General features: G+C 71.9%; 54 protein-coding genes and 3 tRNA genes (1 of these 57 running past the window's edge). 31 read left to right on the forward strand and 26 right to left on the reverse strand.

Annotation, left to right across the window (positions count from 1 at the left end):
- Positions 1–121: 121 nt before the first annotated feature.
- Positions 122–583 carry a peptidoglycan-binding domain-containing protein gene (locus tag ABT137_RS25260; RefSeq protein ID WP_351712596.1) on the reverse strand — a complete coding sequence of 154 codons (462 nt, stop codon included), beginning with the start codon at positions 581–583 and terminating at the stop codon, positions 122–124.
- Between the two features lie 167 nt (positions 584–750).
- Positions 751–2,166, reverse strand: coding sequence for an MFS transporter (locus tag ABT137_RS25265; protein WP_351712598.1), 1,416 nt, complete (start codon positions 2,164–2,166; stop codon positions 751–753).
- 67 nt (positions 2,167–2,233) lie between these two features.
- On the opposite strand from ABT137_RS25265, the gene ABT137_RS25270 reads away from it, so the two are divergent.
- From ABT137_RS25270 to ABT137_RS25285, 4 genes are all read left to right on the forward strand, one after another.
- On the forward strand, positions 2,234–2,761 hold the full coding sequence (locus ABT137_RS25270) for a winged helix-turn-helix transcriptional regulator (protein ID WP_351712600.1): 528 nt from the start codon (positions 2,234–2,236) through the stop codon (positions 2,759–2,761).
- Positions 2,762–2,824: 63 nt separating this feature from the next.
- Positions 2,825–3,145 carry a DUF6412 domain-containing protein gene (locus ABT137_RS25275; RefSeq protein ID WP_351712602.1) on the forward strand — a complete coding sequence of 107 codons (321 nt, stop codon included), beginning with the start codon at positions 2,825–2,827 and terminating at the stop codon, positions 3,143–3,145.
- A 140-nt stretch (positions 3,146–3,285) separates the two neighbouring features.
- A complete protein-coding gene (locus ABT137_RS25280) occupies positions 3,286–3,996 on the forward strand; it encodes a YidC/Oxa1 family membrane protein insertase (protein ID WP_351712955.1) in 711 nt (236 codons plus the stop codon).
- A 133-nt stretch (positions 3,997–4,129) separates the two neighbouring features.
- Positions 4,130–4,987: a fumarylacetoacetate hydrolase family protein gene (locus ABT137_RS25285; protein WP_351712604.1), complete on the forward strand. Its 858-nt coding sequence runs from the start codon at positions 4,130–4,132 to the stop codon at positions 4,985–4,987.
- A gap of 123 nt (positions 4,988–5,110) precedes the next feature.
- Here the strand turns inward: ABT137_RS25285 and ABT137_RS25290 are convergent, their stop codons facing one another.
- Together ABT137_RS25290 and ABT137_RS25295 are read right to left on the reverse strand one after the other, a co-directional pair.
- A complete protein-coding gene (locus tag ABT137_RS25290) occupies positions 5,111–5,611 on the reverse strand; it encodes a heme-degrading domain-containing protein (protein ID WP_351712606.1) in 501 nt (166 codons plus the stop codon).
- Positions 5,611–6,708: a Gfo/Idh/MocA family oxidoreductase gene (locus ABT137_RS25295; protein ID WP_351712608.1), complete on the reverse strand. Its 1,098-nt coding sequence runs from the start codon at positions 6,706–6,708 to the stop codon at positions 5,611–5,613. Before ABT137_RS25295 ends, ABT137_RS25290 begins: the two co-directional genes overlap by 1 nt.
- A 48-nt stretch (positions 6,709–6,756) precedes the next feature.
- On the opposite strand from ABT137_RS25295, the gene ABT137_RS25300 reads away from it, so the two are divergent.
- From ABT137_RS25300 to ABT137_RS25360, 13 genes are all read left to right on the forward strand, one after another.
- Positions 6,757–7,896 (forward strand): ROK family transcriptional regulator, encoded by a 1,140-nt coding sequence (locus ABT137_RS25300; RefSeq protein WP_502984573.1) that lies wholly within the window; start codon positions 6,757–6,759, stop codon positions 7,894–7,896.
- Between the two features lie 128 nt (positions 7,897–8,024).
- Positions 8,025–9,032, forward strand: a complete 1,008-nt coding sequence (locus ABT137_RS25305; RefSeq protein WP_351712612.1) for a chromosomal replication initiator protein DnaA — start codon at positions 8,025–8,027, stop codon at positions 9,030–9,032.
- A 113-nt stretch (positions 9,033–9,145) separates the two neighbouring features.
- Complete coding sequence (locus ABT137_RS25310) at positions 9,146–9,901, forward strand: GntR family transcriptional regulator (protein ID WP_351712614.1); 756 nt, start codon at positions 9,146–9,148, stop codon at positions 9,899–9,901.
- A gap of 141 nt (positions 9,902–10,042) precedes the next feature.
- A complete protein-coding gene (locus ABT137_RS25315; RefSeq protein WP_351712616.1) occupies positions 10,043–11,167 on the forward strand; it encodes a TIGR03364 family FAD-dependent oxidoreductase in 1,125 nt (374 codons plus the stop codon).
- A 26-nt stretch (positions 11,168–11,193) separates the two neighbouring features.
- Positions 11,194–11,865 carry a phosphonatase-like hydrolase gene (locus ABT137_RS25320; protein WP_351712957.1) on the forward strand — a complete coding sequence of 224 codons (672 nt, stop codon included), beginning with the start codon at positions 11,194–11,196 and terminating at the stop codon, positions 11,863–11,865.
- Entirely contained in the window at positions 11,862–12,914 is a 1,053-nt protein-coding gene (locus tag ABT137_RS25325) for an ABC transporter ATP-binding protein (RefSeq protein WP_351712618.1), read from the forward strand. Before ABT137_RS25320 ends, ABT137_RS25325 begins: the two co-directional genes overlap by 4 nt.
- Positions 12,877–13,773: a 2-aminoethylphosphonate ABC transporter permease subunit gene (locus ABT137_RS25330; protein WP_502984574.1), complete on the forward strand. Its 897-nt coding sequence runs from the start codon at positions 12,877–12,879 to the stop codon at positions 13,771–13,773. The genes ABT137_RS25325 and ABT137_RS25330 overlap by 38 nt, the downstream gene beginning before the upstream one ends.
- Positions 13,760–14,557 (forward strand): ABC transporter permease, encoded by a 798-nt coding sequence (locus tag ABT137_RS25335; protein WP_351712622.1) that lies wholly within the window; start codon positions 13,760–13,762, stop codon positions 14,555–14,557. Before ABT137_RS25330 ends, ABT137_RS25335 begins: the two co-directional genes overlap by 14 nt.
- Positions 14,558–14,612: 55 nt before the next feature.
- On the forward strand, positions 14,613–15,668 hold the full coding sequence (locus ABT137_RS25340; protein ID WP_351712624.1) for a 2-aminoethylphosphonate ABC transporter substrate-binding protein: 1,056 nt from the start codon (positions 14,613–14,615) through the stop codon (positions 15,666–15,668).
- A 149-nt stretch (positions 15,669–15,817) separates the two neighbouring features.
- Positions 15,818–16,597, forward strand: coding sequence for an HAD-IIA family hydrolase (locus ABT137_RS25345; protein WP_351712626.1), 780 nt, complete (start codon positions 15,818–15,820; stop codon positions 16,595–16,597).
- 151 nt (positions 16,598–16,748) lie between these two features.
- Positions 16,749–17,297: a hypothetical protein gene (locus ABT137_RS25350; protein ID WP_351712628.1), complete on the forward strand. Its 549-nt coding sequence runs from the start codon at positions 16,749–16,751 to the stop codon at positions 17,295–17,297.
- A 13-nt stretch (positions 17,298–17,310) separates the two neighbouring features.
- Complete coding sequence (locus ABT137_RS25355) at positions 17,311–17,982, forward strand: class F sortase (RefSeq protein ID WP_351712630.1); 672 nt, start codon at positions 17,311–17,313, stop codon at positions 17,980–17,982.
- A 368-nt stretch (positions 17,983–18,350) separates the two neighbouring features.
- Positions 18,351–19,379, forward strand: a complete 1,029-nt coding sequence (locus ABT137_RS25360) for a glycoside hydrolase family 6 protein (RefSeq protein WP_351712632.1) — start codon at positions 18,351–18,353, stop codon at positions 19,377–19,379.
- Positions 19,380–19,472: 93 nt separating this feature from the next.
- Here ABT137_RS25360 and glxA read toward each other — a convergent pair whose 3' ends face one another.
- From glxA to ABT137_RS25375, 3 genes are all read right to left on the reverse strand, one after another.
- A complete protein-coding gene (gene glxA, locus ABT137_RS25365) occupies positions 19,473–21,410 on the reverse strand; it encodes a radical copper oxidase GlxA (protein ID WP_351712634.1) in 1,938 nt (645 codons plus the stop codon).
- Positions 21,407–23,401: a glycosyltransferase family 2 protein gene (locus ABT137_RS25370; RefSeq protein WP_351712636.1), complete on the reverse strand. Its 1,995-nt coding sequence runs from the start codon at positions 23,399–23,401 to the stop codon at positions 21,407–21,409. The genes glxA and ABT137_RS25370 overlap by 4 nt, the downstream gene beginning before the upstream one ends.
- A gap of 470 nt (positions 23,402–23,871) precedes the next feature.
- A tRNA-Lys gene (locus tag ABT137_RS25375) sits at positions 23,872–23,945 on the reverse strand.
- A 186-nt stretch (positions 23,946–24,131) separates the two neighbouring features.
- Between ABT137_RS25375 and ABT137_RS25380 the strand changes: the two genes are divergently transcribed.
- The 6 genes from ABT137_RS25380 to ABT137_RS25405 all read left to right on the forward strand — a co-directional run bounded on the left by ABT137_RS25380 (position 24,132) and on the right by ABT137_RS25405 (position 30,760).
- Positions 24,132–25,433 (forward strand): peptidoglycan-binding protein, encoded by a 1,302-nt coding sequence (locus ABT137_RS25380; protein ID WP_351712638.1) that lies wholly within the window; start codon positions 24,132–24,134, stop codon positions 25,431–25,433.
- A gap of 57 nt (positions 25,434–25,490) precedes the next feature.
- A complete protein-coding gene (locus ABT137_RS25385; RefSeq protein ID WP_351712640.1) occupies positions 25,491–26,621 on the forward strand; it encodes an SPFH domain-containing protein in 1,131 nt (376 codons plus the stop codon).
- Positions 26,622–26,736: 115 nt separating this feature from the next.
- Positions 26,737–27,342 (forward strand): lytic polysaccharide monooxygenase auxiliary activity family 9 protein, encoded by a 606-nt coding sequence (locus ABT137_RS25390; protein WP_351712642.1) that lies wholly within the window; start codon positions 26,737–26,739, stop codon positions 27,340–27,342.
- Positions 27,343–27,471: 129 nt separating this feature from the next.
- Positions 27,472–27,945, forward strand: a complete 474-nt coding sequence (locus ABT137_RS25395) for a DUF3592 domain-containing protein (RefSeq protein WP_351712644.1) — start codon at positions 27,472–27,474, stop codon at positions 27,943–27,945.
- Between the two features lie 141 nt (positions 27,946–28,086).
- A complete protein-coding gene (locus ABT137_RS25400; protein WP_351712646.1) occupies positions 28,087–29,745 on the forward strand; it encodes an AMP-binding protein in 1,659 nt (552 codons plus the stop codon).
- 58 nt (positions 29,746–29,803) lie between these two features.
- Complete coding sequence (locus ABT137_RS25405) at positions 29,804–30,760, forward strand: DUF4331 family protein (RefSeq protein ID WP_351712648.1); 957 nt, start codon at positions 29,804–29,806, stop codon at positions 30,758–30,760.
- A 70-nt stretch (positions 30,761–30,830) separates the two neighbouring features.
- Here the strand turns inward: ABT137_RS25405 and ABT137_RS25410 are convergent.
- The 6 genes from ABT137_RS25410 to ehuB form a co-directional block, all read right to left on the reverse strand.
- Positions 30,831–30,904 (reverse strand) — tRNA-Lys (locus ABT137_RS25410).
- Positions 30,905–31,014: 110 nt separating this feature from the next.
- Positions 31,015–31,773 carry an IclR family transcriptional regulator gene (locus tag ABT137_RS25415; RefSeq protein ID WP_351712650.1) on the reverse strand — a complete coding sequence of 253 codons (759 nt, stop codon included), beginning with the start codon at positions 31,771–31,773 and terminating at the stop codon, positions 31,015–31,017.
- Positions 31,774–32,041: 268 nt separating this feature from the next.
- Complete coding sequence (ehuA, locus tag ABT137_RS25420) at positions 32,042–32,824, reverse strand: ectoine/hydroxyectoine ABC transporter ATP-binding protein EhuA (protein WP_351712652.1); 783 nt, start codon at positions 32,822–32,824, stop codon at positions 32,042–32,044.
- Complete coding sequence (ehuD, locus tag ABT137_RS25425; protein WP_351712654.1) at positions 32,814–33,464, reverse strand: ectoine/hydroxyectoine ABC transporter permease subunit EhuD; 651 nt, start codon at positions 33,462–33,464, stop codon at positions 32,814–32,816. Before ehuD ends, ehuA begins: the two co-directional genes overlap by 11 nt.
- A complete protein-coding gene (gene ehuC / locus ABT137_RS25430) occupies positions 33,461–34,177 on the reverse strand; it encodes an ectoine/hydroxyectoine ABC transporter permease subunit EhuC (RefSeq protein WP_351712656.1) in 717 nt (238 codons plus the stop codon). The genes ehuD and ehuC overlap by 4 nt, the downstream gene beginning before the upstream one ends.
- On the reverse strand, positions 34,174–35,112 hold the full coding sequence (ehuB, locus tag ABT137_RS25435) for an ectoine/hydroxyectoine ABC transporter substrate-binding protein EhuB (protein ID WP_351712658.1): 939 nt from the start codon (positions 35,110–35,112) through the stop codon (positions 34,174–34,176). The genes ehuC and ehuB overlap by 4 nt, the downstream gene beginning before the upstream one ends.
- Positions 35,113–35,159: 47 nt before the next feature.
- On the opposite strand from ehuB, the gene ABT137_RS25440 reads away from it, so the two are divergent.
- On the forward strand, positions 35,160–35,654 hold the full coding sequence (locus tag ABT137_RS25440) for a DUF3830 family protein (protein ID WP_351712660.1): 495 nt from the start codon (positions 35,160–35,162) through the stop codon (positions 35,652–35,654).
- Between the two features lie 34 nt (positions 35,655–35,688).
- Here ABT137_RS25440 and ABT137_RS25445 read toward each other — a convergent pair whose 3' ends face one another.
- Together ABT137_RS25445 and ABT137_RS25450 are read right to left on the reverse strand one after the other, a co-directional pair.
- A complete protein-coding gene (locus ABT137_RS25445) occupies positions 35,689–37,113 on the reverse strand; it encodes an amidase (RefSeq protein ID WP_351712662.1) in 1,425 nt (474 codons plus the stop codon).
- A 17-nt stretch (positions 37,114–37,130) separates the two neighbouring features.
- Positions 37,131–38,084: a D-2-hydroxyacid dehydrogenase gene (locus ABT137_RS25450; protein WP_351712665.1), complete on the reverse strand. Its 954-nt coding sequence runs from the start codon at positions 38,082–38,084 to the stop codon at positions 37,131–37,133.
- A gap of 160 nt (positions 38,085–38,244) precedes the next feature.
- Here ABT137_RS25450 and ABT137_RS25455 point away from each other — a divergent pair, with 160 nt between their 5' ends.
- The 3 genes from ABT137_RS25455 (at position 38,245) to ABT137_RS25465 (ending at position 41,010) form a co-directional block, all read left to right on the forward strand.
- Positions 38,245–39,045, forward strand: coding sequence for a maleate cis-trans isomerase family protein (locus ABT137_RS25455; RefSeq protein WP_351712667.1), 801 nt, complete (start codon positions 38,245–38,247; stop codon positions 39,043–39,045).
- Entirely contained in the window at positions 39,042–39,773 is a 732-nt protein-coding gene (locus tag ABT137_RS25460) for a maleate cis-trans isomerase family protein (RefSeq protein ID WP_351712669.1), read from the forward strand. Before ABT137_RS25455 ends, ABT137_RS25460 begins: the two co-directional genes overlap by 4 nt.
- A 139-nt stretch (positions 39,774–39,912) precedes the next feature.
- Positions 39,913–41,010, forward strand: a complete 1,098-nt coding sequence (locus tag ABT137_RS25465; RefSeq protein ID WP_351712671.1) for an LLM class flavin-dependent oxidoreductase — start codon at positions 39,913–39,915, stop codon at positions 41,008–41,010.
- Here the strand turns inward: ABT137_RS25465 and ABT137_RS25470 are convergent.
- Complete coding sequence (locus ABT137_RS25470; RefSeq protein ID WP_351712673.1) at positions 40,980–42,833, reverse strand: putative bifunctional diguanylate cyclase/phosphodiesterase; 1,854 nt, start codon at positions 42,831–42,833, stop codon at positions 40,980–40,982. The genes ABT137_RS25465 and ABT137_RS25470 overlap by 31 nt on opposite strands.
- A gap of 371 nt (positions 42,834–43,204) precedes the next feature.
- Here ABT137_RS25470 and ABT137_RS25475 point away from each other — a divergent pair, with 371 nt between their 5' ends.
- Positions 43,205–44,419, forward strand: coding sequence for a M6 family metalloprotease domain-containing protein (locus tag ABT137_RS25475; RefSeq protein WP_351712960.1), 1,215 nt, complete (start codon positions 43,205–43,207; stop codon positions 44,417–44,419).
- 63 nt (positions 44,420–44,482) lie between these two features.
- On the opposite strand, the gene ABT137_RS25480 is transcribed toward ABT137_RS25475, so the two are convergent.
- From ABT137_RS25480 to ABT137_RS25510, 7 genes are all read right to left on the reverse strand, one after another.
- Positions 44,483–44,556, reverse strand: a tRNA-Lys gene (locus ABT137_RS25480).
- Entirely contained in the window at positions 44,547–45,164 is a 618-nt protein-coding gene (locus tag ABT137_RS25485; RefSeq protein WP_351712675.1) for a bifunctional DNA primase/polymerase, read from the reverse strand. Before ABT137_RS25485 ends, ABT137_RS25480 begins: the two co-directional genes overlap by 10 nt.
- A 105-nt stretch (positions 45,165–45,269) precedes the next feature.
- Positions 45,270–45,632, reverse strand: coding sequence for a DUF8844 domain-containing protein (locus ABT137_RS25490; RefSeq protein WP_351712677.1), 363 nt, complete (start codon positions 45,630–45,632; stop codon positions 45,270–45,272).
- A gap of 79 nt (positions 45,633–45,711) precedes the next feature.
- Complete coding sequence (locus ABT137_RS25495; protein ID WP_351712679.1) at positions 45,712–47,049, reverse strand: AAA domain-containing protein; 1,338 nt, start codon at positions 47,047–47,049, stop codon at positions 45,712–45,714.
- Positions 47,046–48,635 (reverse strand): hypothetical protein, encoded by a 1,590-nt coding sequence (locus ABT137_RS25500; RefSeq protein WP_351712681.1) that lies wholly within the window; start codon positions 48,633–48,635, stop codon positions 47,046–47,048. The genes ABT137_RS25495 and ABT137_RS25500 overlap by 4 nt, the downstream gene beginning before the upstream one ends.
- Complete coding sequence (locus ABT137_RS25505; RefSeq protein WP_351712683.1) at positions 48,626–49,801, reverse strand: hypothetical protein; 1,176 nt, start codon at positions 49,799–49,801, stop codon at positions 48,626–48,628. Before ABT137_RS25505 ends, ABT137_RS25500 begins: the two co-directional genes overlap by 10 nt.
- On the reverse strand, positions 49,698–50,651 hold the full coding sequence (locus tag ABT137_RS25510; RefSeq protein WP_351712685.1) for a phosphatase PAP2 family protein: 954 nt from the start codon (positions 50,649–50,651) through the stop codon (positions 49,698–49,700). Before ABT137_RS25510 ends, ABT137_RS25505 begins: the two co-directional genes overlap by 104 nt.
- Before the next feature lie 224 nt (positions 50,652–50,875).
- Between ABT137_RS25510 and ABT137_RS25515 the strand changes: the two genes are divergently transcribed.
- The gene (locus tag ABT137_RS25515) at positions 50,876–51,472 is read left to right on the forward strand and encodes a histidine phosphatase family protein (RefSeq protein WP_294010261.1); all 597 of its coding nucleotides are present in this window, start codon (positions 50,876–50,878) and stop codon (positions 51,470–51,472) included.
- Positions 51,473–51,706: 234 nt separating this feature from the next.
- Here ABT137_RS25515 and ABT137_RS25520 read toward each other — a convergent pair whose 3' ends face one another.
- Positions 51,707–53,185: an NsdA family TPR-like regulatory protein gene (locus tag ABT137_RS25520; protein WP_351712687.1), complete on the reverse strand. Its 1,479-nt coding sequence runs from the start codon at positions 53,183–53,185 to the stop codon at positions 51,707–51,709.
- A gap of 255 nt (positions 53,186–53,440) precedes the next feature.
- Between ABT137_RS25520 and ABT137_RS25525 the strand changes: the two genes are divergently transcribed.
- Positions 53,441–53,821: a hypothetical protein gene (locus tag ABT137_RS25525; protein WP_351712689.1), complete on the forward strand. Its 381-nt coding sequence runs from the start codon at positions 53,441–53,443 to the stop codon at positions 53,819–53,821.
- A 36-nt stretch (positions 53,822–53,857) separates the two neighbouring features.
- Complete coding sequence (locus ABT137_RS25530; protein WP_351712691.1) at positions 53,858–54,727, forward strand: spermidine synthase; 870 nt, start codon at positions 53,858–53,860, stop codon at positions 54,725–54,727.
- A gap of 26 nt (positions 54,728–54,753) precedes the next feature.
- Here ABT137_RS25530 and ABT137_RS25535 read toward each other — a convergent pair whose 3' ends face one another.
- Positions 54,754–55,362 (reverse strand): acyl-CoA-like ligand-binding transcription factor, encoded by a 609-nt coding sequence (locus tag ABT137_RS25535; RefSeq protein WP_351712693.1) that lies wholly within the window; start codon positions 55,360–55,362, stop codon positions 54,754–54,756.
- A protein-coding gene (locus tag ABT137_RS25540; protein WP_351712695.1) for an MFS transporter crosses the window boundary here: on the reverse strand, positions 55,359–55,487 show its final stretch. It continues 1,419 nt past the right edge of the window; 129 of the gene's 1,548 nt are visible here — the last part of the coding sequence; its start codon lies beyond the right edge, outside the window — the gene reads right to left on this strand; it ends in the stop codon at positions 55,359–55,361. The genes ABT137_RS25535 and ABT137_RS25540 overlap by 4 nt, the downstream gene beginning before the upstream one ends.

Below are 55,487 nucleotides of genomic sequence, written 5' to 3' on the forward strand. Positions count from 1 at the left end.
CGCTCTACCGATCACCCCCCAGTCGGCCGGGGGTACCCCCAGCGCCCCTTTGGGGCGCTGCCGAACCGTAGGGAACCGCCCGCCTGGTCCAGGCGGGCGGTCGGCGGTCGGTGGGGTCGGACTACGTGGTCGCCCAGACCCTCAGGCAGGGCCAGGTGTTCGGGCCCACCTCGCCGTCCCACTCGCTGGAGTCCGAGAAGCAGGCCTTCTGGGCGTTGATCACCGCGGCTTCCGTGTTGGAGCCGAACTGGCCGTCGATGCCCTTCGGGTCGTACTTGCTCTCGCCGACCCGGTTGGCCCAGTAGGTCAGCAGGCACTGCACCTCGATGACGCGGCTGCCGGTCTGCCCCTTCTTGGTGTTGGTCGTGTTGGTGTCGCTGTACCCCTCGTACAGGTAGTACAGGCCGCCACTGGCCTTCCAGGAGGGGTGGCAGGTGTACGTCGTCGCGACCGCGGTGGGTACCGCCGCCGACGCGGCGGGCGCCAGGGCGACGAGCGAGGCGCCGAGGACTCCCGCCGTCACGAGACACGTCAGCTTGGCGTGCGCCTTCTTCGTCCTGGTACCCGTGGTGTTCCTGATCATGAACTTTCCCCCAAGTTCGGATCGGTTCTGGTGAGGCCACGATGTCAACGTGGTGCACGGGGAGCCAGGCCTTTCGACCCAGGTCTAATGACGCAGGTCGGCGCGCCGGAACGCGTGACGGGTGGGGTACGGAAGGACGAGAGGTGCGTGAGGGTGCTGAGGGGGCGTCAGCCGAGCCTCTCCCGTAGCCCCAGCACTGCCACCGACGCCAGCAGCGCCAGCCCCGCCGACACCACGAGGGCGGTGTTCGCGCCGTGGCCCGGGCCGCCGCTCGACGAGGTCACGATGGCGATCGTCAGGGCGACGCCCGCGCAGGAGCCGATGTAGCGGAAGGTCTGCTGCGCGCCGGAGCCCATGGCGGCACGGGCGGCCGGGACCGATTCGACCGAGAGCAGGGGCAGGGCGGCGTTCAGGAGGCCGCTGCCGATGCCGCCCAGGGCCAGGCCCGGCAGCAGGCGTTGCCAGGAGCCCGAGTCGATCGCGCCGAGCATGGTCAGGACGCCGGCCGCGTGGAGGGCGAAGCCGACCGCCAGCTGCTGGCGGGGTGCGACGCGGCCCGCGAGGCGCTTGGCCTGGAGCGCCACCGTGAAGGACAGGCCCGACCAGAGCAGGAACAGCCACGCGGTGTCCAGCGGGGTCAGACCGAGCACCTGCTGGAACAGGACCGGCAGGAAGCTGAAGAGCCCGATCACCGCGAAGCCCGTGAACAGGCCGCCGGCGGAGGAGGCCAGGAAGCTTGGGCGGCGCAGCAGGCTCAGGTCGATCATGGGGGTGGTGGTGCGGCGTTCCACCAGGACGAAGACGGCTATGAGGACCACCGCGGCCAGGAACAGCAGGCCCACCTCGGACCGTAGCCAGCCGTCACGGCCCAGGGTGAGCGCGGCCACCAGGGAGACCAGCGCCAGGCCGAAGGTGAGGGCGCCCAGGATGTCGGGGCGGCCGCCCCTCGGGGAGCGGGATTCGGTGAGCGCCCGTGGTGACAGGGCCGCGACCAGCAGCGTCGCCGCGGCCAGGACGGCGTAGGCCACCCGCCAGTTGGGCAGCGCGGCCGCCAGGAGCGGGCCCGTCGCGATACCGCCGCTGACGAAGGCGCCCCACACGCCCGTCGCGTGCAGCCGGCCTCGTGGGCTCGGGAAGGCATGCACCAGCAGGCCGAGGCTGCTCGCCAGGATCGCCGCACTGGCCGCGCCCTGGGCGATGCGGGCCAGCGTGAACAGCCAGGTGGAGGCGGTCAACGCGCCGAGGGCGGTGGTGATGCCCAGCGTCAGCGTGCCGAGCAGGAAGATCCGGCGGCGGCCGAAGTCGTCGGCGAGGCTGCCGGCCACCAGGAGGAGGGCGGCCAGGCCGAGCGGGGTGCCGTTGATCAGCCAGGCCTGGGCGGAGAGCGGGGTGTGCAGGTCGGTCGCGGTGTCGCGGAGGGTGACCACGGGGGCGGTGTACGTCATCAGGCTCACGGCGGTGGCCGCGCTGGTCAGGGCCAGGGTGGCGCGGGCGTGCGGGGGCGTGTCGGTGTGCGCTGCCGCAGGAGTGTCCCGTGCGACCGGCCCGGTCCCCGTGATGGTTCGTTCACTGAACTCGGTCATGGTGGTACCGTAGCACGGTAGGTTCGATGAATGAACCTACCGTGGAGCAGTTGACTAAGGTGGTCCCATGGCACTGGGCAAGGACTACGTGACACAGGAGTGCTCGATCGCCCGCGCACTGGAGGTCGTCGGCGAGCGCTGGACCCTGCTCGTCATCCGCGACGCCCTCTACGGCGTCCGGCGGTACAACGACTTCCTCGTCCACCTCGGCATCCCGCGCGCCGTCCTGTCGGCCCGGCTGAAGACACTCACCGAGGAGGGGATCCTGGAGAGGCGCCGGTACCAGGAGTCGCCGCCCCGGGACGAGTACGTCATCACCGAGCGCGGCACGGAGCTCTGGCCCGTCCTGCGCACCCTCGCCGTCTGGGGGCGCGAGCACCTCATGGACCGCCGGCTGCGCTACTTCCGGCACGTGGCGTGCGGGACCGAACTCGGCCCGTACGGCGAATGCCCCGCCTGCGGAACCGTCGTCCCCGTCGCGGACGTTGTCGTTGCGCCGGGCCCGGGGCTCGACCCCGACCCGGCCGATCCGGTCAGCCGGGCGCTCCTCAAGCCCAAGAGGCTCCTGGAGCCACTGGAAACGGATCATGCGTAAAACGGATCATGTATAAACGGCAGTGAGACGGAGAAGGCTGAGAAGGCCGAGAAGGGGGCGGGCATGCGCGTGAACGGCCGCTGGGTGCTGCCGTCCCGGACCGCCGCCCTCCTGCTGCTCCTGCTGCTTGACCTCCTCCTTCTCGACTCCGGCAGCCTCTTCACCACCGTCGCGCTCGCCGCGACCGCCGCCGCCGGCTCGGCCCTCGCCGTCTGCGCGTTGCGCGCCGCGCGCTCCGCGCCCGCCGTGCCGCCCACCCGGGTCCGTACGGCGATACGCGACCGCGCCCGGCGTACGGCCTTCCTGCCGCAACGCGACCCGGACGCGAAGGGCCGCAGCCGCCCCCGAGCCCCCGGACACGCCCTCCCGGCGACCACCGCGTAGACCACCCGGCCCCCCGGCCCCTCGGCCGGCAGCCCCCGGGCGATCCCGCGCGCGTCGTCATGCCGTCCCGCCTCTTCACCCACGGCACGACGAGACCCCTCGGAGGGCTCCCACCCATGTCCGGTTTCATGTCCGGTTTCATGTCCGTCTTCGCCGGCCTGGTCGAGCATCTCGCCGACCTGCTCCAGCCGCTGTTCCATGCCTCCGCGGCCGCCGCCGCGATCGTTCTGTTCACCGCGCTCGTACGACTGCTCGTCCATCCCCTGTCCCGTGCGGCCGCCCGCGGGCAGCGCGCCCGGGCCGCGCTCCAGCCCAGAGTCGCCGAGCTGCGCAAGCGGCACGGCAAGGACCAGGAGGCGCTGCAGAAGGCCGTGCTGGAGCTGCACGCGGCGGAAAAGGTGTCACCGCTGTCCGGCTGCCTGCCCGGACTGCTGCAACTGCCCGCGTTCTTCGTCCTCTACCACCTCTTCTCCAACCCGGCGATCGGCGGCGGCAACGGCCTGCTCTCCCACGAGCTGCTGGGCGCCCCGCTCGGCGGGCGGTGGAGCGATGTCCTCGCCGGTGCGGGCGGCGGGGGGTTCGGGAGCGCCGGGCTGGTCTATCTGGCGCTGTTCGCCGTGGTCGCCGCCGTCGCCACCGTCAGTTTCCTGCGCGCCAGGCGGACGGCGGCGGGGGCTGTGCCGAGCGACGGGGACGAGCAGGTGCCGGGGGTCGGCGCGGTCACCAGGGTCATGCCGTACCTGTCGTACTTCACGCTGGTCACCGTGGCCGTGGTGCCGCTGGCCGCCGCGCTGTACGTGGTGACCAGTACGACGTGGAGCGCGGTGGAGCGCGCCGTGCTGTACAGGTGAGGGCCGTGGTGCCTACGGTCCAGTACGTGAACAGGCTCTTGCCCGCTGCACGCTCATCTTGGAGGATCGACCAGTCCTCCGATGGCTGCACCCATCGGCCGGGCGACTGCTGTCAAGGGAGATGGTGACGACCATGAAGCTGCTGCGAGTCGGTACGGCGGGAGCGGAGCGGCCCGCGCTGCTCGACGCCGAGGGTGTCCTGCGGGACCTGACGGGGATCGTCGACGACATCGACGGGGCGCTGCTCGCCGACGCCGCGGCGCTCGGGCGCGTCCGCGCCGCCGCCGACGCCGGGGAACTGCCCGCGCTCGACGCGACCGGGCTGCGGATCGGGCCGCCGCTGGGGCGGATCGGGAAGGTCGTGTGCATCGGGCTCAACTACCACGACCACGCCCGCGAGACGGGGGCCGAGCCGCCGGCCGAGCCGGTCGTCTTCTTCAAGGCCGCGGACACGGTCGTGGGTCCGAACGACACCGTGCTGGTGCCGCGCGGGTCCGTGAAGACCGACTGGGAGGTCGAACTCGCCGTCGTCATCGGGCGTACGGCCCGATACGTGGCCGACGACGAGGATCCGCTGGCCTACGTCGCCGGGTACGCGGTCGCGCACGACGTGTCCGAGCGGGAGTTCCAGATCGAGCGCGGCGGGACCTGGGACAAGGGGAAGAACTGCGAGACGTTCAACCCGCTCGGGCCGTGGCTGGTGACGGCCGACGAGGTCGGCGATCCGCAGGACCTGTCGCTGAAGCTCTGGGTGAACGGCGAGCTGAAGCAGGACGGGACCACGGCCGAGCAGATCTTCCCGGTCGCGGAAGTCGTGCGGTACGTCAGCCGGTTCATGGTGCTGTACCCCGGGGATGTCATCAACACCGGGACTCCGGCGGGGGTTGCGCTGGGGGCGCCGGAGCCGAAACCGTTCTTGCGGGCCGGGGATGTGGTGGAGCTGGAGATCGGGGGGCTTGGTCGTCAGCGGCAGGAGTTGAAGGACGCCTAAGGGGCGGGGGGTGCTCTGCGCGGGCGGGTGCGGCGCCGTTGTGGTTGCTCGCGCAGTTCCTCCCCCAGCCTTCGGCCGGGGGTACCCCCAGCGCCCCTGAAGGGGCGCTCCAGCTGTCGGCGCTTACAGCTCCAGGAACTTCTCCAGTGCCTCCACCACAAGACGGTGGTCATCCAGTTGTGGCAGGCCCGAGACCGTCACCGAGCCGATCACGCCGACGTTCTCCACGGTGATCGGGAAGGAGCCGCCGTGGGCCGCGTACTCGTCCGGGTCCAGGCGGGAGGACTCCTCGAACGTCGTGCCCTTGGCCCGGAAGCGGGCGCCGACCAGGTAGGAGGCCGCGCCGTAGCGCTCGACCACGCGGCGCTTGCGGGCGATCCACGCGTCGTTGTCGGGGGTCGAGCCGGGCAGGGCCGCGTGGAAGAGCTGCTGGCCCGCGCGGTGGATGTCGACGGCGACCGGGGCCTGCCGCTCCCGGGCCATCTCCACCAGCAGGGAGCCGAGGGCCCACGCGTCGTCGTACGTGAACTGCCGGAACACCAGGCGGCGTTCCTGCTTCTCCAACTCCTCCACAGGCGGGGTGAGTTCGGGAGTGGTCTTCGGGGTGAGCTGCGGGTGGTGCATCAGAGGGTCACCGTCACCTTGTCTCGCGCCGAGCGGCGGGCTGCTTCCAGTACGTCCAGGGCGGCGGCCGCCTCCAGCGCGGTCACCGGGTTGGGGCCCTCGCCCCGCAGAGCCTTGGCCACGGCCGCGTAGTACGCGGGGTAGTCGCCGGGGAGGGTGGGAACGGTACGGCCGCCGCCGGTGACCGGGGACTCTCCCCCAGAGGGGGCACCCCCAGCGCCGATACGGCCGTACAGCGACTCCGGTTCGTGGCCCCAGGTGTCGGTGGTGCCCGGGCGCTCGCCCTTGCGCAGGGCGTCCTCCTGCGGGTCCAGGCCGTACTTGACGTAGCCGGCCTTCGAGCCCAGCACCCGGAAACGCGGGCCGAGCTGGGCCGCCGTCGCCGAGGCGTAGAGGTGGGAGCGGACGCCGTTCGCGTGCGTGACGGCGATGAAGGTGTCGTCGTCCGTCTCCGCGCCGGCCCGGCGGATCACCGACTCGGCGTACACCTCCGTGGCGGGGCCGAAGAGGACCAGGGCCTGGTCGACGACGTGGCTGCCGAGGTCGTAGAGGAGACCTCCGATCTCTGCCGGGTCGCCGGACTCGCGCCAGCCGCCCTTGGGCTGCGGACGCCAGCGTTCGAAGCGGGACTCGAAGCGCCAGGCGTCGCCCAGCGAACCGTCTTCGAGGAGGCCGCGCAGGGTGAGGAAGTCGTTGTCCCAGCGGCGGTTCTGGAAGACCGAGAGCAGTAGGCCGTGCTCCTCGGCGAGGGCGGCCAGCTCGCGCGCCTCGGCGGCGGTGCCGGCGACCGGCTTGTCGACCACGACCGGGAGGCCCGCCTTGAGGGCGGTCGTCGCCAGCGGCACGTGCGTCTTGTTCGGGGACGCGATGACGACGAGGTCGAGTTCGGCGGTCCGGTCGAACAGCTCGTCGGGGGTGGCGACCGTCCGGACGTCGGGGAACTCGGCCTTCGCCTGCGCCTGCCGCTCGGGGTTCGAGGTGACCACCGTGTCCAGGGCGAGGCCCTCGGCGGCGGCGATCAGGGGGGCGTGGAAGACGGATCCGGCGAGGCCGTAGCCGATGAGGCCGACGCGGAGGGGAGTGGCAGCAGCTGTCATGCGTCCTACTTTCGCAACGCTGTTGCCAAAGTGCAAGTGGGAGGGAGAATGAGTGGCGTGAACAGGACGAGGAGCGGGCGACCGGGTACGGCCGGCGGGCGACCGGGTGCGGTCGGGGCGAATCTGCCGGCCATGCGCAGTCACAACACCGCGCTGGTGCTGGATCTGCTGCGCACGGCGGGGGAGGGCGGCATCAGCCGGCTCGAACTGGCCGAGCGGACCGGGCTCACCCCGCAGGCGGTCAGCAAGATCACCGCCCGGCTGCGGGAGGAGGGCCTCGCCGCGGAGGCCGGGCGGCGCGCGTCCACGGGCGGCAAGCCGGCCACCGTGCTGCGGCTGGTGCCGGACGCCGGGCACGCGGTGGGGATCCAGCTCGACCGGGACGAACTGCGGGCGGTGCTCGTCGACCTCGACGGCACGGTGGTCGCGGAGCGGCAGGTGGCGGTGGACCTGGGGGCCGGGGCGGAGGCCGTCCTCGGCGCGGTCGTGGAGCTGGCCGGGGAACTGGTCGAGCGCGGCGGCGACACGCTGCTCGGGGTCGGCGTCGGGGCGCCAGGGCCGCTCGACCACAGCCACGGGGTGCTGCACCGGGTCACCGGGTTCCCGGAGTGGGACGGCTTCCCGCTGCGGGACGCGCTCGCGGAGCGGCTCGGGGTGCCGGTCGTCGTCGACAAGGACAGCAACGCGGCGGCCCTCGGACTCGCCGTCGGCGGCGAGGGCGGCTCCTTCGCCTGCCTGCTCCTCGGTACGGGGCTCGGCGCCGGCCTGGTGATCGGCGACACCGTGCACCGGGGCGCGCGCACCGGGGCCGGGGAGTTCGGGCACCAGGTCGTCCAGCTCGACGGGCCGCCCTGTCACTGCGGCAACCGCGGCTGCATCGAGGCGCTGTGCCTGGCGGCGGTGGCCCGCGGCGACACGGCCGAGGCGGCGCGGGTCCTCGGCGTCGGCGCCGCGAACCTGGCCGGCCTGCTCGACATCGACCTCGTGCTGCTCGGCGGCCGGACGATCGCCGCCGCGCCCGAGCCCTTCGTACGGGGGGTCGCCGCCGTCCTCGACGCCCACACCCGGCGGGAGGGGAGCCTGCGCACGGCCGTCCCCGTCCGCCTCGCTCCCGGCGGCGGCCGGGGGGTCGCGGAGGGCGCGGCCCAGCTGCTGCTCGCGCCGCTGTTCGGGCGTGCGGATGGCTGACCGGAGTTCGGCTGCACGGGGGCTTGAGCGGGAAAGGCGAACGGGCGACGGCTGATCGGGGGGAGTACGCGCCTCCCGCGGAGTGGCGTCCGGCTGCTCCGGCTCCCGCCCGGCAGAGTCACCATTCCATGCGCACGCGACTGAGCACCCCCCTGTCCCTCTGCCTGGCCGCCGCAGCCGCCGTACTCGCCCCCGCCCCCCAGGCGACGGCCGCCCCCGCCGCCGAGGCGTCCTGCGCGGGCGCCGACGCGCAGGGCTTCCCCCTCACCACCCGCCTGCACGACGGCCCCTCGTCCTACGAGCCAGGCGGCGGCTTCGGCACCTGGTACCTCGACCTCACCAACACCACCGGCCGCACCTGCGCCGACATCCACCCGGTCGTCGTCCTCGTCGACGACAAGAAGGCCCTCAAGCCGTCCCAGACCGAGCTGGAGTTCTACGACGGCCCGCGGACCCGCCCGGTCCCGCTGACGGAGACCGACGAGTCCGAGCTGGTCGGCGTCTTCGAAGGGACCGGCTTCCCGGGGCTCACGGTGGCGCCCGGGGCGACCGTCTCGGTCAAGGTGAGGCTGGCCGTCACCTCCGACGCCGTACGGAACGGGGTCACGGCCAACGCGGCCGTCGTACAGCGGCAGGGGTCGGACGGCGAGTGGGTGGGTGAGTCGAACGACTACCGCTTCGGCATCGGCGGCGAGCCGCCGCCACCACCGCCCGCGAGCGTCGCCCCCGCCGTCCCTTCCGGCGGCTCCTCGCAGGCCGGCCCGGAGACACCCGCGCAGACACCCGCGCAGACACCCGCAGGGAACCCGACCGGCCCCGACAGCACCGCCGGCCCTGAGAGTCCCGGCAGCAGCCCGGGGGCCAGCCCCGGAGCCACCCCCGGAGCCACCCCCGCCGCCTCGCCCGGCGGCAGCGCCCCGCCCCGCACCGACGAGGCCGGGGGCGTCTGGGACCGCCGCCGGGAAGCCTGGGACAACCGGGGCGCCTGGGACGCCGAGGGCCCCTGGGAGGCCGGGGAACGCGCCCGCGAACTGGCCCGCACCGGACTCGGCCTGGCCCACGGGCTGTTCACGGCCTCCGTCGCCCTGCTCGCCGTAGGTGCAAGCGCGTTCCTGCTGGCACGGCGACGGCGGTGACCGCTGCCGGGTGCCGGTGCCGGTGCCTGTGCCGGTGCCGGTGCGGGTGCGGGTGCGGGTGACGGCGGTGCCCCCTGTCCGGTCGTACGGCCTTCGTCTGCGACGATCCCTGCGTGGACTACCCGAACGACCAGGCCCCCGGCGCCCCCGTCCGCTCCGGCATCCCCGAGCACGGCCGCATCCCGAAGTACTACGCGGTGAAGGCGCAGATCGATCAGCTCGTCGGCACGCTGGGGGAGGGCGGTGTCATCCCCACCGAGCGCGACCTGTCGGAGGAGTACGGGGTCGCCCGCGAGACCGTCCGGCAGGCGCTGCGCGAACTTGTCCTTGAGGGCAAGCTGCGCCGGCAGGGCCGAGGGACGGTCGTCGCGGGGCCCAAGCTGGAGCAGCCGCTCTCCCTCGCCAGCTACACCGAAGGCGTACGGCGGCAGGGCCGCACCCCGGGCCGGAGCCTCGTCACCCTCGACCGCTTCCCCTGCCCGGCCGCCCTCGCCGCCGAGACCGGTCTGGAGCGCGGCGAACCCGTCTGGCACCTGGAGCGCGTGCTGCTCGCCGACGACGAGCGGGTCGGCCTGGAGAGCACGTACGTCGCCGTCGCCCGGGTCCCGCATCTCGACACCGACTTCCACCCCGACTCCTCCTTCTACGGCTACCTGCACGAGAAGGGCATCGCCTTCGGGGACGCCGACGAACGCATCGAGACCGTGCTGGCCACCCCGCGCGAGGCCCTCCTCATCGGCACCCCGCCGGCTCTGCCGATGCTGCTGATCCACCGGGTGTCGCGGGACACCGAGGGACGGCCGCTGGAGCGGGTGCGGTCGTTGTACCGGGGGGACCGGTTCTCGTTCACGGCCCACCTCGGCGGCTGAAAAGCACCGATTTCTGCTGCTTCTGATCATGATTGAATGTCACGAAAAGATAACGGGTCTAGCCCAAACGTGATGACCAGTTCACGCTCTCGTTGTCAGCCGGACCTTTCCGGTTCCCCAGTCGCGAGGAGCGTGGCCGTCGTGAGAGTGACAGTCGTCGGAGCAGGCGTGGTGGGCACCATGCACGCCTGGCAGGCAATAGAACGCGGCCACGAGGTCGTGCAGATCGAGCGCGAGGCCGAGGCCCGCGGCGCCTCGCTGCGCAACTTCGGGCAGATCTGGGTGAGCGGGCGCGCGGGCGGAGCGGAACTCGAGACCGCCCTGCGCGCCAGGGAGTTGTGGGAGGAGATCGGCGGCCGGGTGCCGGCGCTCGGCTTCCGGGCCAACGGGTCGCTGACCCCGGTGCGCGGCGCCTACGAACTCGCCGTCGCCGAGGCCGCCGTGGCCCGCGACGACGCGGCCGCCCGCGGCCACAAGCTGCTCACCCCCGCCGAGGCCCGGGCCCTGAACCCCGCCCTGCGCGGTGCCTTCGACGCCGCCCTCTACTGCGAACGGGACGCGGCCGTCGAACCCCGCACGGCCCAGCTCGCCCTCCGCGCCGAGCTGCTGAAGTCCCCGAACTACACCTTCCTGCCCGGTCGTGAGGTCCGCGAGGTGACCGGCCCCGGGACGGTCCGCGACGACCACGGCGACGTCCACCACGCCGACGCCGTCGTCCTGTGCACCGGCGCCTGGCTCGGCGGCCTGGTCCGCGAGCTGGCCGGCCCCGACCTCCCCGTGCGCCGCGTCCGCCTCCAGATGATGCAGACCGACCCGCTCGGCGAACCCCTCCCCACGTCGGTCGCCGACGCCGACAGCTTCCGCTACTACCCGGCGTACACCTCCCCGGCCCTGGACGAGCTCAACGCCCGCCGGCCGCAGACGCCCACCGCGCGGGAGCACCGCATGCAGCTGCTCATGGTGCAGCGCGCCGACGGCGGCCTCACCATCGGCGACACCCACGAGTACGAGCACCCCTTCGCCTTCGACACCGTCGAGGAGCCGTACGAGCACCTCACCGGCGTCGTCGAGTCCCTCCTCGGCCGGCCGCTGCCGCGCGTCCGGCGCCGCTGGGCCGGGGTGTACGCCCAGTGCACCGACCCCTCGCGGGTCGTGCACCGCCAGCAGGTCGCCGACGGCGTGTGGCTGGTCACCGGGCCCGGCGGGCGCGGCATGACCTGCTCGCCCGCGATAGCCGAGACAACCGCCAACGAACTGGGCTGGTGAGAGAGTTGACCGACACCGACACCGACATGGGCAGGACCCGGGACATCCGGCTCGTCGTGCTCGACATGGCCGGTACGACCGTCGCGGACGGCGGGCTCGTCGAGCAGGCGTTCACCGCGGCCGCCCGCCATCTGGGTGCCGATCCCGACCGGATGATCGACTACGTCCGCGCCACCATGGGCGAGTCCAAGATCTCCGTCTTCCGGCACCTGTTCGGGGAGGAGACCAAGGCACAGGAGGCCAACCGGGCCTTCGAGGCGGCCTATGCCGAACTCGTCGACGGCGGCCGGGTGCACGCCTTGCCCAGCGCCCGCGAGACCATCGAGAAGCTCCAGGCGGGCGGCCGTACCGTCGTCCTCACCACCGGGTTCGCCCGCGCCACCCAGGACGCGATCCTCGCCGCCCTGGGCTGGCAGGGCCTGGTGCCGCTCACGCTGTGCCCTGCCGACGCCGGGGGCCGTGGGCGGCCGTACCCCGACATGGTTCTCACCGCGCTGCTGCGCACGGCCGCCGCGGACGACGTCCGTCAGATCGCCGTCGTCGGCGACACCTCCTACGACATGCTCACCGGCGTCCGCGCCGGCGCGGGCCTGGTCGCCGGGGTGCTGACCGGCGCGCACGGCGCGGACGCGCTGCGGGCGGCCGGGGCGACCCATGTGCTGGACTCGGTCGCGGACCTGCCGGGAGTGCTCGGATGACCAGCGGCATCCGCTTCGACTCGGTGAGCGTCGCCTACGACGGGAACGTCGTTCTCGACTCCCTCGACCTCACCGTCGGGCCCGGCGAGGTGATGGCCCTGCTCGGGCCGTCCGGCTCCGGCAAGACCACCGCGCTGCGGGCGGTCGCCGGGTTCGTACGGCCGGTCTCCGGGCGGGTGTTCCTCGGGGACCGGGACGTCACCGACCTGCCGCCGTACCGGCGGGGGATCGGGATGGTGGTGCAGCAGTACGCGCTGTTCCCGCACCTGCGGGTCGCCGACAACGTGGCCTTCGGGCTGCGGGCGCGCAGGACGGCCAAGGGCGAGATCCGGGAACGGGTCGCCGAGGCGCTGGAGATGACCGGGATGGCGGCGTACGCGCGCCGCTATCCGCGGGAGCTGTCCGGCGGCCAGCAGCAACGGGTGGCCATCGCCCGGGCGTTGGCCATCCGGCCCGGCGTGCTGCTCCTCGACGAGCCGCTGTCGGCGCTCGACGCGCAGCTGCGGTCCGGGATGCTGGCGGAACTGGCCCGGCTGCACCGGGAGTTGCCGGACGTCTCCATCCTGTACGTCACCCATGACCAGGTCGAGGCGTTGACGCTGGCCGATCGGATCGCGGTCATGGACAAGGCGCGGCTGCGGGCCTGCGGGACGCCGACAGAGCTCTACCGGGCACCTGCCGACGAGTTCACGGCGTCCTTCGTCGGCGGGGCGAACCTGCTGCCGGTGACCGTGGGAGCGGGGGGTGTCGACTTCGCGGGGGTCGGGGTGAAGGTGGATACGGCGGGGGCCGTGTCCGGGGCTCGGGCCACGTTGTGTGTGCGGCCGCACCTGGTGGGGCTGGGACAGGGGCCCAATCAGCTCGTGGGTGTCGTGAAGGACATTCAGTGGCGGGGGGCCACGCATCGCTTGTACGTCGAGGTGGGTGGACATGCGGTGATGGCTGATCTGCGGGAGCTGAAAGATCCGCCCGGGTTCGGGGACTCCGTGAGTCTGCATTTCGCGCCGGAGGATGCGGTGTTGCTGCCGGCGGGAGTTGGCCGTGACTGAGGTCGTGTCCAGGCCGCGGGCCGGTGGGGGCTTGTCGCGCCCACGCGGCGGCAGCCGCACATCAGATACAGCCCCGCGCCGCTTTCGGGGCGCGTTGGTCCTGCCGCCTGTTGCATTGCTCGCCCTCTTCTTCCTCTATCCGCTCGCCCTCGTCGTCCAGCAGTCCGTCCACCCCGACACCGGTGGGACCTCGCTCCAGCCCTACGCCGACGTCTTCGCCTCCGAGTCGTTCCGCAACGCTCTCTGGACCACCGTCTGGATCGCCGTCTCCTCCACCGTCGGATGCATGGTCCTCGGCTTCGTGCTGGCGCTGGTCATCGCCTTCGTTCCCTTTCCCGGAGCCAAAGCCGTCGCCCGGTTCATCGACGTCTACCTCTCCTTCCCGTCCTTCCTCATCACGCTCGCCCTGCTCTTCATCTACGGCACGACCGGGATCATCGGGTCGTTCCAGTTCCTCACCACGCCCTGGGGTGTGCTGCTCGCCGAGGTCACCTACTTCACGCCGTTCGTGATGCGGCCGCTGCTCGCCGCGTTCTCGCAGGTGGACACCGCGCAGATCGAGGCGGCGTCGAGTCTCGGTGCGCGGGCGCCCCGGATCGTGCGGCAGGTGATCCTCCCCGAGGCGCTGCCCGCGCTCGCCGCCGGCGGGAGTCTGGTGCTGGTGCTCTGCCTGAACGAGTTCGGGATCGTGCTCTTCACGGGTGCCAAGGGCGTGACCACCCTGCCGATGCTCGTCTACAGCAAGGCGATCCTGGAGTCCGACTACCCGGGCGCCTGTGTCGTCGCCGTCGTCAACGTCCTGATCTCCGTGGGCCTCTACGGCCTCTACCGGGTGGTGAGCCGTCGTGCTGGTGCATAGCCGCGGGGCCAGGTGGGCGGTGTGGGCGGTGTTCGTCGTCCTCTTCCTGCCGCTCTTCGCCCTCCCCCTCCTCGTCGTCCTCGGCGCCTCCTTCGCCACCCACTGGTCCGGCGTGCTGCCCTCGGACATGACCGTGGCCAACTTCCGGTCCGCCACCCGCGGCGACGCCCTGCAGGCCCTCACCACCAGCCTCGTCACGGCCGTCACCGCGAGTCTGCTCGCGCTGGCCGTCGGCACCTGGGCCGCGCTCGCCGCGGCCGGGCTGAGGAAGCGGTACCGCCGGATCGTCGACGCCCTGTTCGTGCTGCCGGTCGCCGTGCCGTCGGTCGTGGTCGGGCTGTCGCTGCTGGTGGCCTTCTCCAAGCCGCCGATGCTGCTCAACGGCACCCGGTGGATCGTGATCCTCGCGCACACGGTCCTGGTGACGGCCTTCGCCTACCAGTCCGTGTCGGCCGCCGTCACCCGCCTCGACCCCGCCTACGAGCAGGCCGCCGCCTCCCTCGGCGCCCGGCCGGCGTATGTGCTGTGGCGGGTCCGGCTGCCGCTGCTGCTGCCCTCGCTCACCGCCGCCGCGGGGCTCTGCTTCGCCCTCTCCATGGGCGAGCTGAGCGCCACGATGATGCTCTATCCGCCCGACTGGACCCCGCTTCCGGTCCTGATCTACTCGGCCACCGACCGCGGCGCCCTGTTCGCCGGCTCCGCTCTCGCGGTGGTCCTGATGACGGCGACCCTGCTCGTCCTGTTCGCCGTCTCCCGCGTCCGCAACAGAGCCTCGTACCGCTGACCCCTCGAAAACCCTCTCCTCAAGTCCCGCTTCTCAGCCAGGAGTTCATCTCGCCATGCCCAGAAACACGCTCAAGATCGCCGTAGCCGTCTCGCTCCTCGCCACCCCGCTGCTCTCCGCCTGCGGCGGTTCCTCGGCCGCCTCCGACGAGAAGGCCGTCACCGTCTACAGCGCCGACGGTCTCAAGGGCGAGAACAACGACGGCTGGTACGACAAGGTCTTCGCCGACTTCACCAAGCAGACCGGCATCAAGGTCAAGTACGTCGAGGGCGGCTCCGGCGAGGTGGTGCAGCGCGCCCTGCGGGAGAAGAGCAACCCGCAGGCCGACGTGCTGGTCACGCTCCCGCCGTTCATCCAGCAGGCCGACGGCAAGGGGCTGCTGCAGAAGTACCAGCCCGACGGCTCGGCGCAGGTCGGCGCCGCCGACAAGGGCGCCGACGGCACCTGGACCTCCGTCGTCAACAACTACTTCGCCTTCGTCTACAACAAGAAGGAGCTGAAGCAGGCGCCGACGACGTGGGAGGAACTGCTCGACGGCTCGTACAAGAACAAGCTCCAGTACTCCACGCCCGGTGTCGCCGGTGACGGAACCGCCGTGCTGATCAAGGCGATCCACGACTTCGGCGGGGAGAAGCAGGCGCTGGACTACCTCGGCAAGCTCCAGGCCAACAACGTCGGCCCGTCCGCCTCCACCGGCAAGCTCGCCCCCAAGGTCGACAAGGGCGAGCTGCTCGTCGCCAACGGCGACGTCCAGATGAACTACGCCCAGTCCAAGACCATGCCCAACCTCGGCATCTGGTTCCCGGCGGCCCAGGGCGGCAAGCCCACCACCTTCGCGCTGCCCTACGCGGCCGGCCTGCTCACCGGCGCCCCGCACTCCGAGAACGGCAAGAAGCTCCTCGACTTCATGCTCGCGCAGAAGCAGCAGGAGGAGGTCAGCTCGATCGGCGGCGGCTTCACCGCCCGCACCGACGTCAAGGCCACCGACGCCAACGCGGCCGCGCTGACCAGGCTCATGGACGGCGTCGACGTGTTCACGCCGGACTGGAACGACATCGACAAGAACCTGACGTCGTACGTGGACGCCTGGAAGTCGGCGACCGGCAGCTGACCAGCAGATGAGCGGGGCATTCCCGGGTGATCCTGGCTGTGTCTAGGCTTGGGGGCGTCGGTACGCAGTGGTTCCGGCGCCCCCAGCTCACGCACGACAGCTCACGCAGGACCGCACGTACGCCATCCGCACGCCAGGAGACGCACCACATGGCAGAGCGCAAGCCCATCGAGTCGTGGCTCACCGACATGGACGGGGTCCTCATCCACGAGGGGGTTCCGATCCCCGGAGCGGACGCCTTCCTGAAGAAGCTGCGGGAGTCCGGCCGGCCCTTCCTGGTGCTCACCAACAACTCCATCTACACCGCCCGTGACCTGCACGCACGGCTGCGCCGGATGGGGCTCGACGTGCCGGTGGAGAACATCTGGACCTCGGCGCTGGCCACCGCCCAGTTCCTGGACGACCAGCGGCCCGGCGGCAGCGCCTACGTCATCGGCGAGGCCGGCCTGACCACCGCCCTGCACGACATCGGGTACATCCTCACCGACCACGAGCCCGACTTCGTCATCCTCGGTGAGACCCGCACCTACTCCTTCGAGGCGCTGACCAAGGCCGTGCGGCTGATCAACGACGGTGCCCGGTTCATCGCCACCAACCCCGACAACGTCGGCCCGTCCGTGGAGGGCGACCTGCCGGCCACCGGCTCGGTCGCCGCGCTGATCACCGCCGCGACCGGCAAGAAGCCGTACTTCGTCGGCAAGCCCAACCCGCTGATGATGCGGGCCGGCCTGAACGCGCTCGGCGCGCACTCGGAGACCTCCGCGATGATCGGCGACCGCATGGACACCGACGTCCTCGCGGGCCTGGAGGCCGGGATGCGCACCTTCCTGGTGCTGTCCGGCGTCACCCAGCCGGACGACGTGGACCGCTACCCCTTCCGGCCCTCCGAGGTCGTGGACTCGATCGCGGACCTCGTCGACCGGATCTGAACCGGCTCCGGAACGCCTTCTGGATCGCCTCCGGACCGGCTCCGACCGGCGGGCACCAAACCTGAGACCACCCGTACGGAGCAACAAGGCGCCCCCCGAGGATGCGGGGGCGCCCCGTGCGGGGGAGCCTCCAGATATCTGGAGGTTCACGATGGGCTCAATTCCCCTCACTCTCTGTACCGGACTCCTGGCCTGCGCAGCCGGTCTCGCCCCGGCGGCCGCCCTCGCGGCGGACGGCCAGGGGGTCACCGTGACCCCTGCTTCCCCGCCCGCCGGATCCGTGGTGGCGCTGCGGGCGAGCGGCTGCTCCGGTTCGACCGGCACCGCCGTCTCGACGGCCTTCGTCACGGACGCCCGCCTCGCCGGCACCGGCGGCGACCTGACCGGCCAGGCCGAGGTCCGCTCCACGGCCGGTGCCGGCACCTATACCGTGCAGGTCAGCTGCGGCGGCTCCGCCGTCACCGGCAACGTCACCGTCGTACGGGACTCCTCGTCCCAGCAGGACGCGCCCGGGGTGGTGCCCGCCTCGCCGTTCGCGCCTGTGCACGCGGGCGGCGGCGGCACCGCTCCGCTCGCCTCGGTGGACGCCCGCTCGGCCGGACCGGACACCGCGCAGGCGGTCACCGGCCTGCTCCTCGCCGCTTTCGCCGTGGTCGCCGTCGGACTGCTGAGCGCCCGCCGCCGCCACGGCTCGCGCTGAGGACGGGAGCACGATGTCCGAGGACACCGAACGTTCCCCCGGCACCGGACGGCTGCTGACCGGGGTGGCCTGGGCGGTCCTGCTGCTCGGGTTGTGGCTGTGGGGCCGCGGGGTGACCGAGATACCCGACGGCATGACGGGGCCCACCACGGGTGACGTGGCCGCCGTCGGCCGCCCGCCGTCGGATCCCGAACTCCCGCCCGCCGCCAAGCCGTTGACCGCGGCCGTGCCCGAGCGCGTCGACATACCGGAACTGGGCGTGCAGGCCCCCGTGGTCGCCCGCGGCCTCGCCGAGGACGGCGGGGTCGACCCGCCGCCCTTCGACCAGCCCGGTGTGGTCGGCTGGTACGGCTCCGGGACCGACCCCGGCGCGGCCGGCACCGCGGTCCTGGTCGGGCACGTCGACACCGAGACCCGGCCCGCCGTCTTCTACAAGATCAGCACGATGCGCCCCGGTGAGACGATCCGCGTGGTCCGCGCCGACAACACGGTCGCCGAGTTCACCGTCGACGACGTCCGGGTCGTGCCCCGCGACCACTTCGACGCCCAACAGGCCTACGGCACCCGGGAGTCGGGCCGCGCCGAGCTTCGCCTGATCACCTGCGGCGGCACCTTCGACCGGACGACCGGCAGCTACACGGCGAACGTGGTCGTCTCGGCGTACCTCACCGGCACCGCCGTATAGGGCCGCGGCACCGCAGCCACCTGTCGCCCGGTCGACGGCCCGCTCCCCTGAGACCGCCGACCGGGCCGGTCCTCGACCGCGCGCGCTCGGGCTGCGGGAGTAACCCGGCGTCAGGCGCGGGAGGCTGGGAAGGCGGGCCGGTGTCCGGGCCGCCCGCAAGCGACTCTAGAGGGCGACGGGCGCCCGGGCCTAGGTTCGCGCCCGCCAAGCCTCCCCGTCGCCCGCCGGACCGATCGTCGACTCGCCCGTCAACTGGCCTGTCAACAGAGGCTGTAACAGCTCACCGACAAGAGTTGGGCGATCTCGTGGCGAGTGCGGTGGGTATGTCACGATTGGGCTCTGGCCAAGTGCACCCAGGGGGGAATTGGATGTACGACAGCAGGGGAGCCCGCTCGGCGGCCCGGGCCGGGGCACTGGGGGCGGCGCTGCTGCTCGCCGGCTGCTCCTCGGGCGGCGGCTCGGGCGGGGACAAGCCGGCCGCGAGTCCACAGGCGGCGATCACCCAACAGCCCAAGGAGGCCGACCCGTTCTGGGTGAACCCGGACTCCAACGCGGCCCGCCAGGTGAAGGCCTACGCGAAGGCCGGCAAGGACGGCGACGCCGAGCAGATCCGCAAGATAGCGGCACAGCCGACCGGCGAGTGGATCGGCGCGGAGAACCCGGAGCAGGAGGCGCGCGGCTTCACCGAGGCCGCCCAGAAGTCCGACCGGACGGCCCTCCTGGTCCTCTACGACATCCCGCACCGCGACTGCGGCCAGTACAGCCAGGGCGGCGCGGCCGACGGCGACGCGTACCGGGCGTGGATCGACGGGGTCGCGAACGGCATCCAGGACCGCCCGGCCACGATCGTCCTGGAACCGGACGCGGTCCTGCACCTGGTGGACGGCTGCACCCCGGCCCGGTTCGCGGAGGAGCGCTACGACCTCCTGCGCGGCGCGATCACCACACTCAAGTCCCTGAAGGACACCAAGGTCTACCTGGACGCGGGCAACGCCGGCTGGGGCCACCCCGACCAGATCTACCAGTCCCTCCAGCAGGCGGGCGTCGCCCAGGCCGACGGCTTCGCGGTCAACGTCTCCAACTTCTACTCCACCGAGGACTCCATCACCTACGGCAAGCAGCTCTCGGCGAAGGTCGGCGGCAAACACTTCGTCATCGACACCAGCCGCAACGGCAACGGCCCGTACGCGGGCGGCAACCCGGACGAGCGATGGTGCAACCCGCCGGGCCGGGCCCTGGGAGAAACCCCGACGACGAAGACGGCCGACCCCCTGGTGGACGCCTACCTGTGGGTCAAGCGCCCGGGGGAGTCGGACGGGACGTGCAAGGGAGGCCCGCAGGCGGGCCAGTGGTGGCCCACCTACGCTTTGAAACTCGCCCAAGGGTCGGACACCTAGGGGCGCTGGGGGTACCCCCGGCCGAAGGCTGGGGGAGGAACTGCGCGACCAGCCACAGCGCTCCCGCACCCGAAGTCCCATCCCGCGGGAGCGCTACGGCACCTTCACCCACTGCGCCTTACTCGGCGTCCCCTGATCGTCGTCCACGAAAATCATGTACCACCCCGAAGGAACCAGATTCCGGTTCTCCGGCACGGTCACCGTGATCCGGTCACCCGACGTCTTGAAGTCCAGCGCAATGCTCCGCTGATCCACATCCGTCACATGAGTAGTGGCACTGGGCCGAATCAACCGCACCTTCTTGATCGTCGACGCGTGCCGCGACGTGAACGTCCCCGACCCGCCCCGCGCGATGGTCTGCGGCCCCCCGCTCAGCGACGGCCGGGAGTCCCGGTACAGATACGGGGGCGTGTAGATCTCGATCCGCTGCTCGAAGACCCCCGGCTTGGTGTTCGCCTTGTCCGCGTAGAGCGGGTTGGAGCCGAAGAACATCACCCGCCCGTCCGGCAGCAGGATCGACCCGGAGTGGTAGTTCCGGCCCACCAGCGGATCGGCCACCCTCCGCAAGGAGTTCGTGGCGGTGTCGTAGATCCGGGCCTGTTTGATGTCGGAGTCGCCGCGGCCCCGGTAGTCCTCGGAGCCGCCCGACACCAGCACGGAGTCGTCCGGCAGTACCGAGATCTGCGGATACCGCGTCCCCTTCTCCAGCGAGGGCCCGTCCGTGAACTTCGGGTCGGGGTCCTTCAGGTCGATCAGCCGCGTCTTCTTCGTGGACAGCGCGGACTCGCCGACCCCGCCGCCCCCGACCACCAGGTACTTCTCGTCCTGCGCCGGAGGCAGCAGCACCGTCCCGGACGTCTCCAGCATGTTCGGGTCGCTGAGCCCGGACAGCTTGGTGAACCGGTTGGTGTCGACGTCCCAGATCCCCGGGTCGCGCCCCACGTCGTCCGGGCCGTACCCGGCATTGGATCCCGAGTAGAAGAGCTTGCCGTTCTGCAGCAGGAACAGCGCGGGATAGGTCGGGAACTGGCGCTTGTACTTCGTGTACGTCCAGGTCTTCGTCTTCGGGTCGAAGACCTCGTTCTTGCCGGGCACCAGCTGCCCGATGTCGTCGAGCCCCGAGACGCTGAGGATCTTTCCGTCCGACAGGGTGGTGAGCGTCGGATACCAGCGTGCCTCGTTCATCGGGTCGACCTTGATGTACTTCTCGGCGACCGGGTCGAACTCGTAGGCGTTCTTGATGCCCTCGAAGTCCCGTTTGTCCATGCCGAGTTTGTTGGCGATGCCGTAGGTGTTGCGGGCGTCGGCGCCGGTCAGTCCCGCGATGCTGTAGTTGTCCTGGGTGCCGGTCTCGTACTGGGTGCCCTGCTTGGGGGCCTCCACGACGACCCGGGCGTAACCGGGGTTGTTCCGCAGGAACTTGCCGGTCTTCTTGTCGAAGACCTTCGTCGCGCGGGGTATCAGCGCCGAGTCGTCGGAGACGAACGTCTTGCCGTTCTGCTTGCCGGTGAACCGGGTGCCCTTGGGCAGGGTCATCGGTTTGTCCGGGTTCTCGTTGTAGAGGATCATGACGCCGCCGGCCTTCTTGACGTCGCCCTTGAGCTTCTCGTACTGCTTGGTGCCGCCCGCGATCAGGATGTTGCCATTGGCGAGCTGGGTGTGGCCGGTGCAGAACAGGTCGGCCGGGGTGGGCACCTTCTTGATCGTGCCCTTGACCGGGTCCCAGATCCGGCTGTCGTAGATCTTCGCGTCGAAGTTGTCCTGGTTGTTGCCCGAGCCCGCGACCAGCAGCACCTTCCCGGTGTGCAGGAGCACCGCGTGGATGGTGTCCTGGCGGTACTCCTTGGGGAACTCGATGACGTCCCAGTGGCCGTTCGCGGCCTTGTACTCCGGTCTGTTGATCTTGTACTGGTGGTATCGCTCGGTCCCGAAGCGGTACAGCCACGGCCCGTTCATGCCTGCCAGGGCGAGAACGACCACCGTACTGATCGCGAGCCGACGGGCCCGGCGACGGCCGGCGCTGTCGTTCATTCCTCACGACCTCCCGGTCCGCGACGAGCGCCGAGTCCGCCGTGTCCGCCCGGTCCGCCGAGCGCGATCCGCAGGGTCTGTTCCGCGGGGGTGCCGGCGGGCGGCGTCCAGGTCGGCCGCTGCTGGGGTGTGTGCCCCGCGGGCCGGTACCCCGCCGGCACCGCGTCCTCCGGCTCGGCCGACGGCTCGGGCGCCCTGCTCTCCGTCCGCAGGGTGTACTGCCAGGCGAAGATCGGGGCCGCCGTGATCAGCAGCGCCAGCGTCGCCCAGGTCAGCATCGCCGGGTGCGCGTGGCCGTCGAGGAAGCCGGCGGCGAGCGAGCCGCCGAAGACCAGGATGAAGAACCAGTGGATGCGGAACGTTCCGAAGAGGGTGTCCGGGCTCGCCGACTCGCCCTTCGGGGTGACCACGAACTTGCTCTTGCGGCGCAGGACGGCGTCCATGAGAGAGCGGGCGTAAATAGGCGCGGAGAGCGCCGACATCACCATGCCGGCGACCCCGCCGGAGCCCTCCGGCTCGTGCGGGGAGACGTTGTGCCGGCGGTTCCAGATGTAGAGGCCGATCTGGAGCGCGGAGGCGTTGCCGTAGAGCATCAGCCACACGGCGGGGTCGATGTTCACGCCCGAGGCGCCCAGGCCCAGGAACAGGGCGCAGCTCAGTGCCGCCAGGATCCAGTTGAGGGCCGACATCGGGTAGAAGATGATCATCATCGTGTAGTTGAAGAGCTTGCCGGGACCCAGGCTGAACAGGCCCTTCCAGTACTGCTTGAGGATCGTCTCGTACGTGCCCCGGGACCAGCGCAGCTGCTGGGTGAAGAAGTCGGTCCAGGCGTTCGGGCCCTCGCCGACCGCGAGTACGTCCGGGGTGTAGACCGAGCGCCATTTCTTTCCCGTCGCCGGGTTCTTGGCGCGGTGCATCTCGAAGCCGGTCGCCATGTCCTCGGTGATCGAGTCGTACAGGCCGCCGATCTGCTTGATCGCCCTGATCCGTACGGCGTTGGAGGTGCCGACGAACATGGGGGCGCCGTAGCGGTTGCCGGCGCGCTGGATCAGGGCGTGGAAGAGGAACTGCTGGGACTCGGCGGCCTTGGTGATGGGGTTGTCGTAGTTGCCGTAGACCTGCGGGCCGATGACGAAGCCGACGTCCGGGTCGCGGAAGTAACCCAGCATCCGCTCCAGGTAGTTGGGGAGCGGGACGTGGTCGGTGTCGACGGAGGCGAAGAAGTCGTACTCGTCGCCGTGCGCCTCCAGCCAGGCGTTGTAGTTGCCGTGCTTGGTCTTGGCGCGGTGCGGGCCCTTGGGCTGGTTCCACTTCGCGACGCCCTTGCGGGTGAAGTGGTGCACGCCCAGGCGTGCGCAGACCTCCTTCACCTCCGCGTCGTCGCCCTCGTCGAGCAGCCAGACGTGCAGCAGGCCCCGGTGGCGCAGCCGGACGGCCGCCTCCAGGGTCCGGGTGACCATGTCGAGGGGTTCCTTGCCGGGCACGAACGTGGTGATGAAGGCGATCCGGGTGCCGGTCTCCGGGATCACCGGGACCGGGTCGCGGGCGACCAGGGTGGCGTGCGCGTTGGACAGCACGTTCATGCAGCGGAAGAACTCGATCAGGCCGATCGACACCAGCATCACGATGTCGAGGGCCGGCAGGAAGTCGTACGCCGGGTAGTCCCGCTGGGTCCAGTGCTCGGGCTGCAGCAGCCAGGTCAGCAGGACCAGCGAGAGCAGCGGGGCCGCGCCCAGCATCAGCGCGGCGCGCACGCGGTGCGGTTCCTGGGAGAGCAGCGAGCGGTACTGCACGGTGTACGGCCGGCTCGGGTCGGGCTGGGTGAGGGGGCCCGCGAGCCGGCTGTAGTGCTCGTAGTCGTATCTGGGCAGGGTCTTCTTGATGCGGCCCAGGGCGCCGGCGGTGGTGCGGTGCGCGGGCACCCGGAGCTGTGCGGTCTGTGACGGGTCGTAGTCCTGTTCCTGCCGGGCGCCCATCGGCGTCGACGTCATGAGTCATCCCCCCACACGCAGGTCAGCGCGTGATTCATCGGTCCCGGAGCCCGCTCGGGTCCCCCTCGACCCTGCCGGGCGCGTGAATGGCGGGGCACAGTCGTCCCACAGAGAATGGACACGGACCGTGACCGTCCGGTTGCATGATGCCCCCCTCGGCACCGATTCATGACGGGGCCCCTCAACCCCGCAGATCTGGCAACCGGCTATCTACCCCCCAAGTGCCGCGAAACACCGGCACTTTGGACAACCAGGGTTCTACGGTACTCAGCATGATCGCAAGGGCGAAACGCCGTGTTTACCGGGCATACGCGTTCATTGTGGAGCGTGTGGGGATTGCGTGGATCGGTCGTGTCGGTTGTTGACATAAAGGGGCAAGGGGTGGTGGAGGGTATCGAAAGGGCCCCGCGTGACCGATGGGGTGTACGCCAGAAGGCCCCCCGCTGTGCGGGGGGCCTTCTGGGTGTCTGTGCGCCGCCAGGGACTCGAACCCCGGACCCGCTGATTAAGAGTCAGCTGCTCTAACCAACTGAGCTAGCGGCGCCTGCTGACATCGAGAACTGTACCCGACGGGGAACCGTGCTCCTGACCATCGGCCACCAGGGCGACCCCCGTCCGCCCTCTGCCGTACATCATTCGGACCGTCAGCATGCGCACCGGGACTCAAGTTGGGAAACTGATCAACGTGCACAGTCCCGGACATATCAACATGAAGTGTGAGGGGAATCGCATGCCGGCCCCGGTATTCGAGGAATTCGACCCCGCGACCACCTGCGAGTGCCCCGGCTGCGTCCACTGGCGGCGGGTGAGCCCCTCCCCGCTGCCCGGCCGCTTCGGTGGGCATCCGGCCGCCCGGGGTGTCCTGGTCGTGGCGGCCGCCGCGTCCGCCGCCCTCGCCGCGGGCGCCCCGACCGCCGCCGCCCACAGCACCCCGCCCGCCTCCCACCGGTCCGCCGCCCCCGTGGACCCCGAGCCCCAGACCCCGCAGGGCGTCAAGTCCCCCCTGCACGGGCCGAACGGCAAGCCCGTCAAGGGCCCGGTCACCACGCCCCCCATCACCCGCACGCAGATCATCAACCGGGCCAAGACCTGGGTCGCCGCCAAGGTGCCGTACAGCATGTCCCTCTACTGGACGGACGGATACCGGCAGGACTGCTCCGGCTACGTCTCCATGGCCTGGGGGCTGACCGGGAACGAGTGGACCGGGAGCCTCGACCAGTTCGGCACGAAGATCACCAAGGAGGAGCTCCAGCCCGGCGACATCCTGCTCTTCCACAACCCGGACGACCCCGAGAAGGGCTCCCACGTCGTGATCTTCGGCGGCTGGACGGACTACACGCACACCTACTACACGGTGTACGAGCAGACACCCCCGCACGCCCGCAGCCAGTCCACGCCCTACGCCTACTGGACGAACTCCGCCAAGTACGTCCCCTACCGCTACAACGGCCTGATCGCGGACCCGGCCACGCCCGGTGCCCAGGCCGCGAAGACGTCGGTGCCGTTCCCGGGGGCGGCCTACTTCGGGCCCGGCGCCCACAACAAGTACGTCACCCTCCTCGGACAGCTGCTGATCGCCCGGGGTGCCGGCAGTCACTACGCCAAGGGCCCGGGGCCGGTCTGGGGCTCGTCGGACCAGCGGGCCACCCAGGCGTTCCAGCGGGCCCAGGGCTGGACCGGCGCCGCCGCCGACGGCCTGCCGGGACCGCGCACCTGGGAACTCCTGGCCACCGGCAGGGGCAAGAACATCAAGTCCGCCCCCGCGGTCCCGTCCGCCCCCGCCTCGCACGGGGTCCCGGGCTACCCCGGCAAGAACTTCTTCCGCCCGGGAGCCGCCAACGACTACGTCACCCGGCTCGGCAGGCAGCTGGTCGAGAAGGGCTACGGCCGGTTCTACCCCGACGGCCCGCATCCCTCCTGGGGCGAGGCGGACCGCAGGGCCGTCGAGGCGTTCCAGCGCGCCCAGGGCTGGCGCGGCGGTGCGGCCGACGGCTACCCGGGGCCGGAGACCTGGCGCCGCCTGTTCCTGTGAAGACCCCGACCCCCTGAGGGTCACCTGAAGCATCTGGCGCGGAGGCTGGAGGCAGGAATGAGTACGACTACCGAACACACCCCCGATTCGGACGGGCCCCCGGACGGCGGGCCGCCCACCCGCCCGACTCCCCGGCTGATCCAGAACGAGATCACCACCGAGATCCCCGTCCATCTGCTGTTCCGTGACGACCCCGACCCGGTGTCGGTGCCGCTGCGGCCCGCCGTGGTCGGCCGTCGGCAGGGCACCGGCGAGCAGCCCCGGCTGCGCCGCCCGCTCCCGGCCAAGCCGCGGCCGGCCGCCGCCGTCGACCCGGACCTGGTGGAGCGCCCGGCCCGGGTGCTGCCGGGCGCGGCCGGCGTGTGCGCGGGGCTCGGTGGGGTGGCCGGGGGGCTCACCACCTCCTGGTGGGCGGGGGTGCTGCCGCCGCTCGCGGCGCACGCGCTGCACCTGCCGGCGTACGGGGGCGCGGGGCTCGGCCCGGCGCAGTGGGCGGCGTACGCCGGGGCCGGTGCGCTCGGCCTTGTCGGTTTCGGGGGGCTCGCGCGCGGGACGACCGGGCGGGCCTGGGTGCTCGGCCTGTTCGGCCGCTACCGGGGGACGGTACGGCGCACCGGCCTGCTCTGGGTCAACCCGCTGCTGCTGCGCCGCCGGGTCGACGTCCGGCTGCGGCACTGGCGCAGCGAGGAGATGCCGGCGGCGGACGGCAACGGGGTCGCGCTCAGGGTCGTCGTCCTGGTGGTGTGGCGGGTGCGGGACACCGCGCGGGCGGCGCTCGGCGTCGAGGACCACGAGACGTATCTGCGCGAGTGCGTGGAGGCCGCGCTGGCCCGGGTGCCGGTGGAGCCGCCGGGCACCGCCCGGGGTTCGGTGGAGATGGCCACGGACGCGCTGACCCGGCTGGTCTCGGCGGACGCGGCGGGCATCGGCCTGGAGGTGTTCTCCGTGCAGCCGGTCCGGGTGGAGTACGCCCCCGAGGTCGCCGCGGCCATGCAGCGCCGCCGGATCGCCGCGCTCGACGCGCGGCAGCGGGCCACCATGCTCACCTCGGTCGTGGACTCGGTCGAGGACACGGTGACCCGGCTGACCATGCGCGGACTCGTCGAACTCGACGACTACGAACGCAAGGTGCTGGTGCGGGACCTGACGGTGGCGTTCTGTTCGGGGCGCACCGAGTCCGTGCCGTGACGGGGACGGGCACCCTTTTTGGTATGGACATGTTCAACAAGCGGCAATAATCTGGGACTTGGTCTAGACCTGCACGGCTCACCGAACCTCCCCCACGTTCACCAGGAGCGGCAGCATGCGTAAACGGACCAAGATATCGGCCGTCGTGATCGGCGTGGCGACCGCCGGAGCCTTCGCACTCTCCACCGGCGGCGCCAGCGGGCACGGCTACACCGACCTCCCCATCAGCCGGCAGAAGCTCTGCGCCAACGGCACGGTGACGAACTGCGGCGACATCCAGTACGAGCCGCAGAGCGTCGAGGGCCCGAAGGGCTTCCCGGCGGCCGGTCCCGCCGACGGCCAGATCTGCAACGGCGGGCTGAGCAGGTTCGCCCAGCTCAGCTCGCCGACCACGCCGTCGGGCGGCGCCTGGCCGACGACGAAGGTGACGGGCGGTCAGACGTACACGTTCCGCTGGCAGTTCACGGCGATGCACGCCACGACCGACTTCAAGTACTACGTCACCAAGCAGGGCTGGAACCAGAACCACGCCCTCGCCCGTTCGGACCTCAACACCACCCCGTTCCTCACCGTCCCCTACAACGGCCAGCGCCCGCCGGCCACCCTCAGCCACAGCGGCACCCTGCCGTCGGGGCTGAGCGGCCACCACGTGATCGTGGCGGTCTGGACGATCGCCGACACGACCAACGCGTTCTACGCCTGCTCGGACGTCACGTTCTGACCGGCATCGTTCGACAACCGGGTAACACCCGGCTGATCTGAGCTTCGCTTGAGGACCCGCCGCGGGCCGCGGGGGTACGTTCCCGCCACACCGGTCAATCGGACCGGTGTTCGGAGGCGGGGGACTCTCATGGGCCTGATGGAAGCGTTCTTCTACATCCTTCCCGGCATCTTCGTCGTCATCGGGGTTCTCGGGTTGGTCAAGACGCTGCGGCGGTCGAGCGAGATCAGCCGGACGTGGCGTCACGGGCGTACCGCCGAGGCGCGCTGTCTGCGGTCGTACACGAGGACCAGCGGCGGTGGCGGGGACACGTCCGTGACGACCACGCTGCACCATGTCTACGAGTTCACGACGGCCGAGGGGCGGGTGGTCCGCTTCGACGAGGCGAGCGGGCGGTCGACCGTGATCGAGGGCGACTTCGTGACGGTGTACTACCTGCCGGAGAACCCCGAGGGGGCGACGTCGCAGCCGCCCGCGCAGGGGAAGCTGGCCGTGGGGACCGGGTGCTCGGTGGCGTTCTTCGGGGTGTTCATCGGCTTCGCGCTGGCCTTCATGGGGGTGGCGCACTTCTTCTTTTCGGCGGCGGACAGTTTTGCGCCGTGAGTGCCGGGCGGGGTCGTGGCGCTCTGCGGGCCGGTGGGGGCTGGTCGCGCAGTTCCTCCCCCAGCCGAAGGCTGGGGGTACCCCCAGCGCCCCTGACGGGGCGCTCCACATCTGACGGAGTGTCAATTACTCTGCCTCCTCATGGACTCCGACAGGCGCACGATCGCTGAAGCCGTCGCCGCCCGATGGGGCGATCACCGGCCCGGGTTGTGGTTCGAGGAGCAGGTGCTGACGCACCACGAGGTGGCCGCCGGGGCTGCTGCTCGCGCGGCTCTGCTCGGGGATCTGCTGCCCGCCGGCGCCGTGCCCCACGTCGGTGTCCTGCTCGACAACACCCCGGAGTTCCCACTCTGGTTGGGGGCCGCCGCGCTCGCCGGAGCCGCTGTCGCGGGGGTGAATCCCACGCGGCGGGGGGCCGAGCTCGCCCGGGACATCCTGCACACCGAGTGCCCCGTGCTCGTCACCGAGCGGGCTCGGCTGCCGTTGCTCGCCGGGCTCGAACTGCCCGGCGTCCGCGTCCTCGTCACCGACGAACCGGAGTACGGCACTCTTCTCGCCCCTTACCTCGGCGCCTTTCCCGACGCCTCCCGGGCCGCCCCCGCCGACCGGATCCTGCTCTACTTCACCTCCGGCTCCACCGGGGCTCCGAAGGCCGCCCTCTGCTCGCAGGGGCGGCTCGCGGCGGCCGGGCGGTCGCTCGCCGGGCAGTTCGGGGTCCGCCCCGACGACGTGCACTACGTCTGCATGCCGATGTTCCACGGCAACGCCGTGATCGCCGACTGGGCGCCCGCGCTGGTGGCGGGCGCCGGGGTGGCGTTGCGGCGGCGGTTCTCGGCGTCGGGGTTCCTCGGCGACGTGCGGCGGTACCGGGCCACCTACTTCACCTATGTCGGCCGCGCGGTGCAGTACATACTCGCCACCGAGCAACGCCCCGACGACCGGGACAACCCGCTGCGGCTCGGGTTCGGGACGGAGGCCGGGGCCGTGGACGCGGCGGCCTTCGCGGAGCGGTTCGGGGTGCGGCTGGTCGAGGGGTACGGGTCCTCGGAGGGCGGGGCGGCGATCCAGTGGTCGCCGGGGACGCCGGCCGGGGCGGTGGGGCGGGCGGCGCCGGGGCTCGTCGTGCTCGACCAGGAGTCGGGGGAGGAGTGCCCGCCCGCCGTCTTCGACTCCGGGGGCCGGCTGCTGAACGGGGAGGCGGCGATAGGGGAGTTGGTGAACCGGGCGCCGAACCCGTTCGAGGGGTACTGGCGGAACGCGGCGGCGGAGGCCGAGCGGCGCAGGGGAGGGTGGTACTGGACCGGGGACCTCTTCTACCGGGACGGGGAGGGCTACCTGTACTTCGCGGGGCGTACCGACGACCGGATCCGGGTCGACGGGGAGAACCTGGCCGCCGCGATGATCGAGAACATCGTGGCCCGGTACGAGGGTGCCGAGGCCGTCGCCGTGTACGGGGTGCCGGACCCGGTGACCGGGGACCAGGTGATGGCGACGATCGCCGGCCGGTTCGAGCCGCTGGACTTCGCCGAGTTCCTGCTGGCCCAGCCCGACCTGGGGACGAAGATGGCGCCCCGGTTCGTGCGGGTGGTGGAGCGGATGCCGGTGACGGCGACCAACAAGATCCAGCGGGCGGCCCTGCGCAGGGAGGGTGTGCGGTGTGTCGACCCGGTGTGGTGGCGGCCGCCGGGGGAGCGGACCTACCGCAGGCTGACCGAGAAGGAGGCGGAAGCGTGGCGTCCGGCCCGGGGTGACGGCGAGCTGCCCGAAAGGCCGTTCATACGTGGACACTTGGGCAATTGACCCCGTGTTAACGTGCGCGAAAGTCGACCTGGACGGCTACCCGAGAGGAGCCATCGACATGGCACACCACGTCTCCGGCCTGGGCATCAGCCCCACGAGCATGGACCCCAGGAGTCACATCACCGACATCTACGTCTTCCAGAAGCCGGGTGATGCGGACCGGACGATCCTGGTGATGTGCATCAATCCGCACTCGCCGGTCACCGCTGACGCCGTCGACTCCGAGTCGGTCTACGAGTTCGGCGTGGACAACGACGCCGACGCGGTGAACGACGTCGCCCTCCGGGTGCGCTTCTCGCCGGTGGAGGCCGAATCGCAGACCGCCAGTGTGCAGCTGGCGACCGGTCGGGGTGCCGCGGCCGACGTCGAGGCCGGGGAGACGATCATCGCGGACGCCCCGGTCACCTTCGGTGCGAAGCCGGAGATCACCGCGGTCGGCGACTTCAGGTTCTTCGCCGGGCTCCGCAGCGACCCGTTCTTCGCCGACCCGATCGGGGCCGGGAACAACTTCCAGTGGACCGGCCAGGACTTCTTCGCCGACAAGAACGTGTTCGGCATCGTGCTGGAGATCCCGAACAGCGTGCTGGGCCCGGATCCGCAGGTCGGCGTCTGGGCCCGGGTCCTGGTTCCGCACGACGGCCGCCTGGTCCAGGGCGACCGGGCGGGACGGCCCGGGATCGACAACAACTTCAACCACAGCGACGACGACAAGCGGATATGGAACCAGCAGGAGCCGGTCAAGGACCGCGAGCTCTTCCTCGACAAGTTCGCGCACGTCCTTGAGCACGGCGGCTACTCCGCGGACCAGGCGGTCAGCCTCGCGGAGGGCCTGCTCCCCGACCTCGTGACGTACGACTGCACGAGCGCCGCGGGCTACCCGAACGGCCGCAACCTCACCGACGACGTCATCAACGAGGGGATCGCCCTGCTGACCAACGGCGCCGCGCCCCACGACGGGCTGCGTCCCCACGACGACCTCAGCTCCGACTTCCCCTTCCTGGGGGACCCGCACTAGGACGCACACGGCCCGGCATACGGCCCATAAAAAAATGACCTGGGGTGCTAAAACCCCAGGTCATCGAAGGTGCGCCGCCAGGGACTCGAACCCCGGACCCGCTGATTAAGAGTCAGCTGCTCTAACCAACTGAGCTAGCGGCGCATGACTCACGCCGACCGTCCGAATCGTCTCTCGACTGCTTCGCCCGGCTGGCGACGTAGAAAATACTACCTGGTCCGGCGGGGTGCTTCCGACCACCGCCGGGGCCGGGCCTAGATGGCGAGGGACAGCAGCAGCGGGGCCGCGCCGCGGTTCAGGGTGTCGGCGGCCTGGCGGAGCCGGTGGGCGTGCTCGACCGGCAGGGAGAGTGCCAGGCAGCCCACGGCCGAACCGGCGGTGATCGGGACCGCCGCGCACACCGTGCCGATCGCGTACTCCTGGAGGTCCAGGACGGGGACCGTCGGCGGCTGCGCCTCCAGGCGGGAGAGCAGCAGCTTGTCGCTGGTGATGGTGCGCGAGGTGAGGCGGGCCATCTTGTGCCGGGAGAGGTGGTCGCGGCGGGCGTTGTGGTCGAGCTGGGTGAGCAGGCTCTTGCCGATCGCGGTGGCGTGCGCGGAGGAGCGGAAGTCCACCCACTCGTTGACCGCGGGGGTGGTCGGGCCGGCGGCGTACTGGCCGATCCGCACCTCGCCGTCGACGTACCGGCTGAGGTAGACGGCAGCGCCGAGCGAGTCGCGCAGCCGGTCGAGGGTCTGCTGGAGCTGCTCGCCGAGGGCCTGCTCCCGCTCGTGCGCGGAGCCGAGGCGGCGCAGGGTCTCGCCGGTCACGTACGCGCCGTCGGTGACCTGCTCGACGTAGCCCTCGCGGCGCAGCATCCGCAGCAGCGCGGTCAGCCGCTCGGGGCCCAGGCCGGTCCTGCGGGCCAGTTCGGTGTCGGTGACGCCGGTGGCGTGCCCCGCCACCGTCTCCAGGACGCGAAGGGCGTCCTGGGCGGAGTGGTACGGGGCGGTCGGCTCGTGCATCAGCGCCACGGTGGTCCCCCTGTGCTCGCTCGGCGATACTGCTTCGGCAGCACTGCTTGGGCCGCGATCCGGTCAGCGGATCCTCTCCACGATAACGGGCAAGCACCGGAAACGGAGGGGGTGTTGGCGAGATTCCGGCGCTCCCAACTGCGGAAAAGGCCCCCTGGCATATGCCAGCGGAATGACCCGACCGCCGGACCTCGGGTGATCGAGCGTTCACTTCCTGTACTCATGGCACGGTGCGGGGAAACTTTTACGGCACCGGCGGTGGAAATATCTACAGCACCGCGCTGAGGAACTCCCGGGTCCGCTCGTGCTCCGGCTCGCCGAAGATCCGCTCCGGCGGACCCGCCTCGATGATCCGGCCCGAGTCGAACATCAGGACCTGGTCGGAGATGTCCCGGGCGAAGTTCATCTCGTGGGTCACGCAGAGCATGGTGATGTCGGTGGTGCGGGCGATGTCCCTGAGCAGGTCGAGGACGCCCGCGACCAGCTCAGGGTCGAGCGCCGAGGTCACCTCGTCGAGGAGCAGCACCTTCGGCCGCATGGCCAGCGCCCGGGCGATCGCCACCCGCTGCTGCTGGCCGCCGGAGAGCTGGGTCGGCCTGGCGTCGCACTTGTCGGCGAGGCCCACCAGGTCGAGCAGCTCCCGGGCGCGCGCCTCCGCCTCGTCCCTGGGCAGGCCGAGCACGGTCACCGGGGCCTCGGTGAGGTTGCGCAGCACGCTCATGTTCGGGAACAGGTTGAACTGCTGGAACACCATCCCGATCTGCTTGCGGACCTCCCGCAGCTCCTTCTCGGAGGCCGGGAAGAGCCGCTGCCCGTCGACGGTGATGGTGCCGGTGTCCGGCTTGGTCAGGGTCATCAGCAGCCGCAGGATCGTGGTCTTGCCGGAGCCGGACGGCCCGATCAGGGTGACGTGCCGGCCCGTCTGCACGGTGAGGTCGAGCCCGTCGAGGACGGTGTTGTCCCCGAACCGCTTGGTCACCCCCTCCAGGCGGATCAGCTCGGTGGCGGCGGTACCGGTGGTACTCGGCTGCTTGCTGGTGTCAACGGACAAGGCGACGCTCCAGGGTGCGCAGGAGAAGGGAGGCGAGGTAGGAGATGACGATGAAGGCGACGCCGATCACCGTCACCGGCTCGGTGAACTGGAAGTGCTGCTGGGAGAAGAGCCGGGCCTGCCCGAGCATCTCCAGCACGGTGATCGACATCAGGATCGGCGTGTCCTTGAGCATCGAGATCACGTAGTTGCCTAGCGGCGGCACCACCCGGCGCACCGCCTGCGGCAGGATGACCGCGAGCCAGGTCCGCCGCGCCGGCAGACTGAGCGCCGTGGCGGCCTCCCACTGCCCGACCGGTACCGCCTCGATTCCGGCCCGGTAGACCTGCATGGTGTACGTCGAGTAGTGCAGGCCGATCGCGAAGACCCCGGTGGCCAGCGCGGAGAACGTCAGCCCCCACTCGGGCAGCACGTAGAAGAGGAAGAACAGCTGCACCAGCAGCGGGGTGTTGCGCACGAACTCGGTCACCACCCCGACCGGCCAGCGCACCCACCGCGTGGGCGTCCGCATCAGCAGCGTCCACACCAGCCCCAGCGAGAACGAGATCAGCGAACCGAGCGCCAGCGCCTCCAGGGTGACCCACAGGCCGTCCCAGAAGTGCGGCATGAACTCGCGTACGGCACTCCAGTCCCACGTCACGCGACACCACCGACCCCGGTCGTCTCCCTGCGCTTCACCGCACGCGCCTCACGTTCGTTCCCCGGGTCCTTGCCGATGCCGGCCTTCAGCCGCTTCTCCAGACCGCGCATCAGCCGGGTGATCACGAACGCGATCACGAAGTAGATGAGCAGCAGGTACGTGTAGATGTGCGCGCTCTCCTGCAAGGCCAGCCGCACCAGGTTCCCGCTGAAGGCGAGGTCGCCCATGCCGGTGATCGACACCAGCGCGGTGCCCTTGAGCAGTTCCACGAGCAGGTTGCAGTAGGAGGGGATCATCTCCGGCACCGCCTGCGGCAGCAGGATCAGCCGCAGCCGCTGCCAGGGCGTGAAGCTGAGCGCGATCCCGCCCTCCTTCTGCGCCGGGTCGACCGCGCCCAGCGCCCCGCGCACGATCTCCGAGCCGTACGCGCCGTACGTCAGGCCGAGCGCGAGCGTCCCCGCCCACATCGGCACCAGCTGCCAGCCGAAGGCGACCGGCAGCACGAAGAACACCCAGAAGATCATCACCAGCGCCGAGGTGCCGCGGAACACCTCCGTGTAGAGACCGGCGAGGAACCGGACGATCCAGAGCCGGTGGGTGCGCGCCACACCCACCACCAGCGCCACGGCCGTCATCAACAGCCCGCTGAGCACCAGCAGTTGAACAGTGGTCCAGACCCCCTTGAGTACGAGGTCCCACAGTCCCGAGGTCATCCGCTCTTCCCTCCCCCGCACAGCTCCTTCGCCGTCAGGTCGGTCATCTCGGCCTCGGTGAAGCCGAACGGCCGCAGGATCCGGAAGAGCTCGCCGCTCTTCTTCAGCTTGCGCAGCTCCACGTTGAAGGCGTCCCGCAGCCTCGTCTCCGCCGACCGGAACGCGAACGCGCCCCCGTCCACGTGCGGTTTCCCGTCCACGAGCGGCGCGAAGGCCTTGGTCGCCTCCGCCTTCGCCGACTTCTCGACCACCGCACGGGTGGTGAGCGCCGTACCGGCGAACACGTCGACGCGCCCCGCCTCCACGGCGTTCAGCCCGGCGACCTGGTCGGGAACGATCAGGATGTCGCTCTCCTTGTACCCGGCGTCGACGGCGTACTGGATCTCCGCATAGCCCGTGCCCGTCGCGAACTTCGCCTTCTTCGCGACGACGTCCTTGTAGTCGTGCAGCGCCTTGGGATTCCCCTTGCGCACGATGAACGAGTCGAGCATCTGGTAGTCGGGATCCGCGAAGATCACCTGCTCGCAGCGCTCCGGATTGACGTACATCCCGGCGGCCACGACGTCGAACTGCTGCGAGTTCAGCCCGGGTATCAGCGAACCGAACTCGGTCGGCACCGGCTGCACCCTGTCCACTCCGAGCCGCTTGAAGATCGCCTTCGCCAGCTCCGGCGCCTCTCCGGTCAGGTGCCCGTCCTTGTCGATGTACCCGAAGGGGATCTCACCGGCGATGCCGAGCCGTACGACACCCTGGGCGCGCAGCCGTTGCAGCAGGTCACCGCCGTCGGTGCCGGCCGCGGTGGCCACGCGCGTGCAACCGGCGGCGCCCAGCGCGCCGACGGCGCCGACCGCGGCGGCACCCGCGAGCACGGCCCGCCGACTGTGTCTGGATTCGTACCCTGATGTGTCTGATTCGTTCCCGTGTGGTGGAGCCATGGCGGCGCGGCTACCCGACCCCAACCGACTTATGCACCATGGAAGGCATGACCGAACGATTCATCGAAATCTCGCTGGTCAGCCGCGGTGTCACCGCCAGGGCCAGGCTCCTGGACGACCGCGCACCCGTCACCTGCGCCGCCGTCTGGGGCGCCCTGCCGCTGTCCGGCGACGTCTACCACGCCAAGTACGCCCGCAACGAGATCTACGCACTTTTCCCGCCGTTCGCCCCGACGGAACCGCCCCTGGAGAACCCGACGGTCACGCCCATCCCCGGCGACCTCTGCTACTTCTCCTTCGCCGGCACGGAGTTGGGCACCAGGGCCTACGGCTATGACCGCGAGGTGCGCGCCGGTACGACGGTGGTCGACCTGGCCCTCTTCTACGAGCGCAACAACCTGCTGCTCAACGGGGATGTGGGGTGGGTGCCCGGGATCGTGTGGGGCCAGGTGGTGGAGGGTCTGCCGGAGCTGGCCGAGGCCTGCAACGACCTGTGGCGCAACGGGGCGGCGGGGGAGCGGCTGGCGTTCCGGGCCACGTGAAGCCGCACTCTTTTGTTGTTCCGCCGCAACGGAGCTAAGCCACGGCGGCGTTGCCGGGCGGTGCCGAAGCCACCCCCGCCTCGTACAGCGCGTGGGCCGTCCGCAGGACCAGGTCGTCGCGGTGGCGGGCGGCCACGAGCTGGAGCCCCACCGGCAGGCCGGCGGCGTCCGTCCCGACCGGGACCGTCGCCGCCGGCTGCCGGGTCAGGTTGAACGGGTAGGTGAACGGGGTCCAGCCCGTCCAGCGCCGGTGTCCCGAGGCCTTCGGCACCTCCAGCCCCGCCTCGAACGCCGTGCGGGGCAGGGTGGGGGTGACGAGGAGGTCGTACGACTCGTGGAAGCGGCCCATCCGACGGCCCAGGTCCATCCGGACGTCCACCGCGGCGAGGTAGTCCAGCGCGGACAGGCGGGCGCCGGTCCCGCAGATCTCCCGCAGCCCCGGGTCGAGTGACGTCCGCTGCTCGGGGGAGAGCCGCTGCGTCACCCGGGCGGCACCGGCGAACCACAGCGCGTGGAAGGCCTCCACCGGGTCGCTGAAGTCGGGGTCGGTCTCCTCGACGTAGGCCCCGAGTTCCGCCAGCCCCGTCACCGCCCGCCGTACCGCCGCCGCGACCGCCGGACGTACCGCGACCTGGCCGCCGAGCGTCGGCGAGAAGGCCACCCGGAGGCCGCGGACGCCTCCGGTCAGGCCCGCCGCGAAGGAGCCCGGGGCGGGGCCGAGGGCGGACCAGTCGCGGGCGTCCGGGGCCCCGATCACGTCCAGCATCAGTGCCGCGTCGGCCGCGTCCCGGGTCATCGGACCCACGTGGGACAGCGTGCCGAAGGCGCTCGCGGGGTAGAGGGGGACGCGGCCGTACGTCGGTTTGAGGCCGAAGATCCCGCAGAACGCGGCCGGGATGCGCACGCTGCCGCCGCCGTCCGTGCCGAGGGAGAGCGGCCCGGCCCCCAGAGCCACCGCCGCCGCGCTGCCGCCGCTCGAACCGCCCGCGGTGCGCGAGGGGTCGTACGGGTTGCGGGTGATCCCGGAGAGCGGCGAGTCGGTCACCCCCTTCCAGCCGAACTCGGGGGTGGTCGTCTTCCCGACGAACACCGCGCCGTGCTCGCGCAGCCGGGCGACGGACGGTGCGTCCTCGCCCCAACTCCCGGTCTCCTGGACCGTCTTGGAGCCGCGCAGGGTCGGGTGGCCGCGCATCAGGAGGATGTCCTTGACGGTCACCGGCACGCCGTCGAGCAGGCCCTGCGGCTCGCCCCGCCGCCACCGTTCCTCCGACGCCCGCGCCTGCGCCAGCGCGTCCTCCTCGGTGAGCCGGACGAAGGCGTTGACCTCCGCCTGGATCCGCGCCGCCCGGTCCAGGACCGCCCTCACCGCCTCCACCGGGCCGAACTCGCCCTTGCGATAGCCGTCGAGGAGCTGCCGGGCGGTGAAGCCGGTGAGATCGGTGCGGTCGGTGAGCTTCATGGGCCCCTCCCGAAGGGTCAGTGACCTGGCACGTATCCGCGCTTCTTGTCGACCACGTTCAGCAGAGATCTGCCCGCCGCCCACCGCTCGTACAACTCCACGAACTGAACGCCCAGTGCGTCCCGCCAGCCGACCGTGTCCCCGCTCATGTGGGGGGAGACCAGCAGGCCCGGCACGTTCCACAACGGGCTGTCGGCGGGCAGCGGCTCGGTCGTGAAGACGTCCAGGGCCGCGGCGGCGATCCAGCGCCGGGTCAGCGCCCGGACCAGGGCCTCCTCGTCGACCAGCTGGCCCCGGCCGACGTTGATGAAACAGGCCGAGGGCTGCATCACGCCGAAGCGGTGCGCGTCGAACATGCCGTACGTCTGCTCGGTCAGCGGGGCGGCCACGATCACCCAGTCCGCGCGGGACATCAGCCGGTCCAGGTCGTCCGGGCCGTGGATGCCGGTACGCGGGACCCGGCCGACCAGGGCGGTGGTGACGCCGAGCGCCTTGAGGGTGCGGACGATCGCCCGGCCGATCGGCCCGGTGCCGACCACGCACGCGCGGGTGCCGGCCACCCGGCGCGCCTCGCGGTGCCGCCAGGTCCGCTCCCGCTGGAGGTCGAGGGTCCGCGGCAGGTCCTTGGCGAGGGCCAGCACCAGCGCGGCCACGTACTCGGCGATGGGCGCGTCGAAGACCCCGCGCGCGTTGGTGACGACCGTGTCGGACGCGGCCAGCTCCGGGCACATCAGATGGTCGACGCCCGCGCTCGCCGTGTGCACCCAGCCCGGCCGGGGCCCCTCGCCCGGCCAGGCCTCGCGGACGGCGGGCGAGGCGAAGTCCCAGACCAGGAGGACGTCCGCCGCCGGCAGCCGGGCCGCGAGGCCCGCCGCGTCCGTGTGCACGATCCGGGCGCGGCCGGTGAGCCGGCCCAGCCGCGGGGGCGGGTCGGCGTCGAGGACCAGCAGAGTGGGCACGGGCGGTGTCATTCGGGGTGGTCTCCCGGTGTCCGACAGCGTCTGACATGGGCGGACGGAACGTCTCGGATGCGCGGATTGACCACGCTCGCACCCGAACCTACCTTCGTCAACACGGGCGTATCCGTCGACCGTTGCCCCTCGATCTCCAGCGTGAGGCCGGTGACTTCCCATGGACGTCTCCTTTCTGGGCGGACCTCGTCCCCAGCGCGGCGTCGGCGTCGTGGCGCCCTTCGACTTCGCGCTCGACCGCGAGCTGTGGCGCTGGGTGCCGGACGACGTCTCCCTGCACCTGACCAGGACACCGTTCGTGCCGGTCGAGGTCAGCCTTGACCTGGCCCGGCTGGTCAGCGAGCACGAGACCCTCGGCGAGGCGGTACGGGCGCTGACCGCGGTCGCGCCCGAGGTCGTCGCCTACGCCTGCACCTCCGGCAGCTTCGTCGGCGGCATCGCGGGCGAGCGCGCGATGTGCGAGGCGATGGCCCGCTCCGGCGCGGTGCCGGCCCTCACCACCTCCGGGGCGCTCCTGGACGCGCTGACCGAGCTGGGCGTACGACGCCTGGCGCTGGTCACGCCGTACACCGTCTCGGTGACCCGGGTCCTGGAGGAGTACGTCGCGGAGGCGGGCGTCCGGGTCGCCGGCTGCGCGTTCATGGGGCTGACCCGGCACATCTGGCAGGTGCCGTACCGGGACGTGGTGGCCATGGCCCGGCAGGCGGTACGGCCCGGGGCCGCCGACGCCCTGTTCATCTCCTGCACCAACCTCCCCACCTACGACGTCATCCCCCAGCTGGAGGCCGAGCTGCGGATCCCCGTCCTGTCGGCCAACCAGGTCACGATGTGGGCGGCGCTGCGCAGGCTGGGTACCCGAGCGGTGGGCCCTTATCAGGCGCTGATCCGCCACCTGGACGAACCGGCGGCGGCGCGTGAATGGCCCGTACTGCCGGAAGAACAGCAGGAAGGGTGGACATGACAGCGCTCGGACTCCTCTACCCGGGGCACTCCGCGGAGGACGACTACCCCCGTATCGAACAGCTCCTCGGCAGCGACATCCGGGTGGACGTCGTCCACACCGACATCGGCGAGGACGCGCACCGGGTGGACGCGTTGCGCGAGATGGGGGCCGAGGAACGGCTGGCCGCCGGGGTGGCCGAGCTGCGGCTCGCGGGCGCGGACGCGGTGGTGTGGGCGTGCACCAGCGGCAGCTTCGTGTACGGCTGGGAGGGCGCCCAGCAGCAGGTCCGCGCGCTCGCCCGGGCGGCCGGGATGCCGGCGTCGTCCACGTCGTTCGCCTTCGTGCACGCGGCACGGGAGCTCGGGGTACGGCGGGTGGCGGTCGGCGCGACCTACCCCGACGACGTGGCGTCCCTCTTCGCCGACTTCCTGCGGGCCGGGGGCCTGGAGGTGACCGGCGTGCGGTCCTCGGGGATCGTGACGGCGGCGGAGGTGGGGACGTGGGGGGAGGAGGAGGTGCTCACCCTCGCGCGGGCGGCCGACGTCTCCGGTGCGGAGGCGGTGCTCCTTCCGGACACGGCACTGCACACGGCGGCGCACGTGTGCCTGCTGGAGAAGGCGCTGTCGAAGCCGGTGCTCACCGCGAACCAGGTGACCGTCTGGGAGGGGTTGAGGCTGGCGGACCGCCGAGTGAACGCTCCCGCACTGGGCGCCCTGTTCACCCGCGAACCCATCGTCCAGGTCTGACGGCGCCGCCGTACCAGGGGGCTCCGCCCACCCACCACCCGACTCGGTGGCTACACAGGTGCCCGCACGGAATAAACGGAGACCTCCTCCTGTTACCCGCTCTTACAAGCTCACGGCCGTAAATCAGGAGGCTCTCACCGTGTCGGACGACGAGATTCGGGGCATCACGCACGGGACCGCCCCCGTCCCCCTCTCCGTACTGGACCTGGTGACCGTCGGCACCGGCAGTACCGCCACCGACGCCCTGCGCACCAGCGCCTCGCTCGCGCGGCTCACCGAGGCGCGCGGGTTCCACCGGTACTGGGTCGCGGAACACCACTCGATGCCCGGCGTGGCCTCCTCCTCGCCCGCCGTGATCCTCGCGAACCTCGCCGCCCACACCGAGCGGATCCGGCTCGGGTCGGGCGGCGTCATGCTGCCCAACCACGCCCCGCTCGTGATCGCCGAGCAGTTCGGCACGCTGGAGGCACTGGCGCCGGGCAGGGTCGACCTGGGGCTCGGGCGGGCGCCGGGCACCGACGGGGCCACCGCCGCCGCGCTGCGCCGGACCCAGACCCTCAACGAGGGCGCCGACGACTTCCCGCAGCAGCTCGCCGAGCTGACCCGGTTCCTGGACGACGACTTCCCGGACGGGCATCCGTACCGGCGGATCCATGCCATCCCCGGGCCGATCCAGAGCACCACCCCCGGCGGTGTGCAGTCGCCGCACCGGCCGCCGGTCTGGCTGCTCGGCTCCTCCGGCTTCAGCGCCCGGCTCGCCGGCATGCTCGGGCTGCCGTTCGCCTTCGCGCACCACTTCTCCGCGCAGAACACCGTCCCGGCCCTCGACCTGTACCGCGAGTCCTTCAGCCCGTCCGCCGTCCTCGACGAGCCCTACGCCCTCATCGGCGTCTCCGTCCTCGCCGTGGACGAGGAGCGCGAGGCACAGCGGCAGGTGCGGGCCGGTGCGGTGAACATGCTGCGGCTGCGCACCGGGCGGCCCGGTCTGTTCCCCGACCCCGACGACGTCGAGAAGCACGAGTTCTCCCCGATGGAGGAGGAGTTCGTGCACTCCTGGACCGCCAACATCGTGCACGGCACCGCCGACGAGGTCCGCGCCGGCCTCGACGACCTGCAGAAGCGCACTGGCGCCGACGAGCTGATGCTCACCACGCACGCCCACCGCGGCGAGCTGCGCCTGCGCTCCTACGAACTGGTCGCCGACGCCTACGGTTTGCCGACCGGGGTGTCCGCGTAGGTCCGGGTGTCCAGCAGCTCGGAGATACGATCCGGCGCCACCGGCCGGGAGTAGAGCCACCCCTGGCCGGTGTCGCAGCCGATGTGGCGCAGGCGGGAGGCCTGCGCCGAGGTCTCGACGCACTCGGCGGTGACGGTGAGGCCGAGGCGGTGGGCCAGCTGGATCATCGCCTCGACGACGACCTCGTCGGCCGGGTTCGGGCGGTCGCCCGGGTCGTCGTACTGGAAGCCCCGGACGAAGGAACCGTCCAGTTTGAGGACGGAGACCGGGAGCCGGCTGAGGTAGGCGAGGTTCGAGTAGCCGGTGCCGAAGTCGTCGATGGCGATGCGGACGCCCATGTCGCTGAGGGCCTGGAGGGCCTGGAGCGGGCGGCCCGCCGAGCCCATGACCGCCGACTCCGTCAGCTCCAGCTGGAGCAGGTGCGGGGCCAGGCCGGTCTCGGCCAGGGTCTCCGCCACGTCCGCGACCAGGTCGGAGTCCCAGACCTGGCGGACGGCCACGTTCACACTGACGAAGATCGGCGGCTCGCCGGGGTGGTCCAGCTGCCAGCGGCGGGCCTGTCGGCAGGCCGTGGTCAGGGCCCAGCGGCCGAGCGGGACGATCGAGCCGTCCTCCTCCGCCAATCCGATGAACCGATTCGGCGTTAGTGTGCCGAACTCCGGATGGTGCCAGCGCACCAGCGCCTCGACCCCGCTGAGCCGGCCGTCCCCCATGCCCACCAGCGGCTGGTACTCGAGCACGAACTCGCCGCGTTCGATGGCCGGGCGGAGGGTGGAGGAGAGCGCCTGCCGGGTCACCAGGTGGGCGTTGCGCTCCGGGTCGAAGAGCGTCCAGCGGGACTTGCCGTCGGCCTTCGCCCAGTAGAGCGTCGTGTCGGCGGCCTGCATCAGGCCGGTCGCGGAGGTGCCGGCGGCGTGCCGCTCCACCACCCCGATCGACGCCGACAGCGACAGCCGCTGGCCGGCCAGGTCGAACGGTGCCTGGAGGGCCGCGAGGGCGGACTCCGCGAGGTCGGCCAACTGCTCCGTGCCCGTCGAGTCCTCGACCAGCAGGGCGAACTCGTCCCCGCCGAGCCGGGCCACCAGCGGCGCGCCGGCCCGGGCGAAGCCGGCCTCGTCGGCGACCCGCGTCAGCCGCTCGGCGACGGCGGCCAGCAGCCGGTCGCCGACCCGGTGGCCGAGCGTGTCGTTGACCGCCTTGAAGCCGTCGAGGTCCAGGTAGCACAGGCCGATCCGGCCGGTGCCGCTCTGCTCGTACGACTCCGCCTCCAGCGCCGCCGACAGCCGCTCGAAGAACAGCGTCCGGTTGGGCAGCCGGGTCACCGGGTCGTGCATCTGCAAGTGCCGCAGCCGGGCCTGGAGTTCGCGCCGGTCGCTGATGTCGGAGACCGAGATCAGCACGCCCGGCGCGTTCCGGGCCAGCGGGGCGATGGTGACCTGGGCCCAGACCGAGTGCCCGTCGGGGTGCTTCAGCCGGCGAGTGCAGCGCAGCTTGGCCTGCCGGCCGCGCAGTACCTCGAGGTAGGCGTGCCAGGTACGGGCGTCGGAGGCCAGGTCCACCAGGTCCGCGGCGATCCGCCCGGGCAGCCCGGCCTGATCGGCGCCGATCAGGGTGGCGAACGCCTCGTTGGCGGCGGTGACCAGCCCTTCGCGGTCGACCACGGCCATGGGCAGCGCGGCGGCCGCGAAGGCGTGTTCGTATGTCGTCGGTTCTGTCTTCTCGTCTGTCTTCTCGTACGACTTCCGGTAGGTATTGTCACTCTCTGTGACGGCGGACCGGTCGAGGTCTGCCGCGGGCGTCGGCCCTTCGGACGTTCCGCTCACCGCTCGCTCCCGCAGTGCACTCGATCTCTGTCCGTGCAGGAAAGTGTGCCGATCATAGAGGCTGGCCCGAGGGCCTTCCAGCCACTGTCCAGTGTCCCCGATGAACCGGTGTTTCTGACAGATCGTTTCTGCCCGCACCTGGACGGGTTCTTGGGGCGCCCGACCACTTGTGACGTTCCGTTAGCGTCCCGGGGTGTCGGCCGTTCGGGTCTGCCCGTGGTGAGCAGGTGGCTCCTCACCCTTCTGGTGCAGATAAACAGGTCATAAGGTGACAAACTCACAGAGGCTGGGTGCGGTGTCCCGCGAACCGCCCCGGAGGTCCTTCCGTGCCGCGTCTCCTGCTGCGCAGTTCCGCCGCCGTGTTCACCACGATGTCGGCGCTCGTCGCAACGACGATCCTGACCGGGCCGTCGTCCGCCGAGCCGTTCTCCACGGCCCCCTGCGCCCTGCACCGCACCGACGCGCACCACTCCGAGGGCGTCGACACCTGGAACCCCGACTACACCCGCCCCACCCATCCGCTTTCGGCCGTGATGGTGTTCCTCTCCTTCCCGGACTCGGCCCCGCAGACATCGCCCGCGGAGCTCGCCGCCGACCACTTCCCGGCCACCAGCCGCTACTACGAGCAGGCCTCCTACGGGAAGTTCACCATCCGCCCGCACCCGCTGACCCACTGGCTGCGGATGCCCCGGCCCTCGGTCCAGTACGGGATAAGACGCGACTGGAGCGTCCCGCTGCGGGCCGCCTACCTGCGGGACGCGTTCGCGGCGGCCGATCCCGAGGTCGACTTCTCGCGCTACGACGTCGTGTACCTCGTGGCCGATCCGGACGCGCCCGGCGTCGACTCCGACGCCACGAAGGTGGTCAACCTCGACACCCCGGTGCACGTGGACGGCACCGACGTCCGCCGGGTCGTCACGGTCTTCGAGAAGCACCCGCCGGACCGGCTGGTTCTCGCCCATGAGACCGGGCACGTCTTCGACCTCCCCGACCTCTACCACCGCCCGGTGGACGGCAAGGGCGACTGGGACACGTACGTCGGCGACTGGGATCTGATGGGCAGCCAGTTCGGGCTCTCCCCGGATCTCTTCGCCTGGCACAAGTGGAAGCTCGGATGGCTGGATCCGCGCCAGGTGGTGTGCGTCCGGGGGACCGCGCCGACCCGGCTGACCCTGGAACCGCTCGCCGCCGGGCCGGGCGTGCCCGCGCAGGGTGCCGCGGGCGCCCCGGCTTTCGGGCTCGGCGACGGCACCAAGCTGGCGGTGGTGCGCACCGGGCCCGACACCGTGCTGGCCTTCGAGGCGCGCGGCACGTCCGGCAACGACAGCGCGGCCTGCCGGCAGGGCATCCTCGTCTACCGGGTCCGCGACGAGACGGCCTCCGGCAGCGGCCCGATCGAGGTGATCGACGCCCATCCGCGCACCGAGGCCTGCTGGGAGAACTCGGTCTACCCGCCGTTGGCCGACGCCCCGGTCGCCCTCGGCGAGAGCTTCACCGTGCCGGGGGACGGCGTACGGGTGGCGGTGGAGGGGCGGACGGAGTCCGGCGCCTGGAACGTGAAGATCACACCGGCGAAGCCGGACTGAACCCTGCCGACGCAAAGGCGAAGGGCCAAGCTCACAGGAGCTTGGCCCTTCGCCTACTTCGCGTGCGCCGCCAGGGACTCGAACCCCGGACCCGCTGATTAAGAGTCAGCTGCTCTAACCAACTGAGCTAGCGGCGCCTGCTGACGTCGTAGACCTTAGCATCCTGATCGGCGGGAGGAAAAATCGATATGCGGACGGTCGACCGGGCCGCGCGGACGGCCGCCCAGAGCAGGATCTCCGGGCCCGGAAGCCACGGGTGCCGGGTGTCCGGGGCGACCAGCCAGCGGGTGCCGGCCGGGGCGGGGGAGGGGCCGGCGCCCGGCGCCGGGACGGTCACCGCGTCGCCGGTGCCGTGGCACAGCAGCGGCGGTACGGCCTCGCCGCGGCCGCCCCACTCCTCCCAGCCCAGCAGCGACGGCAGCCGGGCGGCGGTGCCGGGGGCGGCGAACAGGAGCATCCGGCCCCGGAACACCGCGACCGGCCCGGAGCCCGGCCCCTCGTCCCACAGCCGGTCCAGCATGCGGCGGCCGAAGATCGCCGGGGTGTTCACCACGTCGAACACGGTCCCGCAGGGCAGGACGACCGGGGCGTCCGGCCGCTCCTCCCAGAACGCGAGGGTGCTCCGCGGATACGTTCCTGCGGAGGCCAGCCAGGCGGCCCCGTCGGAGGTGACCCCGGCTGCGTCGCCGAGGTCACCGAGGGCACCGGAGTCACCGGGAAAGGTCTCGTACGGTGTGCGGCTCATGGGGAATTGATACCCCTCGTGAACGCCCGCTCGCCGTCAGTTGCGGGAAACCCGGACAGGACCGAACGGAGAGGCGTATCTTGCCCACCCGGCATATGCCATCCGCTAGATCTGCTCGGGCCCCTGCCCTTCCCTCCCCCTCAGCAGATCCCGGCCGAACTCGACCATCTTCTTCGCGTAGTCCTCGGTCCACTCGGCCCGCTCGGCGATGTCGGCCGGGGTCAGACGGTCGAAGCGGCGCGGGTCGGCGAGCTGGGCCGCGGCCACGGCCTGGAACTCCACCGCCCGGTCGGTGGCCACCCGGAACGCCTGGGCCAGCTCCGTCGCACGGGTCAGCAGCACCCCGGGGTCGTCGATCGACTCCAGGCCGAAAAAGTGCTCGGGGTCGGCGACCGCTTCCACAGGCTCGAAGAGCAGGGGCGCGGGGCGTAGCCGCGGTTCGTTCCGACGCGGCGTGGGCTCCGCCATGTCTGGTCCTCCTCGTACGGTGTCGATGACTGAGGTCCGATGACCACCGTCCATTGTCCCGCGCCCGCGCAAGGGGACCCTAAGGCCGATAGCTGACTCTGTGCTCGGCCAGATGCGCCAGCACCGCGTGGTTCGCCTCCCAGCCGTCCGGGAACTTCACGAGGGTTCCCAGCTGGACCGGTTCCGTCGACGGGTAGTCGTCCAGGAGGTCGGTCACGCCGGCGCGGCAGATCATGATGCAGGCGTGGCGGTGGCGGGAGGCGAGGACGCAGAGGCGGCCCGTCTCCAGGTGGAAGGCGGTGGCGTCCGGGCGGCCGGAGAGCGGGTGGAGGACGACTGTCACGTCGTACTCCCGGCCCTGGAGGCGGTTCGCGGTGTCGACGGTGACGTCCGCCGCGCCCAGCTCCGCCAGGGCCGCGCGGACGGCCGCCGCCTGGTCCCGGTGGGCGGTGCCGACGGCGATCCGGTCGGCGGTGAGGGGGGCGGGGTCGGGGGAGCGCTCGGAGCGGGTCGCGCCGCCGCGGTCGAGCAGCCGCCGTACCACCGTCGCCACCGCACGGACGGCCTCCGGGTCGGTGCGCGGGGTGTGCCGGGCGGGCAGTTCCAGCAGGCCCCAGCCGGACTCCGCCGCCTCGTCGATGACCCGGTCGGGGCCGGAGCCGTCGGCGGGGACGGCGAAGGCGAGGCGCCGGTCGCCGTGGCCGGTGCCGCTGCGGAAGGGGGTGTACGGGTAGAACGCGCCGGAGACGAGGGGCGCGGCCGACGCCGGCAGGCGCCAGGAGACCGGGAGACGGTGCTGGGGCAGGCCCGGGTTGTGGGCGAGGAGGGTGGAGACGGCGGAGGCCGACGGGTCGTACGACAGGCCCGCCCACTGCTCGCTGCCCACGATCGCGAACGGGTCCAGCTGGCCGGGGTCGCCCACGAACAGTGCCCGTTCGAACAGGCCGGCGACGGCGAGCAGCGAGTCCGACCGCATCTGGTACGCCTCGTCGACGATCGCGTGCCGCCAGGGCTCGTCCACCTTCACGTGCGCCCACTTCGCGGCGGTGGACAGCACGACCTGCGCCTCCCTGAGGTCGGCCGCCTTCGCCGACTTGCGGACGCTCGGCAGGTCGTCCAGCGCCTTGTCGTACGGGTCGGCGTCACTGCTGTGCAGGCGGCCTACGGGCAGCTCCGGGTTCTTCTCGGCGAGCCTGAGGACCAGGTCGTCGACCTGCGCGTTCGTCTGCGCGACCACCATCAGCGGGCGGCCCGCGTCCGCGAGTTCCAGCGCGGCCCGGACCACCAGCGTGGACTTGCCGGCGCCCGGCGGGGAGTCCACGACCACGCCCCGGTCGGTGCCGTGCAGGGTGTCGTGCAGGATCGCGGCGGTGGCCTGCGCGGCGGCCGTTCCGGGATCGAAGTCCGTGGTCGTCACAGGATGTCCTCCGGCGTCGCGGTGTCGGCCGCCTCGGGTGCCGCCTCGCCCGGCGGGCCGCCGTGCGTCCACGGGGTGTCCTCCGGGTCGGGCAGCTTGGCGCCGCCGCGCTGCTCGTGTTCGAACAGGGTGAAGACGAGCCGGTCGCCCTTCTCGGGGACCGATCCGGGTTCGGGTTCCTTGCCGCGGCCCATCTTGTCCAGGACGCGCAGCACCAGGACCCCCTCCGCCTCGTACCCCACGAACTCCGTCGACTGCGGCTTGCCGCCCAGTGAGCGGTAGGCCTTGGCGCGCTCGCCCAGCTGCGGCCGGTCCTCCGTGCGCACGGTCACCAGCGGGCGCGGGCTGGGCCGCTTGCCCTCGCTGTACGCCATGACCACGTCGAGGACCTCCCCGGCGAACGCCTCCCCGGACAGCCGCCGCCCCGCCATCACCAGCGGGTCGTCGAGCGCCTCCTGGGCTTCCAGCCGGGCCTGCTCGCGCTCGCGCGTGGCCAGCTTGTTGGCGGCGGTGACCGCGTCGTCGCGGCGCGGCTGCGGGGGTTCGCCGGCCAGCACCCGGTCCCGGTGACCGGTGAACGACCAGCGGTCGCGCGTCCACCGCTCCTCGGTCCGGGCGCCCTCCGGCAGCCCGCGCAGCAGGTCCAGGCCCTGCCAGACCGCGTCCCAGGTGGGCCGGGTACGGCTCTCGACCAGGGCGCGGATCTCCCGCTCGGCGGCGGTGAGGATCATCAGCCGGTCGTCGGCCTGGAGACCGTCCTCGGCCTCGGCGAGGGCGGTGCGGGCCCGGTCGTAGCGCTCGAAGGCGGGGGCCAGCAGCCTGTTGTCGAAGGCCGGGTCGGTGGCGGGGCCGGCCGGCGGACACAGCAACTGCCCGTCGCCGTCCCGCGCCAGCTCGGCCACCCGCGCGGCCGCCGCGCCCGTGCTCTCCTCGGGCGGGGCGATCCAGGCGAGCAGCGCGCCCAGGTGCTGGTCCTCGATGCCGGACTGGCCGGTCGCCCAGTGCCGGGACAGCAGGTCCGTCATGGCGAGGAGCAGGGAGGAGCCGGGGACCCGGGCACGCTCGCCGAAGTGGGTGAGCCAGCGGCCCAGCAGCGGCACCCGGGGCGGCGCCGGGTAGGGCGCCTCCGGGTCCTGCTCCGCCGTGCGCCGGAACCGCGTCGACCGCCCCAGCAGCCGTACGTACTCGATGCCCGCGCGGCCCGGGACGATCAACTGGGGTGCGTCCGCGCACAGTTCCACCTCGACCTTGACCCGCTTGCCGGTCTCCGGGTCGGTCTCGGTGCGCTCGGCCGCCTCGACGCTGTCGGCGTAGGAGTCGAGGTGGGGCAGGACGATGTCGGCGAGCTCGGCGAGGAACGCGAACCGCAGGTCGCGGTCGCGCGGCTGGGGTACGACCAGCAGGCGCGGGGCGTCCCGGTCGGTGCCGACCAGGGCGCCGAGCGGGGCACCGGCCTCACCGGCGGTGGTGAGCGGCACGAAGACCAGCGGGCGGTCGGAGAGGTGCCGGTGGCGGACCGTCGCGGCGGGTTGCGCGGTGCCCGAGCTCACGGCTTCCAGGCGGGCGAGGGTGGTGATCAGGGACACACGGCCCCCTGAAGAGCCTCCGCCCGCAGGGCCGCCGCCCGGCGCAGGGCCGCCACCGCCGGGTCGGACGGGTCGCCGCTCTCGCCGCGCGCCGCCGACAGCACGTCCTGGACGGTGGCCAGCCCGCCCAGCTCGGCGCGGGCCGCGCGGCCCAGCGCGGTCACCTCGTCGGCCGCCCGGGCACGCTGCCGGCAGTGGAAGGCCAGCTCGCAGGCGGACAGGCACTCGGGCGCGTACGTCGCGGGGACGGCGTCCACGGCCGCCGTGAGCTGCTCCGCCGGCAGGTCCGGGGCGAAACAGGTGCCCTCGGGAAGGGCGTCGGCGATGTCCTGGACGCGGGTGAGCCGGGCCAGCTGGCGGGCGGTGACCGCACGCTGCCTGCGGACGTCCACGGCGGCGGCGGTCGGCAGGTTGGCGAAGTCCTTGGGGCAGACGAGCAGCACGTCGTGGCGCACGCGCGGGGCCGGGGTGAGCCGGGCCGCGACCTCCTCCAGGGCCAGCACGTACACCGCGGCCTGCCGGGCGGCCGCGCCCACCTTCGCCGGGTCGGCGGAACCGTCCAGCATCGGGAAGGACTTGATCTCCACGACCGTCCAGCTGCCGTCCGGGTGCACGACCACCGCGTCCGGCTCCAGGAACGCGGGGGAACCGGCCACCTCCAGGGCCAGCATCGGATGGTCGAACAGCGCCCAGCCGCCTGCCTCGACGGCCTCGCGCAGCGCCAGCGCCGTACGGGCCGTACGCCCCTCGGGCCCGCTCGCGGACAGGTCCGGCACGGCGGCCCCCTCGGCGGGCTCGGCGCCCGGGTCGAGGTGGGTGCGCACCAGCCGCAGCAACTCGGCGCCGCCGTCCGCCTTCACCTTCGCCTCGAAGGCGTTGCCCCGGGTCAGCGCGAACTGCGACTGGCCGAAGGCCGACGGCGAGCCGAGGGCGCCCGCCAGCGCGGTCTTGTCCACCCCGGCGCCGTCCAGGATCGCCCGCCGCCTGCACCCCGGGTTCGCGGCGAGCGCCGCGAGGGCACGCGCGTCGAGGGCCTTGGCCGGGACGGCGGGGCCGCGCAGCTCAGCGAGCCGGTGCCGGAGCGCCGTCCCCCGCGTCTGTGGGGGAAGCGTCCGGTTCGGCTGCGGCGGCGAGCCGGGACTCGCGCTGCGAAGGAATTCGCTCACCCGCCGAAGTCTGGCATCCGCCACTGACAATCGGGGAGCCTGCGCCGTGCGAGCGCGCTGCGACGAGGGAGCCGCCCGGGGTGAGCCGCACCCTGACGAGATCCGCGACCCGCATCACGTACGGCGCCAGCAGGTAGCCCACGCCCATCACGAACACGCCCGCGACCGCGTCCAGGAAGTAGTGGTTGGCGGTGCCCATCACGACGATCGCGGTCAGCAGCGGGTAGGCCACGCCGAGCACCTTGGTCACGCGGTTGCCGCCGTAACGCCACAGCATCACCCCGCACCACAGCGCCCAGCCGCAGTGCAGGCTCGGCATCGCCGCGTACTGGTTGGTCATGCCGCCGAGGCCCCGCGGGGCGCTGGCGTCGCCGCCCCACCAGCCGTACGAGCTGTACTGGGCCATCGTGTCGACGAACCCGTACTTCACGTCCAGCAGCCGGGGTGGGCAGGTAGGCAGCAGGGTGAAGCCGATCAGGCCGATGAACGTGGACGTCATCAGCCAGGTGCGGGCCCGCCGGTAGACCTCGGCGCGCTTGCGGAACAGGAAGACCAGGATCGCCGGGGTCACCAGGTAGTGCAGCGAGGCGTACCAGAAGTCCGCCGGTATGCCGAGCCACGCCTCCCGCGTGAACAGGCGGTTGAGCGGGTGCTCGGCGTTGAGGTGCAGGGCCTTCTCGATGCGCAGGACCGCCAGGCCGTGGTCGACGGCGGTGCCCGTGGCCCCGCGCGCGAGCAGGCGGCCGGCCGTGTAGCAGCCGTACACCAGGAGTATCAGCGGCAGCTCGGTCCACCAGCGCAGCCGGGTTCGCGCAGCCACCTCGGTGCCCGGTTTCTCGGTCTGCGGCATCCGACTGCCTCCCCCTTCTCGTCCCTGTCCGCGCGGCTCCCGGCGGGCCGACCGTGACACTTTACGTTGCGCGTATTCCCGCCCATGCGGGGCGCTCAGCACTCAAAGACGCTGAGAGCGCGCGCCGGGTTGCCCGCCTCCCCAGCCTGTTCCCGGCGTGTTCCCAGCCTGGGCGATGATGGAGGTGTCCCGCTTCCGAATTTCTCCCGAAGGGTTCTCCCCCCATGGCACCGCGCATCCTGCTGGCCCGGCACGGACAGACGGAGTGGTCACTGTCCGGCAAGCACACCGGCAGGACCGACGTACCGCTCCTGGAGGAGGGCCGGCGGGGGGCCAAGCTGCTCGGGGAGCGCCTGCACCGGCCGCCGTTCGACGGCCTCGCCGACGCCGAGATACGCACCAGCCCGCTGGCACGCGCGCGTGAGACCTGCGAGCTCGCCGGGTTCGGCGACCGTGCCGCCCGCTGGGACACGCTGATGGAGTGGGACTACGGGGCGTACGAGGGCCTGACTCCGGCGGAGATCCAGGCGTCCCGCCCCGGCTGGCTGATCTGGCGGGACGGCGTCCCCGGGGGCGAGTCCCTGGCTGAGGTGACCGCGCGGGCCGACGAGGCCGTCGCCTGGGCGCGCTCGGCCGACCGCGACGTGCTGATATTCGCCCACGGGCACATCCTGCGGTCGATCGGGGCGCGGTGGCTGGGGCTGCCGCTGGACTTCGCGGCCCGGATCCGACTGAACCCGACGTCGCTGTCCGTGCTGGGCTGGGCTTACGGGGAGCCTGCGATCGAGAGCTGGAACGATCTGGGGCACCTGGCGGGGTGACGGCGGGGGGTGGGGACGCTTACCGGCGCTGGCAGGGTGCCTCCCCCACTCTCGGCTTCGCTCGAGCGGGGGGACCCCCATCGCCCACCCGTGCCGCCCTGCGGCACGCCTGCCCGCAGCTATGTAGCTGACGCGACTGCAGCGCCCCGTAAGGGGCGCTGGGGGTACCCCCGGCCGAAGGCTGGGGGAGGAACTGCGCGACCAGCCCCCACCCACCCGCAGCCGAACCCGGCCCTACACAACCCTCGGCGTGGACGCGTGCCGGTCCAGGAACTCCTGGACGCCGCTCGCCCGGCGGTGCGGCAGCAGCACCCGGGCCGTGCCCGCCAGCATCCCCTGGATCCGGGACGACTGGACCTGGTCCAGGAGGTCAAGCACCCGCATGCCCGCCGTCGCCGCCTCGTCCGGACGCCCCCCGCGCGCGAGGTCGTCCGCGAGTTCCGCCGTGTACAGCGCGATGTTCCTCGTGAAGTGCGGATCCTGCAGCTCGGCGGCCCGGTGCGCGTGCCGTGCCGCGCGGCGCCAGTCGCCCAGCATGGACCAGCACTGCGCCTCCAGACCCTCCAGCTCGGCCTCTCCGTAGAAGCTCATCCACTCGGGGTCGGCGTCCGAGTGGCCCCGCTCGAAGAGGGCCTGTGCGCGGGCCAGCGCCTGCTCCGTGCCGGTGCGGTCGGCGAGCCCCGCCCAGCCGCCCGCCTCGCGCAGGGCCAGGAGGGACATGAGGCGGGCCGAGCCCAGCGGCCGCCCCACGCGTTGCGCGGCCTGGGCCGCCCGCACCGCCTCCCGGGGCCGCCCGGCGTCCCGCGCCAGGAACGCCGTGTTGCAGAAGGCGTGCGCCTCCAGCCCCGGGTCCCCGGTCATCCGTGCCGTCGCCAGCGCCTCCGCGTAGTGCGAGCGGGCGTCGTCGAAGCGGCCGGAGTCATGGGCCAGCCAGCCCACCGAGATGGCCAGCTCCCCGGCGCCCGAGAGCAACCGCTCGGCGGTCGTCTGCCGGGTCGCGCCCGCGTCAAGGAGCGCGTACGCCGCGCGCAGCGGAGCCGCCGCGCGCCGGTACAGGCCGTCCGCGCCGTGCCGGTCGTCCAGCAACCGGATCCGGCGTACGGCCTCCTCCAGGGCGGCCGCGTGCGAGGACCCGGCACGGCGCACCGGCCGGTCCGCCGCCACGGCGTCGATGGTGAACCCCAGCGGGCCCAGCGTGGCGGCGGCCACGGTGGCGCCCCCGCCGGTCATGAATAGGCGACGCAGCACGTCGCTCTCCTCGTAGTTGTCGTGCGTCTCGTACGGGTCCTGCGGGTTCCGCATCTCGTGCGGGTCATGCGGGTCGTGCGGGTGGTACTGGTCCGGCGGGTCATACGGCTCGACGGTCCCTTGCGTCTCACCTCGGGCGAGAACCAGGGGCACGTCCTCCGGCGGCCGCGCCGCCCGTCCGCGGACGGACGAGCGGGGCGCGAAACCGAGGTCGGCGAGCGTGCGACCGGGGAACATGTGCAGGAACACCCGTTCGTAGGCGTAGTTCGGGCAGCGGATCTCACCCGCCTCGACCCGGCCGATGTAGCGCGCGTCACAGCTCACCCGCTCGCCGATCTCGCGGGCGGCACGCCGTACCAGCGCGGCGAACTCGGCCGGCGAGTGCCGGCCGCGTACCTGCCGGAAGGCGACGTTCGGCCGTACCGGCCGATCGGGCTGCGACGAGGTCGTGGTTGACGACGTCATGGCCGGGTCCTCTCGTGCGAACCGTCGAACCATGCCGGACTCATGGTGAGTTGTCCGAGTGGACCCTTGATTCCGGCGGGCAAGAACGTACCTGCTGTGTCGGACCCGTGACGCTGTGTTTGGCTACAAACCGGATATCTCATCCACGATCTGCCATGAACTGCCATCCTTTGCGGCTGACTTCCGCCGTAGCCGTTGACGCGGTGGCGCGTTGGACCTCATGGACGGCAAGAGGGCTGCGCGGTGGAGGCCGGGATGGAGACCAGCCAGGGCAACGATCCTTGTGACGATGCGGGATGCGACCTCGTGACGGTGCCGGCCCGGCAGGGCCTGGAGGCGGTCGACATCCTGCGCCGGGGGGCCGGGGAGGCGGTGGGGCCCGTGCTCCACGACGACGGGGGCGGCACCCTCGGCTTCGTGGTGCCGGCCGGTACGGCGGCGGGCTGGGACGTACCCGGCAGCACCTGTACCGAGACCGAAGGGCGCGGGCTGCGGCTCAGCCCGGAGCCGCCGGTCGAGGGCTCCGACTGGCTGCTGCCGCCCGGCGAGGCCGAGCTGGCGACCGATCCGGCGGTGCTGCGGCGGGCGCTCGGGGAGGCGGCCCGGATGATCGAGGCCGCGGACAGCTGCCGCTGAATTTCCCGGACGGCCGCAGCCTGGGAAAATGGCGGAATGGGCAAGTCCAGGAACTCACGTCGCCGGTCGGCCGCCGCCGAGGCCGTGGTCGAGGCCGTCGACGGCGGCCTCGCCCAGCTCATCCCCGACCCCGACCGCGGCCGGGCCTGGACGCTGCTCATCGACGGCGCCCCGCAGTCGCACGTCGACCTCGACGACCCGGCGTATCTCTCCTTCGAGTACCAGCGCCGGCTGGGCCACGTGATCGACCTGGTGGCACCGCCGGGCAGGCCCGTGCAGGTCGTGCACCTCGGCGGCGGCGCGCTGACGCTGGCGCGGTACGTCGCCGCGACCCGGCCCCGGTCCACCCAGCAGGTCGTGGAGCGGGACGCGGCCCTGGTCCAACTGGTGCGGCGCGAGCTGCCGCTGGACGCGAACGCGCGGATACGGGTGCGGTCCGTGGACGCCCGGGAGGGGCTGGGCAAGGTCCCGGAGGCGTGGGCGGACCTGGTCATAGCGGACGTGTTCAGCGGGGCGCGCACTCCGGCGCATCTGACGTCCACGGAGTTCCTGGACGCCGTGCGGAGGGTGTTGCGGCCGGGGGGCGTGTACGCCGCCAACCTCGCGGACGGGCCGCCGTTGACCCACCTGAGGGGGCAGATCGCCACCGCGGGGGCGCGGTTCGCGGAGGTCGCGGTGGTGGCGGACGCGGGGGTGTGGCGGGGGAAGCGGTTCGGCAACGCGGTCCTGGTGGCGGCCGACGTCCAGCTGCCTGTCGGGGAGCTGACCCGGCGCTGCGCATCCGACCCGCACCCTGGGCGGGTTGAGCATGGGCGGACCTTGCGGGACTTCGCCGGCGGGGCGGTCGCCGTGACGGACGCGGCCGCCGTGGCTTCGCCCGCTCCGCCTCCGACGGTGTTCCGGTAGCCCGAAGTACGGTCCGGGGCAGTCGGTCAGAAGTCCAGCCCCTTGGCCAGCATCGGCAGATGCCGTTCGTAGAGAGCCGCCAGGTCCTCTTTTCCGTCCCCCTCCACCCAGTGCCGTACCAGCGCGGTGAAGACGGCGATGATCGCGGCTGCCGCGCACTTGATCTCCAGGTCGGACGGGTCCCGGCCGGTGCGTTCGGCGATGATGTCGGCGATCACGCGCTCGCTGCGCTCCTGCTCGGCGACATTGCGGGCCCGGATCGCGGGGTCCGTGAAGGCGATCCGGGTGCGCAGCAGCAGGTCCTCGCGGTCCTGGTCGAGGAGTTCGCCCATGGGGCCCTTGAGGGAGTTGACGACCGCTTCGACGACGGGTTCGTCGGCGGGGCGGGCGCGCAGTGCGGCGGCGAGCGCGGGGTCGTACTCGTCCTGGAGGACCACGTCCTCCTTGGTCGGGAAGTACCGGAAGAAGGTGCTGGGCGAGACCTCCGCCGCCTCCGCGATCTGGTCGACCGTGGTGGCCTCGTAGCCCTGCTCGGTGAAGAGGCGGTAGGCCTGCCGGCGGATGCGCTGGCGGGTCTGCTGCTTCTTGCGTTCGCGCAGGCCGGGGCGGGCGGAGGAGGTCTCGTTCGTTGTCATGCCACTGATTCTGCGGGCTGGGCGGCGGACCGGGCCACCGTCCGCGAGCAGGTGCTGCGGCCGGGCAGGAAGAGCGCGGCCAGGAGGGCGCCGCAGAGGGCGATGGCCCCGCAGCCGGCCAGGAC

Source organism: Streptomyces sp. NPDC001980 (assembly GCF_040296885.1).
Lineage (GTDB): Bacteria > Actinomycetota > Actinomycetes > Streptomycetales > Streptomycetaceae > Streptomyces.

Coding starts and splice junctions, on each gene's coding strand:
- ABT137_RS25260 (WP_351712596.1), bottom strand. CDS start 583: ATGATCAGGAACACCACGGGTACCAGGACGAAGAAGGCGCACGCCAAG.
- ABT137_RS25265 (WP_351712598.1), bottom strand. CDS start 2,166: ATGACCGAGTTCAGTGAACGAACCATCACGGGGACCGGGCCGGTCGCA.
- ABT137_RS25270 (WP_351712600.1), top strand. CDS start 2,234: ATGGCACTGGGCAAGGACTACGTGACACAGGAGTGCTCGATCGCCCGC.
- ABT137_RS25275 (WP_351712602.1), top strand. CDS start 2,825: ATGCGCGTGAACGGCCGCTGGGTGCTGCCGTCCCGGACCGCCGCCCTC.
- ABT137_RS25280 (WP_351712955.1), top strand. CDS start 3,286: ATGTCCGTCTTCGCCGGCCTGGTCGAGCATCTCGCCGACCTGCTCCAG.
- ABT137_RS25285 (WP_351712604.1), top strand. CDS start 4,130: ATGAAGCTGCTGCGAGTCGGTACGGCGGGAGCGGAGCGGCCCGCGCTG.
- ABT137_RS25290 (WP_351712606.1), bottom strand. CDS start 5,611: ATGCACCACCCGCAGCTCACCCCGAAGACCACTCCCGAACTCACCCCG.
- ABT137_RS25295 (WP_351712608.1), bottom strand. CDS start 6,708: ATGACAGCTGCTGCCACTCCCCTCCGCGTCGGCCTCATCGGCTACGGC.
- ABT137_RS25300 (WP_502984573.1), top strand. CDS start 6,757: ATGAGTGGCGTGAACAGGACGAGGAGCGGGCGACCGGGTACGGCCGGC.
- ABT137_RS25305 (WP_351712612.1), top strand. CDS start 8,025: ATGCGCACGCGACTGAGCACCCCCCTGTCCCTCTGCCTGGCCGCCGCA.
- ABT137_RS25320 (WP_351712957.1), top strand. CDS start 11,194: ATGGGCAGGACCCGGGACATCCGGCTCGTCGTGCTCGACATGGCCGGT.
- ABT137_RS25325 (WP_351712618.1), top strand. CDS start 11,862: ATGACCAGCGGCATCCGCTTCGACTCGGTGAGCGTCGCCTACGACGGG.
- ABT137_RS25330 (WP_502984574.1), top strand. CDS start 12,877: ATGCGGTGTTGCTGCCGGCGGGAGTTGGCCGTGACTGAGGTCGTGTCC.
- ABT137_RS25340 (WP_351712624.1), top strand. CDS start 14,613: ATGCCCAGAAACACGCTCAAGATCGCCGTAGCCGTCTCGCTCCTCGCC.
- ABT137_RS25345 (WP_351712626.1), top strand. CDS start 15,818: ATGGCAGAGCGCAAGCCCATCGAGTCGTGGCTCACCGACATGGACGGG.
- ABT137_RS25350 (WP_351712628.1), top strand. CDS start 16,749: ATGGGCTCAATTCCCCTCACTCTCTGTACCGGACTCCTGGCCTGCGCA.
- ABT137_RS25355 (WP_351712630.1), top strand. CDS start 17,311: ATGTCCGAGGACACCGAACGTTCCCCCGGCACCGGACGGCTGCTGACC.
- ABT137_RS25360 (WP_351712632.1), top strand. CDS start 18,351: ATGTACGACAGCAGGGGAGCCCGCTCGGCGGCCCGGGCCGGGGCACTG.
- glxA (WP_351712634.1), bottom strand. CDS start 21,410: ATGAACGACAGCGCCGGCCGTCGCCGGGCCCGTCGGCTCGCGATCAGT.
- ABT137_RS25370 (WP_351712636.1), bottom strand. CDS start 23,401: ATGACGTCGACGCCGATGGGCGCCCGGCAGGAACAGGACTACGACCCG.
- ABT137_RS25380 (WP_351712638.1), top strand. CDS start 24,132: ATGCCGGCCCCGGTATTCGAGGAATTCGACCCCGCGACCACCTGCGAG.
- ABT137_RS25385 (WP_351712640.1), top strand. CDS start 25,491: ATGAGTACGACTACCGAACACACCCCCGATTCGGACGGGCCCCCGGAC.
- ABT137_RS25390 (WP_351712642.1), top strand. CDS start 26,737: ATGCGTAAACGGACCAAGATATCGGCCGTCGTGATCGGCGTGGCGACC.
- ABT137_RS25395 (WP_351712644.1), top strand. CDS start 27,472: ATGGGCCTGATGGAAGCGTTCTTCTACATCCTTCCCGGCATCTTCGTC.
- ABT137_RS25400 (WP_351712646.1), top strand. CDS start 28,087: ATGGACTCCGACAGGCGCACGATCGCTGAAGCCGTCGCCGCCCGATGG.
- ABT137_RS25405 (WP_351712648.1), top strand. CDS start 29,804: ATGGCACACCACGTCTCCGGCCTGGGCATCAGCCCCACGAGCATGGAC.
- ehuC (WP_351712656.1), bottom strand. CDS start 34,177: ATGACCTCGGGACTGTGGGACCTCGTACTCAAGGGGGTCTGGACCACT.
- ehuB (WP_351712658.1), bottom strand. CDS start 35,112: ATGGCTCCACCACACGGGAACGAATCAGACACATCAGGGTACGAATCC.
- ABT137_RS25440 (WP_351712660.1), top strand. CDS start 35,160: ATGACCGAACGATTCATCGAAATCTCGCTGGTCAGCCGCGGTGTCACC.
- ABT137_RS25445 (WP_351712662.1), bottom strand. CDS start 37,113: ATGAAGCTCACCGACCGCACCGATCTCACCGGCTTCACCGCCCGGCAG.
- ABT137_RS25450 (WP_351712665.1), bottom strand. CDS start 38,084: ATGACACCGCCCGTGCCCACTCTGCTGGTCCTCGACGCCGACCCGCCC.
- ABT137_RS25455 (WP_351712667.1), top strand. CDS start 38,245: ATGGACGTCTCCTTTCTGGGCGGACCTCGTCCCCAGCGCGGCGTCGGC.
- ABT137_RS25460 (WP_351712669.1), top strand. CDS start 39,042: ATGACAGCGCTCGGACTCCTCTACCCGGGGCACTCCGCGGAGGACGAC.
- ABT137_RS25475 (WP_351712960.1), top strand. CDS start 43,205: ATGTCGGCGCTCGTCGCAACGACGATCCTGACCGGGCCGTCGTCCGCC.
- ABT137_RS25485 (WP_351712675.1), bottom strand. CDS start 45,164: ATGAGCCGCACACCGTACGAGACCTTTCCCGGTGACTCCGGTGCCCTC.
- ABT137_RS25490 (WP_351712677.1), bottom strand. CDS start 45,632: ATGGCGGAGCCCACGCCGCGTCGGAACGAACCGCGGCTACGCCCCGCG.
- ABT137_RS25510 (WP_351712685.1), bottom strand. CDS start 50,651: ATGCCGCAGACCGAGAAACCGGGCACCGAGGTGGCTGCGCGAACCCGG.
- ABT137_RS25515 (WP_294010261.1), top strand. CDS start 50,876: ATGGCACCGCGCATCCTGCTGGCCCGGCACGGACAGACGGAGTGGTCA.
- ABT137_RS25520 (WP_351712687.1), bottom strand. CDS start 53,185: ATGACGTCGTCAACCACGACCTCGTCGCAGCCCGATCGGCCGGTACGG.
- ABT137_RS25525 (WP_351712689.1), top strand. CDS start 53,441: ATGGAGACCAGCCAGGGCAACGATCCTTGTGACGATGCGGGATGCGAC.
- ABT137_RS25530 (WP_351712691.1), top strand. CDS start 53,858: ATGGGCAAGTCCAGGAACTCACGTCGCCGGTCGGCCGCCGCCGAGGCC.
- ABT137_RS25535 (WP_351712693.1), bottom strand. CDS start 55,362: ATGACAACGAACGAGACCTCCTCCGCCCGCCCCGGCCTGCGCGAACGC.